We start from the raw sequence: 57202 nt of genomic DNA, 5'->3' as shown, positions 1-57202 counted from the left end.
TTAGCTCGGCAAGCCAGCCTGCCAAAAATGCCGCACGCCCAGAATCGGGCAACAATGGTTGCAGTTGCTGCAAAAGTTGCTTGGCAGAGCTTGGATCGTGCGTCCAACGCAGGCCAACCACCGCATCCAAGGCCCGATCAAGCGTGTTGCTAGCTTGCCAAAGCTCAAGGGCGGCGCTGGTTTCGCCTTGCTGCCAGCGTTGCCAAGCCTGCTCGGCGGCCTGCTGATCAGCGGTTATTGGCACATCGCTTGGGGCTGGCTGAATTGCAGCATCAATAAAGCTCAGCTCGCGATCGTGTTGCAACGAGCCTTGCCATTCAGCCATTTGCCCAGCTTGGCTAATGCGAACATGAATCGGATGCGCCAACGTGCCAGCTTGTTTGAGCCAGCTTAATTGATAGGGCTGGCTTTGCAGATTAGGCAAATAGCTCAGCCGAATCGTGCGCGTTTGGCCCGGGTAGAGCAACATATACCAACCAACGCTCGTCAACTGGCCTTCCTGCGCAATATCCGGCGGCGTGTCAGCGCCATCTAAATGCAAGGGCAGCGCATTAATCGGCAAATAAGCCCGCGCATAATCGCCATAACAGCCTGGAATACGCTGCTGGATTGCCAAGCCAACGTTGTAGCAATAGCCATAGACCGCGTGTTTGCTCGAATCGGCGCGCCACGCATCGTAACGATTGGTATAGGTAATTGTCAATGTGTTGGTCAATGGCCGAGCTTGGGCATCGAGTTGCACATCAAGCTGCATGCGTTGTTCAATAAAGTTTTGGCCGTCGCTATAGGATAGATCAGCATCGACTAAGGCCAGCAGATCGTGCCCAACCTGCGGCATTGCGCCAGCCCAACCATTGGCAAGCATCAGATTTTGGCTGGTTTGATCGTTGAAATAGATGCTTAAATGGCGTTGCTGCAACGATGCTTGCAAGCTTGCGCCAAGCTCCAACCATTGGCTGAAATTGGCATGGCGAGCCGTTTCGAGGGTGCTGCGAAACAAAGCAGCCAAAAATTGCTTATCGCCAGTGACGTTCTGGCCATCGTAAAGCCCGAAAATTTGCTCAAGGCTCGCTGCTTGTACCATTTGGCCGTAGCCAGCAATCTCCAAGGGCGCTAAAACTTGAATCAGCCCTTGCAAGCCATACAGATCGAGTGCGATCACGGCATCGACTTCAGGTTGTTGGTTTAATTGCCAAAATATTTGCAAACTTTGGGCCGAGGTTGGCCAATCGGGCCACCAATTAGCATCGCGCAACGTCCAAAGCGAGGCCCGCAAATACTGGTTGTAGGGCTTGGGCATGGCCGAGCCAGCAGGCGCAACTGCCGCAAAATCGGCACTGTTAAAGTAGGCCATGTTGCTAATGCGGCCTTGCTCAAACGTCATGGTCGCAATGCTGCCAATAAAGCCACCACTTGGCCGCAATTCCAGTGGATTTTGGCCAGCAATCAACAGACGCAACGGTTTTTGCGTGCCCCAACCAGCAGCAAGCAACGGCCACGCTTGATCAAGCAAGCCAAGGCTGGTTTGTGCCGCAGTCAATTGCTGGTCAAACTGCGTTAATTGAGCTTGATAGTTGGCCAAAAATGGGGCGGTTTGCAAGCTGGTTGGCACGCTACGCCATGTTTGCTGCACGCCTTGCACATCGCGCTGGAGTTGCAGCCAATCTGATTGGTTAGCAATTAGCCAATCCAGCAGCTGTTTGCTCCGTTGTTCAGCAGGCAGATCAAGCAGGGCAAGCAAAGGATTAAATTGGTGGCAATAACCCTCTGCAACGCCCAAGCCTTGGTTCGCAAAATCGCTAGCAGCGGGCAGCGCACCAATCCAAGCGTCGCTTTGACGCAAAATTGGGTGGATTGGCAAGCTTAATCGGCGCAGCCAAATAGCGCTGGTGTGAGTTGCAGCAACCTCATCGCACAAGGCTTGGGCGTGGCTGCTACGCATTGGGCTGGTTTGCAACAAAGCACGCAGCTGTTGGCTGTGCGCATACAGTTGGTAGCTAAACCACGCTAGTAGCCCGAGCCAGATGCCAAGCAACCCCAAAGCATATAGGAAAAAACGCCGCAAGCGGCGTTTCTTAGGAGCTTGATTGGTTGCAACTTGATTACTTGATTTGCTCATGGCTAGCCATCTCATAGGCCGATTCTGAGCGCTCAAGCGTTGAATCGTGCAAATCCAAGGGCGCTGGCTCGCTCATATTTGGTACCGGCTGATGATCATCTTTACGATGCCAGAAGCGACGACCACGATTGGCATTATGATGCTGATCGTAGTAGTAGGTGTAGTACACGCCATAGCCTTCGGAGCGCGCATCAAGCTTGTTGAAGACCAAGCCAATCAGCCGACCGCCAACCGTTTGGATTGCGGCGCGACATTTGGCCAGCATATCGCGGCGCGTGCGTTTGGCTTCGGCCACCAGCACAACGCCATCGACGCGTGGAATCAAGGCAATTGGGTCGGTCACGGTCAAAATTGGCGGCGTGTCGAATAAGATCCAATCGTACTCCTGCTGCAACAGCCAAATTAGCATTTCCATGCGCTTGCTACCAAGCAATTCCGAGGGATTCGGAGGCAACGGGCCACTTGGAATCAGCCACAAATTTTCGGCAACTGGCAGCACCGTGCGATCGCGAATTGTTGGATCTTCGTTGTTAGTCAGCAAGTTGGTCAAGCCATATTCGCTGCTCACTTCAAACACCCGATGCATCATTGGCTTGCGCAAATCGGCATCGATCAGCACGACTTTTTGGCCTGCTTGGGCCAGCACCCACGCCAAATTGGCCGCGACGGTGCTTTTGCCTTCCTCAGGTTGACTGCTCGTTACAATCAAGGTGCGGGCTTTGGTATCGACGTTCGAAAACTGCAAATTAGTGCGCAAGGTGCGAAAGGTTTCGGCGGTTGGCGAACGCGGGTCGAGCCGCGAAACCAAGCGCTGAGCGGCTTTGGTCACTTTGGTTTCTTGCTTGACAATCGCTGCCAGCAACGGCGCATTGACCAAATCAACGCCTTCGTCTGGTGTTTGCACGCTATCATCGAAATATTCGAGCAGCAAGGCCAAGCCAAATACCAAGGCAAAGCCCAAAATTCCCGCCAAAATTGCGCTGCGAATTGGCCGTGGCGCAATCGGCGTAGGATTGACCAACGCTGATTCGACGACGCTAATTGAATTGGCGCGATTGCCAAGCGCCGTGCTATACAATGTGCTCAGGGTTTGGCGATTTTGATTTTGGCTCTGTTGTTTGAGCTGGAGATTGGCAATTAACGATTCAGCGGCGGGCTTATCGGCACCGATTTGTTCAATTTCAGCTTTGAGGGTTTTAATTTCCTCGTCGGTGCGGGTAATTTCCTCGTTGAGCGTCGCAATCTGGCGATTAACCTCATCGAGCAATTTGGCCTCGGCGCTCTGTGGCCCCGCCGGACTGGTCAAAATCAGCTGTTCAGCAATTGCATTGGCAATATCGGCAGCCTGCTGCGGATCGTCGGCCTCAACCGCAATATCCAAAAACTCAGTTTCCTGAACTGGCCGCGTCGTGATGATCGCCGAACTGGCAATATCGCGCACATTTAAACGTTGCTCAACTGCTTCGATGGTTGTGCGACTCTGGGCAATTTGCGCATAGGTCGAAACCAAGCGTTCGCTGGCAACCAAACTGCCATAATCGGGATTGCTATTTTGCAGAGTTTGGCCAACAATCACCCGCGTGCTGCTGGCATAGCGCGGCGTTTGACGGCTACTAATGGCATAGGCCGCGCCAGCAGCGACAATTGGCCCTAGCACTAAGAGCCAGAGCCAACGCCGCAAACCAGTGAGATAACGACGAAAGATATTCATTGATTAAGCTTCGCTCCGGCGGCGACTGACCATAAGCAACAACCCGCCGGTGATTGCCAAGCCCAAACCAAGCCAGAAAATCCATGCAGTTTGGCTTGGAGCGCTGGTGTCGGGCAAGCCAACTGGGGCGCTGCGATCGACCGCAATCGCAACTGGATTGCTGGGCGTGCTTGAGGAACCGCCGCTGCCATCGCTGGCAACTGCTTCGGCAATGTTGATGCCTTGTTGGCCGCTGGTCGTGCCAGCTCGAATCTTGGTGGTGATCACAATCGTGACGCTTTCGCCAGCAGCCAAATCACCAACACTGACCTTGACAGCTTGGCCAGTGGTGGTTGCGCTGCCCTTGCTGGTTTGCACGCCGACAACTTCCAAGAAATCGAGAATCCGGTCGTTGACTACAACATCGGGAGCGGTTGCGCCACCAGTGTTGCGCACCACAATTTTAAAGCTAATCAAATCGCCAACTTTGCCACTGGCAGGGCTAGCCGACTTTTCAACTACCAATTTTGGCCCGTTTGGCACTTGGGTTGGCAATGGCGTAGGCGTAACGGTCGTATCGCCGCCAACCGTAACGGTCACGACATTACTTGATGAGCTTGAACCGCTGGCCGTATTCACAAAGGCCACGTTTTGGCCAACTGTGCCTGCTGCTGTGCCAGCCTGAATTCTGGTGGTAATGGTTAATGTTACCGATTCGCCGCTGGCTAATGTGCCAACATCGGCGCGCACCTCTTGGCCGCTAAAGCTGGCAGTGCCTTTGCTACTGCTCGCTCCAACAACTTCCAAGAAATTAACCACGCTATCGGTGATGACCACGTTGGTTTGGGTTTGCGGCTGATCGTTGGTAACGTTGATCGAAAAGGTCACCGTATCGCCGGGCAAGCCATTGCTTGGGCTAACGGCTTTGGTAATCGGCAGATCGAAATCAGGAGTTGGGGTTGGGCCTGCGGTTTGACCATAGGCACGCCATGCGCCGTCAAAGCCAAAGAGCGCCAAACCCAAGCCGAGGACACAGAAAATGGTTCCCAGTACCCGCGTGAGGCGTTTGTGCATGGCTCGCTCCTTCTAAGCTAGAGTGAAAAGGGGAAAATAACAATAATTTACTAACAGCAATCTAGCGCTTTAGAATGGCATAAATGCCAACAATCAAGCTCTTTGCGCAATGCTGTGAACTATCGATCAGCATAACACGCGCCAGCAAACGCTGTCAAACCCTTTTGGCGCAGAAGTTTTGATCCTGTGGGGGATTTTTAGCGGGATTAAACGCAGGGCGACCAGCTTTTCGCTAAGCTGGCCGCCTGACAATTGGCTTATTTACGGCGGAAGAAACCACGCTTGGGCTTATTTTGTTCTTCCAACTCGCTGCGCAAAGCGCTAAAGTCGGCGGGCGCAACTGGTTGTGATGCTTGACGTTCGCCCAAATCCAACACTGGCTCGCTGCTGACTGGCACATCGAGGCCACTCAACCAATCGGGCAATGGTTCTTCTACGCCAAATTCGCTTGGCGCTGGCATTGCCAGATCGTTGGCGTTTTCGCCTTCTTCGCGCAGCCAATCGGGAATTGCGTTTGGTTCCTCGCGTTCTGGCAGCATTTGGGCTGGCGCAGGCGCAGGTTCAGGAATGCGGCTAATTGCAGGAATTGGCTCAAATGCAGGCAGCGATTGCTCATCAGATTGGGGCGCATACGGATTAAGTCCATCAACCACACCCAATTGATTGAGCCATTGCCATTGTTGATTGCGGCTTTGCGCGTCGCTATTACGTTGGGCTAAAGGCCGAGGTCGTGCGTCAATCACCAAACCAAGCGTGCTGCCGGTAATCGCTGCCAACGCAGTTTCGACCACTTCGCCTGGCAAGTTTGCGCCAATTTGCACTTGCTTGCTTGGGCGCAAGCGCAGAGTTGCCCGTTTGCCGTGAGCCAATGGCAAGCGTCGAATCTCGCCATGGTGAATTTGCACGATGATTGGCGCGCCGCTGACTGGCACAAGCTCCACTTCAGCCACCAAATCGCCCAAACGCAACGAGCTATTGATCAACAAATAGCTGGCCAAGGCTCCATTGCGCAAAATATCTTGTTCGAGCAAACAAAAACTGGCATCGGGATATTTCCAGGCAGTTGCGCCAGCAAGCGCCAGCAAGCCATCACGATCGAGGTAAATATCGCTAATCAACAAACTACGATCGCGATATTGTTGCAGTCGCCCGAAATCAAGCCCATCGACAAGGCTCAACAATGCTTGGGCTGGGTGAATGGTATGCGCCAACGGGCCACCAGTGGCAATAATCAAATCGCTGGCTAATTGAGGCTGTTCATCAAACAGATCATTTGAAACAACCCGCAGCGCTTCGCGCACCAACGCTTGTTCAATCAAGAGATCTTCGCGATCGATTGGCACAATTTGCGGGCGAATCAGCCGATTGAGCATATGCTCGCGCAAGGCCGAATCGCTCATTTCAAAGGGCAGCCAACGGGTAATATTGTTAGGCCCAGCCTGATCAACCAAGCCAGCAATCCCGTAGGCCGTACCACAATTGGTTTCAACTGTGATATTTAATTGCGTACCATCGGAAGCATAGCCAGCGCTGGTCATCGCGCCAATATCCACAATCAAGGTGTTGCGGCCATGATGTTTGGCGATAAAGCGCACCAATGGCCCAAAACCATCACTGGTACAGCGCACAAAATCGCTGCTCATCGCACGCATGCGGTTGAAGCTTGGCAATTTTGGCAGCACCCGATCATTGTAGGAACGAATTAATTCTAAGCGCGCTGGCATCAATTGCTCAACCCCAATTGCTGGCAGCACGTTCGAGGTTGCGGTAATCGGCGCAATCGTCGAAAGCGCATCTTCGATGCCAGGATAGGCGGCGGTGTTACCAGCAAAAATAACGTGAGCAAACTCGCGCGAATTGATTTGTTCGAGCCGCAAGACCGTAAAACCAAGCATGTGCGCCAAACGCTCAAGCGGCGCGGAGTTGCCGCCATCGATGCCGCCAGCCATCAAAACCGTTGCTGCTGGCAAGCGCACCAAATTGGCTAGTTGATAGTCGATCCAGCTTTCGCCTTCGGCCAAATCGGGGTCGCCATATTCATCGAGCGTCACCATATCGAGCACGGTGGTGTAGCTCGAACGGGCCACCCGCCGCAAACTCGCGCCAGTTGTATCGTTCGAAATCGCCGCCAGCACAATCGGCAAGGTTCCAGCGGCGCTGGTGCTGACCACCATGCCATCAACGCCTGAGCCATCTGGGCGATGCGGAGTCATCAAACCATCAACATGGGCAATTGCGCGAAAGGTCAGTTGCTCAATTTCGCGAATTGCCGTCAGAATTCCTTGCCATGCATCAGCAATTGGTGGCTCTAAGGTTGAGAGTGCTTGGGCACGACCCAACAAGCGATACTCGCCAGCAACCAATTCGAGCAACGCCACGTGGGTAAATAATGTGCCAATATCAACGACAATCAGTGCAGCAGGATCAGCGGTCGTCATATCAATCCTTTCGCAACCCCTAAGAGATCACGCCTATTTGCCGCAGCAAAAACTGGATTCGATCAATCAAGGCTGATTGATAGGTGATCAACGTAGCGGCAAAGACCGCCCCCAAACTTAGCAAGAGCCACATCCGACCGACTTTTGCCACCACGCTTGGCTTGAGTGTTTCGCTATGATCAGCGGCTTCTGGCGTTGCGGCCTTGCTAAAGCGAAACGACAGCAAGACCAAAACAACCCCAATGACCAACACAAGTTTGCCAAGGGCGACGGCTAAACTACTGCCATCGGTAAAGCTCGTGACCGAGAAGAACGATGATTGGAGTTGGGGCAGCAACGTGCCGAGAATTGTGCCAGCAATCGCAATTGCGGCGGCAACCCCAAACAACAGCGCCAAGGGCACGTTCGCCAGCCATGAAAGCTGTTGGGTGCGCAAACGGGTCAATAAGAGTAACCCAACCAGTACTGGCACAATAAACAAGGCCGTCCCAACGCTGTTGGGGTTATCGATCATATCGCCGCTTGGCACGATAAACACGGTTGTAACGACCACGGTTAGGGTATAGCCAAGCGCCAAACCAACAAACAAATATTGGCTAAAGCGAAAGAGTGGATTTTCGCCAAATGCCCGGCTGAGCACAATTAATGTCAAGCCAAAGGCGATCCAAGGGCCAAGCGTTGTCACAAGCTATTCCTCTTTCCACGGATACGCCGTTGCAACTGAAGCACGCCGCCCACCAGCACCACAAGAATCGTGGTGATCATGCCCAAACTCAGTGCGTTGATCGAGCCATTGCTGGTTGTGTCGATCGAGCGCAACGCCGTATATTGCTGCTCGCCAACTAAACCAGCAGCAGTATAAATCGCCGCTTGGTTGCCGTTGACGTTGATATCAACATAGGGTTGAATTTGGGGTAAAACTTCGTTCGTGGTTAAAATTGCCACCGGCAAAGATGGTTCGCGTGACCAGAATTGTTCCATCCAGCGCTGAACATCGCTTGGCTCATCAGCAACCACAATCAACAGATCAAGATCTCTGGTGGTGGTAATGCGCGGTCGATCAAGTTGATTATTTGAATTGAGCTTCGACATAATGCGCAACAAATTAACGTCAGCGCCCTCGCGATTTTGCAAGAGGCCAGCAATTGCGCCGCGCAAATTACTGCCAAGCTGTGCAATCCCAACTTCGTTACCTTTGACCCAACCAAGATTCAGATATTCGGCACCTTCGCCAGTGTAGCCTGTCGCTGGATCGATGATTGGGAATTGGGCGGCCCGTTGGCTGGCAAGCAAGCTGCCTTCGGTATCGGTCGAAAGCAACAGCATTGGCACTTTGCGATCGATCAAGTGTTGGGCGATTGATTGTTCGAGTGGACCCAACTCGGCGTTATGGCGCAAATCGCCTTCATAGGCAATCAGCACGCGGCTTTCAGGGTTGAGCGTTTCGACGTAATTGTAGAGATCGCTCGTATTGCCGCCAATGGTCAAGGCTTGGGTATTGATCGCAAGCAGATTTGGCACGAGTAGCCCAACAACCAAGCTGAGCAACATCAATATTGCCACAATTCGCTGCGTGCCAATGCGTTGCCACCATGGCGGCGTTGCAACAATTGGCACTTCAGCTGGCTCTGGCAGCGGCTTTGTAACCAAATCTTGCAGCAAGTGCATGGCCGAAACCCGCTCAGGAGTTCGGTTCAGCAAGGCAGGCGGCGCTTGATCGAGCAAACGACCAGTTGTTGCAGCGTTTGCAGCAACCACAGGTTCAGGCTCACCTAAAACCCGCAGCCAATCGGCTGATTCAGCGATCGTCGGAGCTACATCTGGCTCAACAATTGGGGTTGGTTCTTCTTGCTTAACTGTTTGACGCAGCCAAGCAGGCAAATCAACACTACCCAACAACCCATCATCTTGAGCAGCTTGAGCTGGCTCATCATCCAAGAGCCATGAAGGTGTATTACCAGGAATACTTGGCGCAGCGGTTGCAGGCGTAGCAGGAATCTCAATATCCAAATCATCGCGCAACCAAGCAGGCACATTCGCAGCTTCAGCCTTTGCGCTGGGCGTTTGCGGAATGCTCGGCTCAGGTTTGGCTTGCGGAACGATCGGCGTTACGTCATCTTGCAACCAAGCAGGCACATTGCTGGCAGCGCTATCCAACCTGACTGTTGGCAGATCCTCTTGCAACCACGTCGGCAAGCCTGCTGCTTGATTATCGAGTTTGACGGTTGGCGCTTCTTCATGCATCCAATTGAGGGAATCGGTTGGTGCAGCTGAAGGCGGCGTTTCAAGATCATTGAGCCAAGCAGGAACATTAGGATCTTGCTCATTTGAGTCAAGTTTGATCGTTGGGCTTGCTGCTGGCGCATCAGCTATATCGGCCTGCAACCATGACGGAATATCGCCGCTCGCTGCTGCTGGCGTTGCTGCCGGAGCATCGGCTTGCATCCACGACGGCACATCGCCGCTCGCTGTCGGAGCCGCTGGTGGCGCTGCATCCAAATCAGCTTTCAGCCACGCTGGCACATCTTGCTCCGTGGTATCCAGCTTCACCGTGGGGCTTGCTGCTGGTGCATCACTCAAATCGCCACGCAGCCATGCCGGCACATCATCACCGGCATTTGCTGCTTGCGGTGCTGGCGTTGCCGGAGCATCGGCTTGCATCCACGCTGGCACATCACCGCTCGCTGCCGGAGCCACTGGTGCTGGTGTTTCCAGATCGCCGCGTAACCACGCTGGCACATCATCGCCTGCACTCGCCGCTTGCGGTGCTGGTGTTACCGGAGCATCGGCCTGCAACCACGACGGTACATCACCGCTCGCTGCCGGAGCCGCTGGTGGCGCTGCATCACTCAAATCGCCACGCAACCACGCTGGCACATCTTGCTCCGTGTTATCCAGTTTCACCGTCGGGCTTGCTGCTGGCATATCACTCAGATCGCCGCGTAGCCACGCTGGCACATCATCGCCTGCACTTGCTGCTGGTGCTGCTGGTGCTGCCGGAGCATCGGCTTGCATCCACGCTGGCACGTCGCTACTCGCTGCCGGAGCCACTGGTGCTGGTGTTTCCAGATCGCCGCGTAACCACGCTGGCACATCATCGCCTGCACTCGCCGCTGGTGTTGGTGGCGCTACCGGAGCATCGGCCTGCAACCACGACGGTACATCACCGCTCGCTGCCGTAGCCACTGGTGCTGGTGTTTCCAGATCGCCGCGTAACCACGCTGGCACATCATCGCCTGCACTCGCCGCTTGCGGTGCTGGTGTTACCGGAGCATCGGCCTGCAACCACGACGGTACATCACCGCTCGCTGCCGGAGCCGCTGGTGGCACTGCATCACTCAAATCGCCACGCAACCACGCTGGCACATCTTGCTCCGTGGTATCGAGTTTGACCGTGGGGCTTGCTGCTGGCACATCACTCAAATCGCCACGCAGCCATGCCGGCACATCATCACCGGCATTTGCTGCTTGCGGTGCTGGCGTTGCCGGAGCATCGGCTTGCATCCACGCTGGCACATCACCGCTCGCTGCCGGAGCCGCTGGTGCTGGTGTTTCCAAATCAGCTTTCAGCCACGCCGGAACATCCTGCTCTGTGGTATCGAGTTTGACCGTGGGGCTTGCTGCTGGCACATCACTCAAATCGCCACGCAACCACGCTGGCACATCATCGCCTGCACTCGCCGCTGGTGTTGGTGGCGCTACCGGAGCATCGGCTTGCATCCACGCTGGCACGTCGCCGCTCGCTGCCGGAGCCGCTGGTGCTGGCACATCACTCAAATCGCCACGCAACCACGCTGGCACATCATCGCCCGCATTTGCTGCTTGCGATGCTGCCGGAGCCATTGGTGTTGGTGTTTCCAGATCGCCACGCAACCACGCTGGCACATCATCACCGGCATTTGCTGCTTGCGGTGCTGGCGTTGCCGAAGCATCGGCCTGCATCCATGCTGGCACGTCGCCGCTTGCCGCCGGAGCCACTGGTGCTGGTGTTTCCACATCGCCGCGTAACCACGCTGGTACATCATCGCCTGCACTCGCCGCTTGCGCTGCTGGTGCTGCCGGAGCATCGGCTTGCATCCACGCTGGCACGTCGCCGCTTGCAGCCGGAGCCGCTGGAATATTCAATGGTGCTGTTGCTGGTTTTAGCCAAGGCGGAACCTCATCGCTTGGGCCAGCAGCATTTAAATCAACATCAGAGAGTTGTACGACTGGTGGCTCGGTATCAAAATCTTTGAGCCAATCGGGCAAATTACCAGTTCCGGCCCGACGTGCAATAACTGGTTCATCGTTATCTTCAGCAAATGATGCAATGCTTGGTGGCGGTGCAGGCTCGCTAGGTCGTAATTGCTGCAACCATGCAGGCATCGGTTCTTCATCGTTGCTCGCTGCTGGCGGTGGCGCTGCTGGTGGAGCCGATTCTGCCGACCCTTGCAACCACGATGGAATATCGTTGCTCGCTGCTGGCGCTGGCGCTGCTGGCGGTGCCGATTCAACTGCGCCTTGCAACCACGATGGAATATCGTTGCTCGCCGCTGGGGCTGGCGCTGCTGGTGGTGCCGATTCTGCCGACCCTTGCAACCACGATGGGATATCGTTGCTTGCCGCTGGTGCTGGCGGTGTCGATTCTGCCGACCCTTGCAACCACGATGGAATATCATTGCTCGCCGCTGGTGCTGGCGGTGCCGATTCTGCCGACCCTTGCAACCACGATGGGATATCGTTGCTTGCCGCTGGTGCTGGCGGTGTCGATTCTGCCGACCCTTGCAACCACGATGGAATATCGTTGCTCGCCGCTGGTGGTGCTGGAGCCGCAGGAGCATTTGCAGGGGCTTGGAGATCTGAGAGCCAGTTCGGCAATGGTTGCTCAGGGCTTGGCGTTGCTGGCAATGGCTCATCAGCTGGAATTGCGGGCGTAGTTGCCTGCAAATCGCGCAACCATGGCGGAAGCTCCTCGCTATTGGCAGGAGCAGCAGCGGCAGCATTTTGGGCTGGCGGTGGCGCAGCAGACTCTTGGAGCCACGCAGGAATTGCTTCGGCACTCGGAGCAGCTGACGGCGCAGGACTGTCTTCTTGCAACCACGGTGGGAGGCTCGATGTGCCACGTTTGGCGGGCACAACGGTTTGTTGCTGATCAAGATCCTGAAGCCAAGGAGGTAAATCGTTAGCAGTTGGCGCTACGGCCAAAGGTGCTTGACATTGGCTACAAAATTGGCGATCAGGAGTATTGGGCGTGCCACAGCGAGGACAATTCATTGAGGCCGCCTCCTAGCGATCCAAATATGGGAGGTCAATCCCAAGCAAGATGCGAATACTGGCAACGATAGCGCCAATTGCCGACCCAAAGATGAGCCCGCGCAGGCCAGCCATCACAATGTAGCGTTGAATCCAGCCCAAGGTTTCGCCCAAATAGGGCAACCCAGCAAGCACTGGCAATTGCAACACTAAGAATATCAAGGCAACGCTGACCACGATAATGGCTTCGCGTTGACCAGCCCCAAAGGCATGAATCGCCGCAGTTAAACCAAAAAATGTCAGCAACGCCAAGAGGCTAATGCTGATTGGAGCATAGACCCAGCGAATCACATCTTGAAACAAACCAAGTTCCAAGACATTGGCACGGCCTTGGGTGCTATAGCCATAGACGGCTAAGGCTGGCGGAATAATCACGCCCAACAGCAAGGCAATGCTATACCAGCGTTTGGGATCGGTTGAGGCTAAGCGTTTAATATGATGAATAATAACATTGGTTGAACCAGCTATTAATGCAAAGGCAGCAATCACAGTTGCCCAATTGAGCAAAATTTGGCTGCCATTGGCAATGCTGCCAATCCCAGGAAAAAGCCGATCAATTAAAACGAAAATACCGGCAACGCTGCCGATCAAAATAGGAATTAAGCGCTTTGGATTGCGGAGCAGGTCAATTCGACGCATCCCACCCATCCTTTATCTAGGCAGCAATGGAAAATCTTGTGGCAAGATTGCTAATTGGCCTAAAGAAACCAAAATAATCCCAAAGATAATGATCCCAATAATGACCGAACGTAGGACATCATGGGTTAAGATGCGAGCAAAGCCCAAAGGTGTCGGGGCAATATAGGCCTCGGCAGCATAGATTTCCTCACCTAACAACGTGCCATTGGCAGTCAGTAAGGCTGCGGTTAGGGCTTGCTGATCAGTCGTGCCAGCAATTTGCAAAATGTTATTGGCGCGGCCTGGCTCTGCAAACAACAAGTAGCCTTGTTCAAATGAGCCAACCGTAATGCTGGCCTCCATTGGTTCGCTGGTAACGCGATTACTTAAGCCAACTGAAAAGGCAATCGGATCATTCGCGGCCAGCATTTGAATCAGTTCGGGCCGATAATCTTCGCTGTAGCCAGCATCGCGATAGGCGCGCCGAACCGTGCCGCGTAAGGCCAAATGGGCAATTGGATCACCGCTTGAGGCAGAAATTCCTGCCCCACGCCGTGCCGCAATGTCGGTGATGCGCTGGGCCAAAACCAAACCAGCTAAAGTTTCTGGGTTGATTGTTGAGCCATCAAGCGAGCCACTGCCAGGCGAAACGTGAATTGGCTGGCCGGTTTCAGCAGCCCGTGCCAAAGCACTATTGATCAGATCAATTGGGGGAAGAGGGCGGCGGTTGATCTTACGTCCACCAGTAACTAGCCGTGCATAGACAAAGGGCAAGGCAATTGCTAGGGTTAAGATGAGTGACACGACAAGAATCTCAAAAGGAGACACGGGTTGGCCCTCACAACAGACACAGATTGCAGCAAGTAGGCTACTAGGCGTAATTGCGCTGAGTGTAGCCCATCGTTAATGCTTTGTCAACTTTCTAGGGCATTCAGATGCTCAATTAAGCGCTGCCAACTAGCCTCAGTTTCTAAGGCATTAGCATAGCCTGCGAGCCGCTGTCGTAGCGGGCTTGGCACAAATGCTTGGCCAAATAAACACAACTGGCTCAAAACAATGCTGGCAACATGACCCGATCGCAGGAACAATTGGGCTACGCCGCTAAGCCGATGGCGATGCAGGCTCTGCGCCAATTGAACTAAAACCTGCTCAGCCTCATCAGCCTCGGCCATGCTGCCACTCCGCTGTATCCAGAATAATCGTCACAGGCCCATCGTTGATCAGCTGAACCTGCATTGCCGCGCCAAATTGGCCACTGGCAGTTGTAATGCCTTGCTCACGACAATAGGCAATAAACTGCTCAACCATTGGCTCGGCCAAGGTTGGGGCTGCCGCGCCAACAAACGATGGTCGGCGGCCTTTGCGGGTATCTGCATAAAGTGTAAATTGCGAAACGACCAATAATTCGCCTTGACAATCGATTAACGAGCGGTCAAACCGATCGTGATCATCGGGAAAAATGCGCAAATTGAGAATTTTATCGGCAAGCTTGCGCAAATCGTCAGCGCTATCGCTGGGGCTAACTGCCAGCAACACCAAAAGGCCAGCATTAATCTGGCCAACAAGCTGTTCAGCAACGGTGACACTGGCACTAGCTACGCGCTGGATAATTGCCCGCATCGTTTTTGCCCCCGTAAAATGCCCCAGCACTGCCCATAATGCGGCCAAAGACCATGCGGCCCCGATCGTTGGTCCACACTCGACTGACGATCACCCGAACTTCATCGCCAATTCGTTCGCGGGCATCTTCAACCACAACCATCGTGCCATCTTCGAGATAGCCAATGCCTTGTTCGCGCTCGCGGCCCTCTTCACGCACTTTCACGACCAACATTTCGCCAGCGCCCACTGGTGGTCGCACAGCATCGGAAAGCACATTTAAATTGAGCACTTGCACGCCTTGTAACTCGGCAACTTGGCTCAAGTTTTTGTCGTTGGTAATCAAGGCGTGGCCATCTTGCAAGGCCAAGGTGACCAATTTTTGGTCAACGCCGCGCGCATTGGCAATATCTTCGTTGGGCATTTCGAGCCGCAGTTGGTCGTCTTTGCGAATTTCTTCTAACATATCGAGGCCACGTCGGCCACGCATGCGCTTCATATCATCGCTCGAATCGGCCAACAGCTGCAATTCGTTCAAAACAAAGCGTGGCACTACTAAAACGCCATCAAGAAAGCCACTACGCACAACTGCCAAAACCCGGCCATCGATAATCGCGCTGGTATCAACCAAACAGGTGCGGCGCATTGGCACAGCTTCTTTAACCGGACGCGCTTTGGCGGTTTGCAACGAAACGCTAAAGTTAGCCAAGTTTTTCTTTTGATACTCAAAACCCATAACACAAAAGTAGATTGCCAAAAAACTAGCAATTGCTGGCAAATAATTGCCGAGCAGCCCAGGCAAATTGCTCAGTGGAATCGCTAATAGTGCGCCAATCACCACGCCCAAGAGCGTGCCCAAACCCAAAGCAATCAATTCTTGAGCACTACTTTTGCGCAAGCGTTGATTCACATTGCGAATTGGGTATAAGATCAGGCGATGGGTAATTAACAAGCCCAAGCCAGCCCCCGAAAGGATGAGCAATTGCATTGCTAAAATTTCATCTTCGGTAGCGGGATTGCTCGCCGAACGTGAGCTAAAATACCAACCAACATAGCCCAACAAGATCATGCCTAAAATTCGAACCCAAAAATCAATGCTAAGTAAGCGATTTCTGTTTACAGGCTTTTTTTCCGAAATCGTCATAAATCTCCTCGTGAGCACATCCACAATTCACGCTTAATCATCATGGTCAGTTGCTGCCTTCGCGGTTGGCGGCTCACCAGGTGATGGTCGCGGCGCACCAATTAAAGCAGCGCGCACTGCTTCAACTAATGAACGAATGCCAGTAACCTGAAACGCGTCGATCTGCGGTAAGGCATCGATCTGCGGCACAATTGCATTATGAAAACCAAGCTTGGCCGCCTCGTTCAAACGCCGATCAAGCTGGCTTACCGAACGCAATTCGCCCGAAAGCCCAATTTCACCAATTAAGACGGTATTTGGTTCAACGCGCTGGTTCCGAAATGATGAAGTTATCGCCGTGGCTACAGCAAGATCGATCGCTGGCTCGGTCACTTTCAAACCGCCTACCACATTAACATAAATATCCTGATTGAACAATGGCACGCCAACCCGCTTTGAGAGCACCGCAATAATCATTGCCAACCGGTTTTGATCAAAGCCATTGGCGGTACGCCGCGGTTGGGCATTGGCGGTGTGGCTGGTCAGGGCTTGCACTTCCAATAACAATGGACGCGTGCCTTCCAACATCACTGCCACCGCCGAGCCAGGCGAATTGGTGCTGCGCTCGGCCAAGAAAATTTGCGATGGATTGGTGACTTCGACCATGCCACCTTGATTCATCTCGAAAACCCCAACTTCATTGGTGGAGCCAAAGCGATTTTTGACGCTGCGTAACAATCGATATTGATGAAAGCGCTCACCTTCAAGGTACAACACGACATCAACAATGTGCTCAAGCACCCGTGGCCCAGCAATTGCGCCTTCTTTGGTCACATGGCCAACCAGCATAATTGAAATATTGTGTTGCTTGGCAACCCGTTGGAGCCGCAACGCGCCTTCGCGTACCTGCGAAACACTGCCCGCCGCCGAAGTCACATCTTCGCTATATACGGTTTGAATCGAGTCGACAATCACCAAGACTGGTTTCATGCGTTCGATAGTGGCAATCGCCGTATCAAGGCTGGTTTCAGCCAAAATAAATAAACGCTCAGCAGCTAAACCAAGCCTCGTTGCCCGCAACTTAATTTGTTGCTGCGATTCTTCAGCAGAAATATACAGCACATCGCCTGCCATTTCGGCCAAAGCAGCGCTTTGCTCAAGCAGCAAGGTCGATTTACCAATCCCAGGGTCGCCGCCAATCAGCACCAACGAGCCGGGCACAATCCCGCCGCCAAGCACGCGAGCAAATTCGCTGCCACGAACTGGCAAGCGTTGCACATCGCCAAGTTGAATATCCGGCAAGCGTAATGGCTCGCTCACTCCTAGAGGTGATCGAGTACTACCGCCTGTCGTACCTACTGACTTCGTGACAATTTGTTCAACCAAACTATCCCAAGCGCCACATTCGGTACAGCGGCCCATCCAACGGGGAAACTGTGCATCACATTGTTGACACACGAAAATTGTACGTTGTTTGGCCATGAAAACACCAGTTCCTTGCTTGCCATATCTCGTTAAATTATAGCACAGCCGCTTGGTTCAATGAACTAAGTTCGTGCTATACTTGGCGCAGATTACCAAGCAAATACTTGAGCTTTTTGGCTTTCGCCTGCGCTAAAAATCGCTCCACTGTCCCCCATATGGGCAGGATCGCCTTTAGGCCAAAGTGGTGCTTTTGGGTTATCGCAATCGCTTAAATAATTTTTTACAATAGCGAGTGAGGGTTATCGCTGGCTTAGGCAAGCTGGAACCACATTCGTCTGCCGTCACTTGCACTGCTGCATGTGCTGCTTAACGTGAGGTTGGTATGCCATCAACACCGCATCGTCAGCGTAAACCAGAGTGGTTACGCAAACCCGTGCTTTCACCAGAGTTGCGCAATGTCCGTCAATTACTGCGTGATCTCAATCTCAATACTGTGTGTGAAGAAGCCTCGTGTCCTAATATCGCTGAATGTTTTGGCCAAGGCACTGCTACTTTTATGATCGGCGGCGATCGCTGTACGCGGCGTTGTCATTATTGTGACGTAACCACCGCCAAGCCTTTTCCGCTTGATCCACGCGAGCCAAATAACGTGGCCGAAGCTGCTGCGCGTTTGGGTTTAAAATATGTGGTGGTAACCGCTGTGGCTCGCGATGATGTTAAGGATGGTGGCGCACGCCACTTTGCTCGCACCATCAACGCCATTCGCCAACGCTTGCCAGAGGCCGAGGTTGAGGTCTTGATTCCCGATTTCAAGGGCGATGCCGATGCACTCAAAACAGTCTTGGATGCCGAGCCACACGTGCTCAATCACAATATCGAAACCGTGCGCAGCGTCTTTAAAAGTGTGCGCGCCCAAGGCGATTATGATCGATCATTAGCCTTATTGGCCCGCAGTCGTGAGTTCGCCCCCCAAATCAGCACCAAATCGGGGTTTATGGTGGGTTTGGGCGAAACAACCAATGAAATCTACCAAACCATGGATGATCTCAAACAGGTTGGGGTCGAGCTGGTCACGATTGGCCAATATTTACAACCATCGTTGACCCATGTCGCGGTCAGCGAATATATTCCCCCTGAGCGTTATGAGTTGTATCGCAGCTATGGCCAGCAATTGGGCTTTCGCGCCACCTTTGCCGGGCCATTCATCCGCTCATCATTTCACGCGGGGGAGTTACACCACCAACAAATAAGCAATGACGTGGCTAGCCCAGTGCAAGAATGGATTGCACTCGAACCACGCTAGATTATCGATAGAAGGAGTTCCTATGTCGTCCGTGCATGAAACGCATTTATTGGCTGAAGGGATTACTGCCGCCAAAGCAGGCCAGCGCGCAACAGCCCGTGATTTTCTGACCCAAGTGATAGCACTCAATGCACGGAACGAACTAGCGTGGCTCTGGATGAGCGCAATTGTTGATACGCCTGAGCAACGCCGCGATTGCCTTGTACGGGTTTTGTTGATCAACCCCAGCAACGAAGCGGCCCAACGTGGCATCGCAGCCCTCGAAGTGCAAACCAAACCTGCGCCCATGCCAGAGCCAACTCCCCCAATTTCAATGGCTGCTAGCAGTAATGGCAAATTAATTCAATGTCCATTTTGTCATTCGGATACCGATAGTAGCAAGCTCGATTGTCAAGTATGTGGCGAAAATACCATTCTCACCTGCCCCTCATGTGATAGTACAATAAACTTATGGGAAACCACCCGCTGCCCATGCGGCGAGGGTTTACGGCACTACATTTTCTTTCCCGATGGCATCGATCACGAAGGCTTAGGCCAACGCTATGCCTTGATGGAGCGCTGGGAGCCAGCCGCCCGCCAATGGGATCGCGCGCTCAAAGATGGCTCGCATGTAGTGATGTTGCACCGAAAATTGGCCCAAGCCTACGATAAGATTGGCCGCAACCAAGAGGCCGAATTTCATCGCCAAGTGGCCCAATCCTGATTCCTTAGCCAATCCTTACTTGCATCAGGCCAAATCTATGTCAAAATCGGTGTATCCTTAAAAATAGCCAATGAATGTCTTTTTAGCGATGGATTACCGTTATGACAATCGATGATGAACTTGCCAAAGGCATCGCTGCTGTGCGCGCAGGCCAACGAGAGCTTGCGCGCCAGCATCTACAAAAAGTCCTCCTGACAGATTCCAAAAATGAGACTGCTTGGCTCTGGCTTAGCGGCATTGTCGAAACGCGCACCCAAAAACGCGATTGTCTGCAAATCGTGCTTTCAATCAATCCCGATAATACTGCTGCTCGCCGTGGCCTCGAAGAGTTAGCCCAAAGCGAAGCAGCCGATTTTCTTTCGACCTTCGAGCCACATCGGCCACCAGCCGAGCCAACTCCGCCACCAGCACCAGCACCAATCGCTTCAGCGCCAGCTCCAGTGATTAGCAATCCAGCAAGTTTCGATGAGCCACCAGCGGAAATGTTTCAACCGTTGCCAATCGAGCTTGATCAGCCACTTCCAGGCTTTGGTTTTGCGCCAATGGTCGCTGAAGTTAGCCCCGAACTAAGCCCGGTCGCAAGCAGCCCAACCAGCAATGTGCCTAAACCGCCGCAAAATCTCGAAGCTCCCTGTGCATTTTGTGGCACGCCAACCCAAAGCACTGGCGAATGTAGCACTTGTGGCACCGAACAAACCTTCGATTGCCCCAATTGTGGCCATGTGCTCGATGTGCGTGAAAATTGGGTCTGCGAATGCGGCCATTCCTTCGAGAATTTCCTGACCGCCGAACGCACGCTTGATCGCGAACGTCTGGCCCAAATGTATAGCGACCGCGATTTTCCTGCTGCTGCGGTTAAGCAATGGAAAGCAGCCCTGCCAACCAGCCGTCGCCCGCAACAGCTGCATGCAGCAATCGGGCGGGTTTATGATAATCTAGGCTTATACGAGCAAGCCGAAATGCACTATAGGTTATCAAAACAAAAATGATTGATCGTGAACTACTCCAAACCACCATGGCTGAGTGGGAACTAAACCTGACTGCCAGCCAAATCGACCGTCTTGAGCAGTATGTGGCGTTGCTAACCCAATGGAGCGAGCGCATGAATTTGGTTGCGCCCTCGACCTTGCCCGAAGCAACCAAGCGTCACTTGTTGGATTCTTTTTCGCTAGCCACAACCTGCCAACAAGCGCCAGCAAGCTTGGCCGATATTGGCTCTGGCGCAGGCTTGCCAGGCATTCCCTTGGCAATTTTGTGGCCCGAAACCGAAGTGTTATTAATTGAATCAATTGGCAAGAAGGCTGAATTTTTGCGCCATGTGGCCCAAGAATTGCAGCTTGAACACGTACTGGTTGAGGTCGAACGCGCCGAAGTTGTTGGCCGCGAACGGCGTTGGCGCGAGCATTTTGAGCTGGTGACGGCGCGCGCGGTGGCCAATTTGGCAACCCTCGCCGAATACTGTTTGCCCTTGTGCAAAATTGGTGGCATGTGGCTTGCACCAAAAGGCTTTGAAATTGAGCCTGAAGTGCAAGATGCAGAGCAGGCCATAACCATTCTTGGAGGTCAATTACGGGCGGTCTATAATGTCAACATTCCAGCCGAGCCTGTCCGTTCCCTTGTCGTCGTTGACAAAATAGCTTCTACCCCATTGACCTACCCACGCACGGTTGGCACACCATCCAAAAAACCATTGTAACTTTATGGAAAAAGGCGCGTACTACTTGAGAACCGCCAACGCGGTGTGCTAGAATGAATTCACACAATCTTTGTGTTTTAGCTAAGGAGGAACTCCTATGTCGTTGTTGAGCCGTGTTCGCGACCTGGTTAGCGCCAATCTCAATACGATGTTGGATAAGGCCGAAGACCCTGAAAAAATGGTCAACGAGTACATGCGGCAATTGCAAGAACAACTGTACGAAGCCAAAACCGCTGTTGCATCCGCCATGGCCGATGAAACCAAATTGCACAACAAGATGGTGACATTCCAAACCGAAGCTGATCAATGGCAATCCAAGGCTGAAGCTGCGGTTCGCGCAAGCGACGATGAATTGGCAAAAGCTGCCTTAGGCCGCAAAACCAATGCTCAAAAAATGGCCGATACCTATCGCCAACAATACGAACAACAAGACGAGCAAGTGGAACAACTCCAAAAAGCCTTGGTCAGTCTTGAATCACGCTTGTCAGAAGCCAAAGCCAAGAAAGAATTGATTATCGCCAAGAAGAATCGCGCCGAAACCCAAGAAGCGATTCAACGCACGGTTCAAGGTTTGGGCAACCTCAATGCGATGGATAAATTGTCCCAAATGGAAGAACGTGTCGATGATCGCTTGGCCCAAGCCGATGCGATGTCAAAACTCGAAGGTGGCTCGCTCGAAGCTCGCTTTGCCGACCTCGAACGCGATACCGCTGTCGAAGATGAATTGGCTGCCCTCAAAGCAAAAATGGGCAAACAATAGTTTTTAAACTTGCGGGTGTTGGTTCAAACCAGCACCCGCTTTGTCTTTAAGCTCCAAGCAACACTAGCAGCGCAAAGCCTAAAATAATCACACCTGAAATGCGATTAATCCAGATTGTGTAGCCTTGCACTCGCTCACGCAAGAGGCTCACGCCACCACTCAGCAGCAACCACCACAAAGCCGAGCCAAGCGTCACCCCAACCACCAACCAAACACTCTCCCAGCCATAGGCCGTAATCCCCAAACCGGCAAACACGGTCGCAAACGATAAAATCGTCATGGGATTGGTCAAGGTCAAAAAGAGCGTCGAGGCATACATCGCCCACAAATTATCTGCTTGGGCGCTAGCCGCCTCGCTTGCAGGCCGACTGAGCATGGTTTTGATTGCCAAATAGCCCAGAAATAGCCCGCCCACAATCCGCAGCCCAAACAACCAAACTGAATCTTGGTTGACGTTATTAAGCGCCGCCGCTAAGCCAAACGCTGCCAGCAACCCATACAATCCATCGGCGGTCGCTGCGCCCAAGCCCGATAACAGCCCGGCCAAGCGGCCATGAACTAGGCTGCGTCGAATGCACAACACGCCAATTGGCCCAACTGGTGCGGCAATCGAAAAGCCTAAAATAAGCCCTTTGAGTAACATTCCCGTGCCCTCGCTTACGAAAAAGTGTCGATCAGCCTAGTTTCGCATGGATTGCACGCGAGTGCTTGCATCGGTGGTAGTATATTCGCTACCCTACAACGAATGCTAGACAAACGCTTAAATTGATGAGGTCTTTAGATCTATGACCGTACAACAACTTGAAACTGCTATCGCACCCCGCCATGTGGCAATAATTATGGATGGCAATGGCCGTTGGGCCCAAGGCCGCGGCCTCCCCCGTCTGGCAGGGCATCATGCTGGCACAGGCAATATCAAACGGATCGTGCGCGAGGCGATTGCCTTGGGCATTCCTTTCCTCACGATTTATGCTTTTTCAACCGAAAATTGGAAGCGCCCATCGTGGGAAGTGCGCGGATTGATGCGGATTATGGCCGAATATCTCGACCGCGAGTTGCGCGAGTTGCACGCCGAAGGGGTGCGCTTGCACTTACTTGGCACGCTCGATGGCGTTGATTCAGCGCTGGCCAAAAAAATTCAAAATGCAATTACGCTCACCGCCAACAATACAGCCTTGACCCTTTCGGTCGCCTTCAACTATGGCGGACGCGCTGATATTGTCAATGCAGTGCGCGAAATTGTGGCCAAAGGTATCAATCCCGACGATATTAGCGATGAGATGATTGCCGGCCACTTGTATACATCGGGCATTCCTGACCCCGATTTGATTGTGCGCACCAGCGGCGAGCAACGCCTAAGCAACTTTTTGATTTGGCAAGCAGCCTATAGCGAATATTACATGACCCCATTGCTCTGGCCCGACTTTGGCCCCGACCAATTTCGCGAGGCCGTGAGCAATTTTGGCAATCGCGAACGCCGCTATGGTGGCCGTATTGGCGAAGGCGAAATGGCCAAGTAAAGCAGCGCCATGCACGCTTTTGAGGTTCAATCATTAAGCATAGAGCGCTCAAAAATGAACATCTATCAACAACCCAAGCCAATACCCAAGCGGCTTGGGTTTGGTTTAACCAGCTTCAGGCCGCTATAACCCGTTGGATTGGGGTGCGCCTACCCGTGTGGTGCGAACCGAATCATACCAAAGTCTCTTGTTGGAACATGATATGATAGAAGCAGCAAGGTTGTTAAGTAACCTATTGCACTTTCTAAGCTTTAGCTTGTGGCACTTTCTCTACTTACCAAGAGGGTTTTCCCAATGCATATGCGATTGCCTGCTGCCCATACTCAACTTTTGCGTCAACTCAAAGATGAGCGCAGCAAACTGCAAGATCTCGTATGGGAACTCGATGATCTTGAACATGCTGTCGTCGATTTGGAACAACAATTAGACGCTACTCACGATACAAACAAACATCAAGAATTGGAGCATCTGCGCCAACGCCATGATCACGTCGAAGATGCGGTGCTCTATCAAATGATGTATATCGATCGCTTGCAAGAGCGCTACGATTTATTGCCCTACGCAGCAACGACTGCTGCCTAAGCTTCCCCAGCGAGGCTAGGCAAAATCTAGCCTCGCTTATTTCCGCAGATAAATCGCCACACTTTCATTTTCATACACCAACTCAAATTCCGGCGTATTGGCTAATTTGGCTTGATTGAAGATCTTGCCGTTGGTCGTCGCATAGGCATAATCATAGTCATGGTCGCGCATCCACTGGGCTAGCTCACTTGGCGTTTTGTCGCTAGCGTTGCGCAACCAGCCTGTTTCCGCCTCAACTGCATCGATATACTCAAATGTTCCTTGGTTATAAACCACCGGCGGAGTACTGACCTGCAAGCCAGCATAGGGCAAAATCCACCAGCCGCCATCGCCGCCACGAGCCACGTTGTAGAGCCAACCTTCCGTGTTAATCGCAAAACGGGCATTTTTAGGAATTCGCTGCACAATCCAATTCAGCGCGGTTAAATCATCTGCTTTGGCGATAATTGTGCCATCGTTGATGACGCTATGCATTTTGCTCGCCGAAATGAGCACCGTTATGGCCAAAATCGCGGTGCGCACGGCCCGCCAACCTCTGGCAACTCCTACTTTGAGATGTTTGCTCAAGCCTTGGTCTAATGAAGCAATCCCAAAAGCAAACCACAAACTAATCGGCAGAAAGATGGCCAACGCCACAATGTTGTTGTTGAAAAACGACAGATAGGGCAAACCAATCACAACTGGATTGGCAAACAGCATTACCAGCAGCGCCCACAAACAACTAATCAGCACCAAACGCCAGTGTTGCCACAAGCCAATTAAAGCCGTTGCCAAACTGACAAAGAAGAGCACAAGGTTATTCCAGGTCCAATATAAGCCTTTGGCCGCTTCGTAGGTGTTATAGCCGCCGCCAACCAGTTGCTTGGGCGTGCCACTGCCAGCAGGCTGAATTTCGCTAATCAATAAGGCCAGCCATGGCGACATCAACAAAATCGCCATGCCAACTGCAGCCGCTTGATTGCCCAGCACCCGCCAGCGTTGCTCATACCACACATCGCGCCCCAACCAGACCGCGACACACCATAACAAGGCAAAACCTGCTGCTACAAAGTGGGTTGGCAACAGCCCACCAAGCGTAATCGTCAATAAAATAAGGCCTTTGCGATCGCTGCGATCCATGGCGACCCATGCCAATAGCAACACGACCGGAACCATCGCCAAGCCAGCAAGCAAGGTGTAACGGCCCCAACTGAGATAATAGGCGGGCATAATCGAGATAAAGCCAGTCATGGTGGCAGCAGCCAAACCAGCAATTGGGCTTTTACTGAGACCAATTGTCGCGCTGCCAACCGAAATCACAATTAGCACACCTAAAAATTGGCCATACCACAACATAAATTGCGGAATGCTCATGCCGCTCAAGTTGTAGATTGTGGCAGCAGTTGAATGAAAACCCCAGTGATAGCCGAAATTATCAACTGGCAGATAGGGCCGCAACGAATAGGGCACTTGGCCAATCTCAGCAATCACCCGCATAATCGTGGCATGGTGAATTGAATCGACCCACGGCGGAAACGCGACGTTGCGAATATGGCTAACTCTGGTGCTAATCGCAAAAGCCACAATCAACAACCCCAAGCCAAGAATTGGCACCGGCGCTGGCAAGGCCCAAGGTTGTTCGCCCTCGCGCCAGATCCTCCAAACAACCCCGCCAACCAAACCAAAGGCGATAAACGTAATCATGCCAACGCTGAAGGCTAGCCCAAACGTCGTTAACCAGACATAGCCCAGTGGCCAGACGGCCAAACTGAGGCCAATCCAGAGGCTTGGCCGCACCAATGGCGCTAGCTCCAAATCAAGCCAGCGTTCTAGCAGGTAGCCTGGTGCCAGCGTACAAACCAGCGCCGCAAACCAAAAACGGCTGTGCGGCAAGATTAAGATCAATACCGCTAGCCCAAGCAATCCACCAAGCCCAATTATTCGTTGACGATTCATACAGCACCATGCAATCTGAGGTTCATGCCAAATGGTACACGAAAAACGCCACTGGTAAAACAGTGACGTTGCAAACCCAAGGCAGTTTGTTGGTTAGCGATGAACTTCGGCGCGTTGTTCGGCCAGCTGTAATTGCCAATTTTGCACCCGCAGCCGTTGCACCAATGAACGAGCCAAATTTTGCATCAACTTCAGGCCAAGTGAGGCATCGTCTTCAAACAAGGCAAATAGGTAGCGGCTATCGATCGAAAGCACGGTTGCCCCCGATTTGCCAGCGCGTAAATCGGCAGTGCGACGGCCACCTTTGCCTTGAATTAAGGCCATTTCGCCAGCAATTTGGCCCGCCATCAGCACATTGACCCGCCGCGATTCCTCAATGCCCAGTTCGTTGCTGATGCGCACCAACACATCAACTTGGCCATCTTGCACAATAAAAAGCTCGTCGCCGCTCGAATCTTCGAGCGCCAGCACATCTTGGGGCGCAAAATGATGTTGATGGCACAAGCCAGCCACCCGCATGCGTTGCGATTCGCTGAGATCTTGGCCCAACTCAGTGTTGGAGAGGAATTGGGCAATTTCGCCCACATCAAGGTCGCGTTGTTGCTGCACTTGAGCATTCGGCAGGCTAGGCAAAATTGGCAAGCCCAAAAACGAAGCAATATAGCGCATGGTCGTTTCGTATTGCTCAAAATGCGGCCAATGGCCAGCATTCGGAATCAAGCGCAAATCTGCTTCCGTCCATTCGTCGGCAACCGCACCAGCATCGCGCAATGGCACGGTATTATCTTCAGCGCCCCAAATAACTTGGGCTGGCGGCTGAATTTGCTTGAGTTTACCGCGCAAATCGCCCATTTTCATGGCTTCGTAACAGGCAGCACGCACAGCGCCTTGGCCAGGCCGACGGGCATCAGCGCGAATCCGATCGTAATCTTGTTGCGAAATTGCGGCTCGTTCGGCAAATAAAATTGGCTTCATCAACTGATTAATATAGCTCAAGGGGGTATTTTCGAGGTAGCTCAATATTTTGCCACCCAAGCGGGTGCGCTCAAGCAAAATATGCGGAGCCACAAACAGATTGATAAAGGTCGATAAGCGGCCACTGACCACAGGATTGAGCAAAATCAAGCGTTCGACCAACATCGGGTGGCGCAGCGCCAAGGTCATGGCAATTTGGCCGCCCATCGAGTGGCCAAGCACCACCACAGGCCGATCGCTGGCTTCTTCGATCAGTTTGGCCATCAAATCTGCATACCATTCAATTGTAATTGGGTGCTTCGGCGCAGGCGACCGCCCATAGCCTGGCAAATCGACCGCCATATACGAATAGCGCGTGCCTAAGGCTTGCAGCAGCGGAGTCCAGGTAAACCACGAGCTTGACCAACCATGAATTAACAAGGCAACCGGGGCATTGCGACGGTTATCGCGGATATGCAGTTCCTGACCGTCGATAACATAGGTTGACATGGACTACCCTCATTGCAGGACCAATTACATAATTAGCGTTATTGTAGCATAGTGAGGCAAGCAACTTCTATAGATACGAGGCTAGTTAGTAGGGAGAAAGAACATAGAACATAGAACATTTGGGGGTCGGGGGCTGGGGATCGGGAAGGATGAAGGATGAACATAGAGCATAGAACATAGAGCATAGAACATAGCATTTGGGGGTCGGGGGCTGGGGATCGGGAAGGATGAAGGATGAGGGATGAATTATGAAATCAGAAATCAAAATAGGGGTCAGGGGCCAGCGATCAGGGCATGCGGCTATGGGCTACTGGCTATGGGCTGGCACGATCATAATCCCAATAATCTGTGCCAATCTGTGGCAAAAAAATACATCTTCGTGCAATTCGTGCAATTCGTGGCTACAAAACAGTTCTTCGCTCTCTTCGCGCTCTTCGCGGTTTCTATCCTTCGTGCCCTTCGAGGATCAATACGGCTTGAATATAGACTAAAAACCCTGATTTTACCGTCTTTATTAGAATCATTCTCATTATGTGACTAAAGTTACAGAAGCATGGCTAGGAGCTTGCTACACTACATTCAGAAAACAAGTATGAAGTTATCGCCGCAGCGCGAAGGAGCATCAACAATGGCATACGTAATTGCAGAACCATGTATCGGCACCAAAGATTCAGCCTGTGTCAAAGTTTGTCCAGTTGACTGTATCTACGAAGGTGAAGACCAATACTATATCAACCCAGACGAATGTATCGATTGTGGCGCTTGCGAACCAGAATGCCCAGTTAGCGCAATCTTCTCAGGCGACAGCGTGCCAGAACAATGGGCTTCATTCGCTCAAAAGAACATCGATTTCTTCGGTTAGTTCCACACGAAGCCAATCGAAGCACAGGGACACGGACATTTCCGTGTCCCTCTTCTTTATTTAGTCGAGGTTGCAATGCTGCGTTTTCCAGTAGTTTGTTTTGATGTTGGCTTTACCTTGCTTGACGAACGGGTTGATGCCCACGATTTGATTGGCGAGGTCTTGCAAGAATTTGGCGTACAAGCAGAGCCAAGCTTAATTCGCGATGCCCGCCGCGCCACGAATCGCTGGTATCATCAGCGCTATCACGCGCTCGATAATAACGATTGGAGTTCCGATGCCACCATTCGCACGCTCTGGCTCGAATTCTATCAACACTTGTTCGATCAAATCGATCCCAGCCTTGATCATGCGGCGCTCGGCGATCGGTTGATCGCGCACTACGAGCAGCCAGAAAATTGGGTTCCCTTCGCCGATGTGCGCGAAACCCTCGATAGCTTGCACGCGCAAGGCATTCGCATTGGCATCGTCTCAGATTGGGCCAGTAGTTTACGCCCAATTTTGACCTACAACAAACTCTTGCCCTATTTCGATTTTGCGGTGATTTCGGCAGATGCAGGCTATGCCAAGCCTATGACCGACCTCTATCAGCTAGCAATCAAACGAGCTGGCGTTGCAGCAGAACAGATTATTCATATTGGCGATAGCTATTATGCAGATGTCTTGGGAGCGCGGGCGGTGGGCATGCAGGCAGCCTTGATCGATCGCCATCAGCGAATTAACAAAGCCGATTGCCCAATTCTGCGCGATTTGCGCGATTTATTGCAGTTGGTTTAATTATGCAGCTATCTCGCTCATAATGCGGTGGGCGAGATCTGTTATAGTTCAGGGGTAAGCGGAATCCACTCAATCAGATTCTGCCAATCTGTCAGCTTGGTGCAATACCAAATTTCATACAGCGCGCTCGCAATAATCCGAATTGGAGTTAATGGGCGTACAACTAAAATCCCACAATGCTGCTGGCCTTGAGCACAAAGCGCTGCTGCATGGCGAAAGATACTCGTCGCTTGGGTTACAAACAGCACTTGTGCTTGCTGGCTCAAGTGCAGAATCTGCTGATCGCTAAGCCCAGCCACAAACTGAGAATGCTCAGCAATGCGCACAATTTCAATCGCCGGGTTCAGGCGAAACAAGGCTGGGGTAAGACGAGCTGAAATATGTTCATCAACCAGATAACGAATGCTCATAGGCGCTGATCATGGTGCGTTGCTACACCCAAGGCCTTTAATTGTTGAATAAATGGCGAACGAGGCTGTGCTTCATGCGCAACTATCGCCGCTTGAGCAGCGCTTAAATATCGTTCCAGATAGATTTCAAGCTGCGCTTGGTTGCGCAAATAATAGACAATTGTGGCATAAATTGCTGTTAGCGACAGGCTTGGAAATTCCAAGCTAATCATTTCAGGGCTGTATCCATCATGGTAATAGGGCAAAATATGGGCAAGATCAATCCGATGCCCACGAATCCGAATTGCCCCATCCTCACGAAATTCAAAAAAATCTTCAATATTCATCATCATTAGGCTCCTTTTGCTCCTGATACCATGACTATTGTAAGGCGATTTTGCATCTTCAATGATGATTCAATTGGCTTTCAATTAATTTCGGCGTAAGCGCAACACCAGAACTGGCGGAATTTCGCTAAAATTGGCCCACGAAAATGGATGCGTGCTCGGCGTATCAGCTGGATAACTTGGCTCTAACAAGCCATCAAGCACAAATCCTGCTGCGAACGCCACCCCAAGCAAGCTCGCCAGCGAACGATGAAAGAACCATTGAGCCATTGGTTGGCCGACAACCCCAACGCCTTGATGACTAGCGGGCGTAAGATAGCTGCCAATTTGAATCTGTGAACGAGTTTCAACCTCGCCCTGCTCATTCTCAAATTGCTCGACAATTTTGCGACTGTGCGGTGCTTGAAAACATGGATGCACGGTTGCCAGCACAAAACGGCCTTGCTGCTTCAACAATTGGCTCGCCGCCTGAAACAATGGCTCAATCGTCGGCAAATCCATCAGCACCATGGTTGAAACCAGTGCATCAAAGCTAGCAACGCCCAAATCAAGCAATTGCGCAGAACTCGTCGCATCGACAACCTGATATTCAAGTGTGCTAGGGCTGGGATAGTGCTTAGCGCGTTCGATCAGGCTGGTGCTGGCATCAACTGCCAGCACCGATGCCCCCAATTCGGCCAAATAGCGCGCAAATAGACCGTTCCCACAACCAACATCAAGCATGCGCTGGCCTGCTTGTAGCTCCAACAATTGCAGCATTGCTGGCCGCACCAATTGCACATGAAAACGATTGCCAGCTTGGCCCATCGAGCTATCCCAATATTCTGCGTTGGCTTCCCAAGCGGCATTAGATTGGTCGTTCAATTCGGGCCATTCGGTATTTTCGCTCATTGCTGGATTCCTAATATTCTTGCGGATCAATCAATTCGCTACAATGGGGAATATCCTGCAAGCGCTCAAAGGTTTGGCGACCATGGGTTTTCGCCAACGCAACCATTTGATCAGCGCCCTGTGAGGGGCCGCCAACCCGCAGCACCGCATCGCAACGAATTACCAAACGCTCAGCAATTGGGTGAAACATAGCATTAAACGCCGCATCGCCAATCCGTTTGGAGCCAGCCAAATCGACCATTGGCAAGGCTAGCCACTCGCCAAGCACTGGCAAATGACCAGCATTGAACAAAGGCAACACATACGATTCCATCAGATGCACATTGGCTATAATTTTAGCCGGATCGTCGCCAGTGCCCGAACGATAGGGGCCCGCAATCAGAATCATCAACCCAGCTTGATCAGCCATAACCGCATCCTCCAAAGAAAATCCCCGTTACTCTAGCATAGCTGTCAACTATTCAGGCATACGCACTTCAAGGTTAGCGAATTCGCAAACTTGGCTTACTTTTGGTTGATATGCACCACAGACGAGACCAAGCAGACCCGCTTTGAACAAATCATCAACCTCAATATCAGTCAGGTAGGTATCATTAAAAAGTAAGGTAACTTTCTCACCTTGGACTAAAACTCCTAAACTATCAAATCCATGTTCCGATTTCTTTGGTAAGTTTGTTGAAGCAATTATCTCATTCCACTTATTCTGTTCATAATAAAGTAATCGATAATAATCACCAGTTATTTCAAAATAGTATTCATTAATATTTATAACTGTTTTTGCATTATTATATTTTCTTTGGGACAAAAATACTAAACCATAGCTACTATTCAGTTTCAACATCGATTTTGCTTCAACGCTTATATAAAATCCTTTTTCACGATCAATACGATAATCTGGCATCAATGAAGGAAAAATTGATATTTCATTCAAGTCCATTTCCATTCGATATAATTCTGGGCCAACATCCATCCTCCCAGTAGCATTATCATATTGAAAAGGCCCAACCATCCATTTATTCCGATTATCGCGAAACGAATCGGTTAATACAATTGGCCATTGTTGCCATGCTTCTTGCGGATTAGTCATTGTGGTTGGAGTAGCAGTTGGTTGCACGGTTGCGGCACAACCCAGCAATACGCTACTCAAAACGCCGATGCTCAGCCAACGAAATGGGTTCATAAAGCGCTCCTCTCAATAATTAAATCGACTGCGGCAATGCCCCAAGCCATGGGCCTGGCGCTTGGTTTGGCAACTCCACTAGCTCAGTTTTTTCGGCATAGATCGTGAAGCCACGCGCTTGATAATTAGCCAAAGCGGTTGGGCCATCGAGCGTGCAGGTATGCACCCACACCCGCGAGTTGGTTAATTGCCACGCCTGTTGAATAACGGCTGTGAGCAATATACCACCGAAGCCTTGGCCATACCATTGCGGCAATAAGCCAAAATAGCCAATTTGGGCCGAGCCATCAGCTTCTTGCACCAATTCACAATAGCCAATCGGAATCCCTTGATATGTGCCAAGCCAGGTTTGAATTGTGGGCTGGCTGAGATAATCGAGCCATTGCTGATACGTCCAGCTAAGCCGATCGAGCCAAAACCACGCACCACCAACAGCAGTATAGAAAAATCGATTAAGCTCAGGGCTAATCCGCTGAACCTGCACAAAACGAAAATCTGGATCATGGCGCAAACTTGGTTTAAGCTCGCTCGCCGCCAGCATTTGAAGATAGGTTGTGGTAACGTCGCGTTGCATGGGCAACCATTTCCTCTCTTTCTAATCAATCATTTGGCAGATGTTGCTGAATCTGCTTTCGATTATGCTATCGATTGATTATACCGAACGAGGTGAGCCATACCAACTAGCGATATGTGCGCCGAATGTGGCGCGCCGCAGATCGAAGGATTTAATTGTTGGGAGCAACTGGGCGCGCTGATCGCGTGGGAATATAATGATCCAGCTCTGCATGCCCAGCATTTTTTGGTGGTGGCCAGCTACAATTTGCAACACCCAGCCCAATTTAACGAGGTTGTCATTGCAGAATTGCGGATTGCCTTCAACGATTATCTTGACCATGGTGTGAGTGCTGCAACATTACGTCAACGAGCAGCCAAACACTATGCAGGAGCAACGCGGGTATTGCGGCCAGAAGCTGAGCGCCAACCACAATTACACCATTGGGCGATGACGATTGCCGATGTCTATCTGCCTGAGCAACCTGAGGGTGCGGTCGAGCGACTTTTTCGTTGGGCCAGAGTTATTCAGGCCTATCAAGTGGGAGCACAGGCTTAACGATCGCTTTGGCCAAGGCCAAGCCTTCAACAGCCTTGCTTCCAGCGGCAAGCAAGGCACGAGCACAGGCCTCAAAGGTTGAGCCAGTTGTCAGCACATCATCGATTAAGAGAATATGGGCAGGGGCAGGCTGTGCGCCATGCCAAGCAAACGCACCAGCGACATTGGTTGCGCGGGCTTGCGCTTGCTGGCCTACTTGATGATCGGTGGCACGCACCCGTTTAAGCTCGGTGCTGAGCGGCAATTGCCAAGCCTTGGCCAAATTACGCGCCAATAATTCTGCTTGGTTATAGCCTCGTTCACGTTTGCGCACGCCATGCAGCGGCACGGGCATCAGCACAACATCTTGCCAAGCGCAAAACTCAAACAGCAACGGAGCCAAAATCTGGGCCAAGGGGTAGGCATTTTGATATTTAAAGGCGTGGATAGCAGCCCGCAAACTGCCTTGAAATGGATAGATGCCCAACGCGCGTTCAAGCGGAGAATCGGCGGCTAAAGGTTGCGTGCGTTGATTGGGAGCTAGGGGAATACATTCGGCGAGGCAGGTCGGGCAAAATTGGGTTCCAGCCTTGCCACAACTGTAGCAGCGCGGCGGGTAAACGAGATCAAGCAAGCTATTCCACAAACGGTTGATCATCGTACCCCCAAACCAAACCCGCAAGCCAGACGACTTGCGGGTTGCTCTTTTAGGCGGTTTGTTGTTTGTTCGGGAGCGGCATTCGTTCCCAAACTTGCCAAATCAAGATCAAGAGAATGATCCATTGCAAGGGTTGGCGCATGGTAATCATGGCGGCCACGACCGAGCGTGATGATGGAATATGGCGATAGAGCCAATCGATGGCTACACCGGGCCATGTGCTTGCGCTCGCCAGCCATTGTTCTACGCCAACGGCCCCAGCCAAGAGAAACAAACCATAGACCAGCAAACCAATTGCCAAAATGCTCGCAACACCACTCAAGCCGACAAAGGCGCGGCGTTGCAGCTTCCAATGTTTGCTGCGCACCATCAATGGTGGCATCAAGCCAGGGACCAAGGCCAGAAGCTTGGCCGTCAGATCATCAGGAACAGATGTGATCATCGCTGAGCGCACAACCGTATCGAAGGCTTCAGCACGCCGTGCGCGGGTAGCACAGCTTTCACATGTATCAAGATGGTCTGTCAGTTGTGGATCTAACGCTTCTTCGCGCAGATCATAGTTGGTTCGATGTTCACAACGCTTCATGACACACCTCAGCGCCATCCTAGGGCAAATGCAAAGCGACCACGGTTTGGCCGTTCATCGGCAACAGGCTCGCGCTTTGCTGGCAAGAGTGCTTCCGATTGATTGGCGGCTAAGAGCAAAGCGAGGCGCTCTTTACCACGGCGAATATAGCTTTTGACTGTATTCAGTGGTACTTCTAAAATTTCTGCAATATCATTGTACCGCAAATCGTCAAAATAGTAGAGAGTTAATGCCAAGCGATAATGATCTTCAAGCTTATCTAAAGCTTGGGAAACTTCGGCCCGCAATTCGTGGTTCGAGGCCACTTCTTGAGGGTCGGCCCAACGATTATCATCGGCTATGCTCGATAACGGATCGACGGTTTCGCCATCGTCATCGGTCATGGCTGGCATCTCTGGGGCACGGCGACCGCGCTTGCGCAACTCGTCACGCCCAAGGTTGATAACCAAACGATAGAGCCAAGTCGTAAACCGACTTTCGCCATTATACTGGCCAATCACCCGCAACAGCTTGATACAAGCATCTTGGGTTAGGTCAGCGGCATCTTCGGGCTGGCGCATCACGCTCATGGCGATGTTGTAAATATAATGTTGTTGGCTAACAATCAATGCTCCCATTGCTTCGGGATCATTGCGTTGAGCGCGATTGAGAATTTCAGCAGTTGGTTCGGCCACAGTTACAACTCCTTGCCATCAGCGTGGCTTCTATTGCTTCAGACGCTGACCCGCAAAAAATAGTTGCAGCAATTGCAGCGATTGATCACGATTATGCCAAAATTGCCAGAATTACAAAATGATCTTTCGGTCTGTCAGCTCTAGTCCTTTTGGACGAGCACCGTGTTCCCTCACCCCCAGCCCCCTCGCCCACTGAACGCGGGCGAGGGGGAGAGGCCATTATTTATCGACGAGTCGCGATAAAACCACAGTGCGAAAGCTCCTCGCCCAGCGGCTGAGCGAGAGGTTGGGGTGAGGGTACATAGCCTAGCAAATTTTAGCGTAAGCCGAAGCGTCGTACGATCCGCACAATCCATGCGGTCAGCAAGGGGTCGGGTAGGCCATCTTCGTTAAGCCATGCACCATTTGGTTGTTGCAAGCTGCGCAAAACGTTGATTGCCTGCGTAACTGCCCGCGTCATGCGCGGAATGCGCGCAATCCCGGCGGCGTTCAACATCACGGCGAGGCTTGGCGCATCCCAATCGTTGGAAATAAGATCGCCTAAACCACCCAACATACGTTTAACTGGCCGACTTTCGCGATGGCCCAACAACACTGCGGCCAACATCGCCCAACCAGTTGCTTCAACCCGAAAACCTGGCAATAAGCCATTGTTGGCAATTTGGCCAAGCAACCAAGTATTCGCTTTGTCGGCTGCGACGTTGACCTCTGGGTTATCCAACAAGGCCAAACTTGCAGAACAAACAGCGGTGGTGAAGATCAGCGCCGCATCCGACTCGCTATCCATCCACAAGGGTGGGCTATACATAGCCAAATTGCTGCTTTCGCGCCACCAGCCACGCGGCGATTGGGCATCGAGGATAAAGCGGCTAGCAGCAGCAACCGCTGGATGGTCGCTGGCCTCAAGTTCAACAAAATGGCGAATAATGTTGCAGCTATCGTTGAGCGTGCTCGGTCGGCCTGCAACGCCATTCAGCGGAAAACCGCCATCGTCGTTTTGCAAAGCCGCTAATTGATCAAGTAATTCTTCATCGGCGGGCTGTGCCTCAAGCATGTGGGTTATTTTGGCTTGGGCTAAAACATTGCCCGATTGTTCAATCCATTGAATTGCTTCTGGAATACGCATTGCTGTGCCTTAATTCTGAAAATAAAGATAGCGCTATTGTACCATCAGCGTATACGCACTGGCGGCGCAGTTTGCGCAAGTTCAAGCGTTTGGCCAGCGCTGGTCAATTGGGCGGCAGGCCAAGCAAATTGGCCAGTTTGGCGCGCAACTCCCAACAGTTGAATGGGATAAATGCCAGCGCGTAACCGTGGCGCACTCAATTGGCCATCATGCCAAATTAAGCCTGGCGCTGTGCCCAATTGCCATGTTACCCCGTAGGGTGCAGCCAAGCGCAGTTGCAGCAACTCTACATCGTTTTCAAGCACCAAATAGCCTTGCCAAAGCCATTGTTGACCATAGGCCAACTGCTCGATTGGCGTAGCATGCAGCAATTGGGCTTGGGGAGCGGAAGTTTGCCAACTAGCTTGGCTGGCCAACAAAATCGGCCCGTTTGGCTCGATCTGGAGGTTCAATTGGTTGGTAATTGGCAAGCTCAAACGGGTAGCTTGATCGTAACGCTGCACCTCTGCTTGATTCAAAGCCAAATCATAGCTCGCTCTGGTCGAAAAATCTTGTTGGCTAAGCAGAAAAACTGCTACGCTACTTGGCAAATCTTCCCACGTTGTGCCGTTCCAGCCCTCAGCAAGTAGGCTCAGCACCTGCGTCCGCAGCGCCGAACTTGGTTGGCTGCGCTCAAAAATCAAGCCAATCATGGCAGCTTGACGGGTGCGGCTCATCCAAGGGCTTGGCTGCAAGGGTTGATTCAGCATTTGGCGCACTTCAGCCAAATATTGATCGGCTTGGGGTGAATCGAGCAAAACCAAAGCATAGATTAGGCGCAAACGTTGGGGCGCAGTCAGTTGGTTATTTTTGAGCAAGGTTGTAACTTGAGCTTCGACAGTTTTATTGCTTTGGGCCAAGGCCAACAACATTTCGCTGCGCAAATCGGGATCAAGCGGGCTAGCCAAGGCCAGCCACCGAGTTGCATGATCGATCAGTTGGCTGAGGTCGGGCGAGCGTTGTTCAGTGGCAATCAATTGCACAATCAAGGCGGTTAATTGCACATCGCCGCTTTGACCATCCCAACTCCAACTACCATTGGCTAATTGCTGCTGGGCCAATTGTGTGATCGCTGTGTTCGCGGGCTGAGCAGTATAGCGCGCCATGGCAATCTGCCCCGCCAAGCTCAGCGGATCTGTGCCATTGAACTGGCTGGGCAAGGCTTGGGTTGCTTGGGCCAAACTAGCAATCGCCAGCTCGATTGAGGCAGTCTGGTTGGCGGTTGGCACTTGCCAAGTAATATCGGTTGGTTCGGTAAGCAAGCGACTTTGCTGCAACAACACCTGGCTTGGCGGATAAATTACCAAACTCTTGGTAATGATTTGGCGTTGTTGATTGACTTCAAAGGTGGCGGTCAGGGTTGTTGTACCCAATTTGCTGGCAACTAAGCCGTGGGTCGTGGTATAAATTCGGCTGCTATTGCCATTTATTGGCTCAGCGAGCGCCGTAAACTGAGCTTGATCATAATCGAGCGTGATGCTTGGAATCCCACCGCGCGTTGCAAGCAGATTCAAGCGAGCAGTCACACTCAATTGATCGCCAAGCAGCAAACGCTCAGGCAGCAGCAATTGAGCAGCGATCGGCGGGCTTGCCCCAAAAATGGTTGTGGCTTCGGTGCTGCTCAGACCATCGCTAGCCAAGGCCTCAATTTGCCCAGCCCCAAAGCCTGTCAAATCGAGCAAGGCTTGGCCATTGCTGGCAGTGCGGATCAGGCGATGCTGGCTTGTTAGGCTGCTGATGAAGCTTGATTGAAAACTCAAGCCGACCATACTGGCTACCGGCTGACCAGCGCGTTGAGTGCCCAGCACTAATTGCGAGCCGCTGACAACCAGCGTCAACTCAAGTGGGGCAACGCTTTGGAACGGAATTTGGCTAGTGCTGCTGCGCAGTTGTTGGCCATCAAGCCACGCCAAGGCAACATCTAATTGCTGGGTATTGCTCAAACTTGGCGAAATTGCAATTCGCTGGCCTGCGACCCACGGCTGAAGTTGCTGGCGAATGCTGCTGCCTTCGAACCAACTCACTAACACGCTGGTTGCAGTTTGATTGGTCAGCGGCGCAAGATTCAGCTCGGTCGTGGCAACCAAGGCGCTTTGACTGAGGCCAATTGGCTGTTCGCTTGGAGCGCCAAGCACCCATAACGGCACTTCCACGCTGGCAGCATCGGGGTTTGTTGCCCGAATCAGCCATTGGCCTGAACGCAAACCAGTTGAACGCCAAATTGCCTCGCCAGCAGCGTTGGTGCGCAAAGTTTGGGTGCTCGAAGTCGCACCGGTTACTTCGATTTGAAGATTGCGATTGGCCAAGGCCATGCCTTGTTGATCGCGCAATTGGAAGCTGATGCTGGCTGCTTGGTTCTGGTTGAGCAATTGTTGGCTGGTTCTGGCTTGCAAATCGGCAGCATAGCGAATGTGGAGATAGTGATAGCTGGTTTGCGAGCCAAGCTGAATTGCCAACACATAATCGCCAAGCAAGGTTTGGCTCCGTTGATAATCAAATTGGGCAATACCAGCGGCGTTGCTTTGCCAAACCCCAGCAGAGATTTGACGATTATTTTGATCGAGCAAACGCCACGAACCCTGTTGATGCGGCAGATCGCTGCTAATTTCTGCTGGCACAATCGCATTAGCCGCCTGAAATTCGGGCAAAACCACCTGATAGCCAACCGTAGGATCGTTGACGACAAAGGTTTGGCTAGCCAAAACCTGATTGGCATAGCGCAGCCGAACCTGATACAAGCCAGGTTGCACTTCGGCGGCAAGCTGCACTTGGCGCAGCCACAAAGTTTGGGTCAGGTTAAAGGTTTGTTCAGGTGCAATCGCTTGGCCACTCAGGTCGAGCACTGCGAGGGTCAAGCTGGGCGTGGTTGCCAATCCAGCAACAAATTGGCTGCTGCCAATAATTGTGAGTTGTTGGTTGGATTGGTAGCTGTGGCGTTCGAGCATGAGTTGGCTGCTCAAGCTTGGCGCTTGGCGTTGTGGCTGAATAATTGTTTCGGCCACAATCGGCGCTTGTGGCTCGCCGCCAAGCAACACCAAACGCCCGCTGCTAGCGCGAATTGGCGTTTGCCAAAGCCCTTGCTGGTCGCTTGAACCTGTGGCTAATTGGCTCGCACCTGCCAAAATGCTTAAATTTTCGATGGCGGCTGGCTGGCGATTTGCCAAATCAACCACCCACGCTTGGGCCTGCTCGGCGCTCGCCAATAATTGAGCACGGTAGGGTGTCCAAATCAACACATGTTGCACAAGCTCTGCATTGGGAGCTTGAATTTGCAACAATAGCGCGCCTTGGGTTGGCGTGATGGTTAATGTTCGATCAGGAGCAGCGCCAATTTGCCATTGCTGTTGCGGTTGGAGATTGTAGCGCTGTGGATTAAGCGGCGTTTGCGGTTGTTGCAAAGCTGCCGCCAAAACCGCCCGATCCATTGGATATAAGGTCGCGGTTAGGCGACTGGTTTCGCGGCCACTCAAGCCTAATTCTGCCTGCGTTTCGGGCAGCAACAACGAATAGCCAGCGCCCTCGATTTGCAACGGCTGGGCTTGGGTTTGGGTGCGAAAATTCAGCGGCGCAGAACCAGCCAAGGTCACAGTATAGCTTGTGCTTGGTTGCCAAGCAGCACTAATTAATGCTTGTTGATTGACGATGCTAATCGCCAAATCGGCCACTTCAGGCTCGATAGAGAGTTGAGCCGCGATCTGTTCGCGCCCAGGTGTTTGGTTAAACAATAAGCGCAACGAATCGGCAAGCGCCAAACTGCCGCCGCGTCCGGGCACAGAGCCAATCAGTTGCAGCTTGGATTGGACCTGCCAGACTTGGCTGATTGGCTGGCTCAGTTGGAGGCTGGTGGTCAAGGTTTGGCCTGCTGGCCAAGCTCCATCTGGCTGAGCACGCACAATCGTTTGCGGCAACGGCTCAGCTTGATAGTGTATTTGCCACGTCGCGCTTAAGGCTGGCGTGAATTGAATTCGATCAATTAATTGTTGGGTTGTGGCTTGATCAAGCAAGCCTTCAAAAGCCCACTCCAACGCTTGATTGGCTTCGATAGTTTGCGCAGTTGGTGGCGCAATCGGGCTTGGCTCGCTAACGTTGAGTTGCCATTCGCTGGTTTGCACCGGAATTCCCAGCAAATCGTTGAGGTTTTCGAGGGTTAGTTGATAGCGCTGGCCGAGCTGCCATTCTGGCTGCACCAACACGCTGCGGTCATCAAGCCAGCGCACTTGGCGCGCAACATTTGGCTCGATGTTTAGTTCAGCTAATTCGCGCTGGGATTGGCTGGCATGATCAATCATCGCTCGATTGAAGCGCAGCAAGATTGGCATATTCGGGGCGATTGTGGCATTGGGCAAGGGCGAGCGAAAGACCAACAATGGCGCTGGAGCAGCAGCAAATTGGGTTGTAACCGTGGTTGGCAGGCTTTGGCGCAACATCGATTGCGTGGTTGGCCGCAATTGAACGGTGACCGTCGTGCCTGGAGTCCAGCCAAATTCTGGCTGCCAGCGTGCGCGGGTGCGGCCTTCCCACAGCCAACGGCCTCGCACTGGCGGCGTAATTACCAGCGCAGCTTCAACGCTCGATCGATCCATCGGCAGGTTGAAGTTAAATTCCAAAGCCGTGGCTGGCGGCAATTCGCGGCTACCAGCCAACGGCGTTAAGCGCAGAACAGTTGGTTGAGGCAGCCAACCAGCGATACTCGCCACAATCACGCCAAGCAGCGCCGTGCCCAACAAGGTTAGTATTGTGAGCAACCAACGCCACCACCATCGTGCTAGTTTTTCGAGCAATCGCATAGTTCACCTTAGTGCTTCAACGCTGACCCACCCATTCTTGCGAACCATCGGCCCAGTGTTCACATTTCCAAATTGGCACAACCAATTTGATTTGATCCATCAGCCAAGCCACCGCAGCAAATGCTGCGCCACGATGAGCTGAGCCAATCGCAATCAGCACCGCTGTTTCGCCAATCTGCAACACGCCAATTCGATGATGAATTGACACCTTGCCGATGCCAAACTGGGCTTGAGCTTGTTGGCCCAACAAGGCTAATTGCTGTTCGGCCATTTCGGGATAGGCTTCGTACTCCAAGAAGGCGGTGGCACGCCCAGCAAAATTGTTACGCGCCACGCCTTCAAACAGCACAATCGCGCCATGGCCTGGGTCGACGACCAACGCCCGCAACGCTTCAGGCTGCAATACCGTTTCAGTTACCAAAAATGCTTGCACCTTAGCCTCCACTGACTGGCGGAATCAAGGCCAATTCATCGTTGGGCTTCAGCGTTGCCTCAAGCGTCACATACTGGCGATTGATCGCATAGGCCAAGCCAGTTAAGGGCAAGCTTGGATGCAATTCGGCTAATTGATTTAGCGCTGTGCCAACCGTTGCATCCTCAGCCAGTTCCAAGCTTAAGCTGTTTTGGTTGAGGGCTTCGCGCAAGCCAGCAAATAAACGAATTGTGATGATCATACTGGCCTCGGGGTGCGCCGCATCGGAATCCCTTGGGCTGCCAAATAGTCCTTAACGGCTTCAACCGTGTAGGTGCCAAAATGGAAGATCGAGGCTGCCAACACTGCATCTGCTTGGCCTTCGTGCAGCGCGGCCAGCAAATGTTCGGGTTTGCCAGCGCCACCAGAGGCAATCACCGGCACGCCAACTTGGGCGCTAATCGCCGATAGCAGTTCATTATCGTAGCCAGCGCCAGTGCCATCAGCATCCATACTATTGATGACCAACTCGCCTGCACCCAAATCGACTACTCGTTTGGCCCATTCAATTGCATCTAAGCCAGTTGGCCGTGGATCGCGGCCAGTGTGGGTAAACACGTTCCATTGGCTGGGCTGGCCTGGCTCGTTGATCCGACGGGCATCCATCGAAAGCACAATGCACTGCGAGCCAAAACGCTTGGCTCCAGCTTCGATTAATTGCGGGTTGAGCACGGCAGCGGTGTTGATCGAAACTTTATCAGCGCCAGCCCGCAACATCCGATACATATCATCGACGGTGCGAATGCCGCCGCCAACGGTCAAGGGAATAAACACTTGACGCGCGACCTGCTCGACCACTTCGACCATAATATTGCGCTCATCAGATGAGGCGGTAATATCGTAAAACACCAACTCATCAGCGCCCGATTCATTGTAGAAGGCCGCTAATTGCACCGGATCGCCAGCATCGCGATGGTTGAGAAAGCTGATGCCTTTGACCACGCGCCCAGCTTTAACATCCAAACAAGGAATAATTCGACGGGTCAGCATGCTTAGATCTCGCTTCCGCGTTCCAAGATTTCACTTTGGGCAATTTGCAAACGGGCTTGAATTGCCGAAACAACATCGCTGAGCGCTTGCACTTCGCGCCGTTCCAAATCTTGCATGCGGCTCAAATTGGCAATTTGCACATCTTCGAGGCGGTTTTGGGTGCGGCTGAGCTTCGATTCATACTCATGACACCAGGTATCAATCCGCTCCAACGAACCCATAATTTGGCGCAGATGGCTTTCATCGGCAGTACGCAACTCATCAAGCTGCTCGTTATGTTGACCACGCAATTCTTCCAAGCGCTCTTGGTTCATCAAGAAGCGTTCGGTGCTGACCCGCTCGATGCGCTTGATTTCGGCAATCATATCGGGCAATTGGGCGCGAACAACCTCAATCTGCTCAGGCAATGGCTCAATTTGCGCTTCGACACCTTTTTGCAAATCCTCAAGCCGCTCAAAGCGCGAACGCAACTCGCGAATCCCTTCGCCAATGTCGATCACCATCTGTTGGGTTTCGACTGCTTGGCGACGCATTTGTTGCTTTTCGATCTGCACATCTTCGCTCAGTTTGCGCATATCTTGCACGGTTTCTGCATCGACGGCGCGTAGTTGTTCAAGCTGGCCACCGAGCGAGCGATGCTGGTCGTTTTGCTCACGGATGCGGGCTTCGAAATCGCTCATGCGTTGTTCGAGCAATTCAATGCGCGCAAACCAGCTTTGTGATGTTTGCAAATCTTGTTTGCGATGTTCTTGCTGTTGGGCCAACGAAAGCTGAATATCGCGAATTGGCTTGACCCCATCGTCCATGCGCACGGTGCTGTTGGCAATTTCCTTGCGCAAGGTGGTTAATTCACGCCGATAGCTTTCGAGGGTTTGGGCTTGCTCTTGGGCTTGGCGCTCGATCATGCCTTGCAGTTGAGCCACCACAGCCTCAGATTTACGCGATTGCTCAGTTGCCCACGCGTATTTGCCATTTACGTCTTTGATTTGACGACGCAATTCATCGATTTGATTCTGTAAATAGAGCAATTGCGATTGCTCTTGGGCGCGTAAACGCTCCTCTTCATAGCGAGCGGTAATATCTTGTTTCGATGATGACACGTTTAGCCTCCGTGTTCAATCGTTTGAATTGCCGAGGCCAGATCAATATGGCCTGTGTAGAGTGCCGTGCCGATAATCGCCCCGCTAATGCCAAGCTCAGCCAAGCGCGCCAAATGTTCGACGCGGGCGATGCCACCAGAGGCCACAATTGCCGGGCCAGCGGGCGTTACCAAAGCAGCAGTTTGAGCATAATTTGGTTCGCTCAAGGTGCCATCACGGCTAATATCAGTATAGATGATCCGCGCAACTCCGAGTTGGGCCATTTGTTCGGCTAGCTCGGTGGCGCGCTGGCGGCTACTTGCGAGCCAGCCTTCGGTCGCAACCACGCCATTGCGGGCATCGATGCCAATCGTTATTGCCTTACCATATTGGCCAACCAACTCGGCGACCAATTCTGGGTTGCGCACCGCCACCGTGCCCAAAATCACATCGCTCACACCAAGCTCAAAGGCGGCAGCAACGCTGGCTGCATCGCGCAAGCCGCCGCCAAGCTGCACTGGCACGCTAACCGCTTTGGTAATTGCGGCAATCGTACTGGTTTGGGTTGGTCGGCCAGCCTTGGCTCCATCAAGATCGACAATGTGAATGCGGCTTGCGCCTGCTGCTTCCCATTGCTGCGCGACTGCTACTGGATCATCGCCATAAACGGTTGTTTGCTCAAAATCACCTTGCACGAGGCGCACACAACGGCCATCGCGCAAATCAATTGCTGGTATAAGTTGCATGGTGCTCCTAAAGTAGTGGGGATCGGTCGTTGGGGGATGGGGATCGGCTAGATTGCCAAACCAGCCCAATGCTATACGATCCAGATATTTCCTATCCTAGCGTTGTTATAGTTTTATTCTGCTACGTTTGTAGAGACCTTAATCCCGATCCCCGATCCCCAACGCCTGACCCCTTGCCAATTCAACCCAATTTCCCAACAACTTCAGGCCCCATTGGCCGCTTTTTTCGGGGTGAAATTGCACGGCAGTAATATTATCGCGGGCAATCGCAGCCGGAAAATTCAGCCCGTACTCAGTGCGCCCAGAAACTAAAGCAGCGTCATTAGTTGCCAAGTAGTAGGAATGCACAAAATAGAATTCAGCGCCATTGGGAATGCCATCCCACAAGGCGCTGCCATCGTGCTGCACGCTATTCCAACCAATTTGTGGCACTTTTAAGCCTTGCTCAAAACGGCGAATCGTGCCTGGCACTAAGCCAAGACAATCGTGCAAACCAAATTCTTCGCTTTGCTCGGCTAGCACTTGCATGCCAACACAAATGCCCAAAAATGGCGTACCACGGGCGATAACTTCACGAATCGCCGCATCCATACCCATTTCGCGCAACGAGCGCATGGTATCGGCGGTTGCACCAACCCCGGGCAACACGACAGCATCAGCTGCCAACACTGCCGCCGGATCAGTCACGACTTCGATTGGCGCTTGCACATATTCCAAGGCGCGCACGGCATTTGGCAAATTGCCAGCCCCATAATTTATCACTGCAATCATTGATTGTCCTTGTATGTATTCGTGGGGGTCGGAGATCGGTCGTTGGGGATCGATTAGGATAGGCTATAGGCTTTTGGCTATAGGCTAATTTGAAATCCCAATCAATCTCCGCTAGCCAAAGGCCAATCCCCAACCTCTATGTTCTAGGCTCTCTATTTTTTGACTTTTGACTTCTGCCTTTTGTGTTCATCCCTCATCCTTCGTTTCCTCTGCGCCTCTGCGTTAAAACATTGATCCACAAAGGCCAGAAACCGCGAAGAACGCGAAGAACACGAAGGGAAATCGACTATTGGCTATTAGCACAGGTTGACCAACCGATCCCCAGCCCCTGATCCCTGACCTCTATGTTCTATGTTCTATGTTCTATGCTCTCTGTTATTCATCCCTCATACTTCATCCTTCATCCCTTTAACAGTGGATGTTCGCGGCGCAAATGCTCGATCAGCCACATCACATCTGGTTCTGGGGTATGACTGACTTCTTGATTCAACGCAGGGGCAGGCTGACCAGAAACCCATGTTTGCAGCGTTGCACTGAGGCTTTGAGCAAGGGCTTCGAGGTTGTAACCGCCTTCAAGCAAGCCCACCAAGCGTCCGTCGCAACACTCGGCGGCTAAATTATACACGATGGATGCGAGCTGGGCATAACCGCCAGTCGAGAGCGCCAAGTTGCCTAATGGGTCATACACATGGGCATCATAGCCTGCTGAGATGATCAATAACTCTGGCTCGAAGCGCCGAATAGCTGGCGCAATTGTGTGCTCAAAAATCAGATTAAAGCCCATATCGCCAGTCAATGGGCGCAACGGCAGATTGAGCGTCGTGCCCAAGCCAGCTTTCTCGCCCATCTCCTTCCAATGGCCGGAGCCAGGCCAAAGCGGCCAACCATGGGTCGAAATATACAGCACATCGGGGTTGGTGTAGAAAATATCTTGCGTGCCATTGCCGTGGTGCACATCCCAATCCAAAATTGCCACTCGTTTGAGGCCATATTCGCGTTGGGCAAAAGCGGCGGCAATTGCTGCATTATTGAATAAACAAAAGCCCATAGCCTGATCAGCGGTGGCGTGATGGCCTGGCGGGCGAACCAAGGCAAAAGCATTGGGGTGGCGACCGCTCAACACCGCATCAGTGGCCACAATCGAACCACCAGCGGCAAGTTGGGCAATCTCGACCGAATCTGGCAAAATATAGGTCTCAGGATCAGCCCAATCGCCAAATTGGCCCATACGTTGCAGGCTTGGCAAGTGGCTTGGCACATGCACCGCCTCGATTTCGGCAGCAGTAGCATGGCGTGGTTCAAGCTTCGTCAAATGCTGTTGCAAAGTGTAATCAGCAGCTAACAACCCATGAATCGCACGCAAACGATTGGCATTTTCGGGGTGTTCAGGCTGGTCGTGGTCAAGGTAATGATCGTGTGAAATTAGGGCGAGGCTCATACGCAAAAGCTCCTCAGCGAACAATACTAGCGCTAGCTTAATCGAGGCGAGGCTTAGCTGCAACCAACCAACGATGGACATTGGATGCTTGAAGTTTCTCTTCCATCACCCACTCTGGATAAAGTACAACATTGCCTATAAAACATCCGCCTTAAGACCGATCATGGGAAGCAAAATGCTTTGTTACAATCCATGTTCTGCACAAGCCGCCCCCCAGTTTTGGGTTCGGGCGGCATTTCGCCGTGCAACCCATACATGTTAAGGAGGCTTTGCGATGCGGGTAGGCTTAGATTTCGGAACAACTAATACGACCGCAGCAATTTACGATGGCGCAAAGGTAACCTTGGTTCCGCTAGACTCCGTAGCGGCAAACCCCAATGTGTTACGCACTGCGCTCTTTATTACGCCAGAAGGCCGACAACTGTTTGGCCGCGCAGCGATCAACGCCTTTACTGAGGGCAATGTTGGCCGCGAAATTATCTACGAACGGCGCTATGTTGGCACAGTCACCAACACCTATTCTGGGGTTGGTACGATCGTCCAATCGGTTGAAGGCATGGTCGATAGCAATCCCCCAGGCCGCTTATTTCAATCGATCAAAACCATGCTCCGCGATCCATCCTACATCAAAACCAACGTGTTTGGCCAAGAAACCACGCTCGAAGAACTGATTGCCAAAATTCTGCGTGCCATTCGCCGCGAGGTCGAGCGCTTTACTGGCGAAAAAATTAGCGCAATTACGGTTGGGCGGCCTGTCCACTACGCCGATACGCCCGCAGGCGATGCCTTGGCGATTCGGCGCATGCGCGAAGCCTGCGAATTGGCCGATTTGCCGAATGTAAGTTTTATGCCCGAGCCAGTTGCCGCCGCCCACGCTTTTGCCGCCAGCCAACACCAACGCCGCAATATTGTTGTGTTCGACTTTGGTGGTGGGACGCTCGACGTTACCGTGATGGCGATTGACGGCGCTGAGCGTCACGTACTAGCCACTGATGGCGTGCCGATTGGCGGTGATGTGCTCGATAGCAAAATCGTGACTGGAGCGTTACGCCAATATTTTGGCGATGGCGCACGGCTTGGCCCACGCAAATTGCCGTTGCCCGCAACGCTCTTGGAGCACCTCGACAACTGGCAAAATATTCTCGAAATGCATACACCCAAAATGCTCGAGATTATCGAAGAAGCGGTGCGCACCAGCGATAAGCCAATCGAACTCAAGGCGCTCCGCACCCTCGTGCGCGAGAACTACGGTTTGGTACTATACGAACACGCCGAGGAGGCCAAACGCCAGCTTTCCAGCGAGCGCCAAGTTGAAATTAGCATGCATGTCAACGGCATCGATTTTGACCATTTGTTGCCACGCTTTGAATTTGAGCGCCTGATTGGACCCGAAGCCCGCTCGATTGGCGCTTGTGTTGATCGCACGATCAAGGCTGCTGGCCTCAGCCACGATCAAATTGATGTGGTGCTACGAACCGGCGGCTCCTCGCGGATTCCGCGCTTCATCAAATTATTAGCCGATCGCTTCACCGAAGATCGGCTGCGTGAGCAAGATCCCTTCACCAGTGTTGGCGCAGGTTTGGCAGTTGCCGCCTACGAAGGTCGCGGCGAAGCAAGCTAAATCCAAGGCTTGGCATCGAACCTGCAAGCTCAAGCTATGGTCTAGCTCAAACCAACGGCCATAGCTTGGCAATCTCAGCTATAATGCAGCTAGCCTTAGTAGGGAGTATGCGCGATGGTCAAGCAAAAAATCTTAGCAACCCTGAGCAATATCACCAGTGTTCGAACCCAAGTCGATGGGTATCGTCAGCGATTTCAAGATCTTAAGCCATGGTGGCCGATTTTGATTCCATTTTTGTTGTGGCGCGGCAAGCGGGCCTACGATCGCGAGCTAAAAGCGGTTGGGGTTAAGTTGGGCGAGGCAGCTCTGAAGAAAGCCCAAGAACAGCACAAACTTGAGCAACAACAAACCAAGTTGATCGAAACCCAAGCCAAAATTAACCAAAAAACCAAAAAGGGACGGAATTAATTCCGTCCCTTTGGGTATGTTGTTTGGAGCAGGATTTTAGCCGAGGTTGCGAATAACCCCAACCACGCGGCCTTGAACTTCCACATTGGTTGATGGATAGTACATTGCGTCCATGGTGACGTTGGCTGGCTGCAACCGCACGCGGTCGCCTTCCCAATAAATCCGCTTCAAGGTCACTTCATTTTCATCGCGAATGCGGGCTGCGACCATCTCGCCATTTTCGGCGGTTTCCTGATAGCGCAACAAAACAATATCGCCATCGGCAATCAAGGCATCGACCATCGAGTAGCCTTTGACCCGTAAGGCATAGACATCGCCCAGCTTATCGCTGCCAACGATTTCTTCGGGCACCAAAACCGAATCTTCGGAGTTGGTTGATTCGTTGGGGCCTGGAATTGGCTGGCCAGCGGCAATAACGCCCAGCACTGGCACGCGTTGGCCGCCAAGCACGGTGGGCAATGGTTGTTCAACATTAATCAATTCGATTGCGCGCGAGATGTTGCCTTCGCGGCGAATTTGGCCTTTGCTTTCGAGGGCGCGTAAGTTATAAGCAACCACAGAGGTTGATGAAATACTTAACTCGCGTTGAATATCGCGAATCGCCGGAGCATAGCCATTTGTGCGAATAAATTGCTTGATGTAATCATAGATCCGTTGTTGGCGTTGCGATAATCCGCTCATTGAAGCGCTTCCTTTCTGGGCCGACGTAGCTGTTGGTATTCAGCCATACACGAATAGACGTTCTACTTGTTATTATAGAAAAATACATATGTTCTGTCAACTAGGATGTTCTACTTTTTAGCTAAAACAGCTAAATTCAACCCAAAATTGGCAAAATCATGAGCAAATAATTAATTTGATTGGGGAGTAGCACCAATCAGCTTATACTTTAATGATCTCATTTTGATTTGGACTGAGGCTATTATGGAATTACCAAGCTTTATTTTTCCTTTATTAAAACGCTTTCGCTTGCCACCACGTTTACATTGGCTGGCGGCAAATGCGATTAATCCGCATTTTTTGCTGGGCGTAGCAGGCATTATTACCGATGAACAAGGGCGGTTGTTACTATTTCATCATACCTATCGCCGCACGCACCCCTGGGGCATGCCCGGCGGTTGGATGAACAAAGCAGAATCGCCGCTCGAAACCCTCGAACGCGAGGTGCGCGAAGAATCAGGCTTGCAGGTGCGAGCCGATCGCTTAGCATTAATTGGCGTAACCCGCGACCGCCCCAAATTTGAATTTGTGGTTTGTGGCACACTGATTGGTGGCACATTTCAAGCCTCGCGCGAAGTTGACCAGATGGGCTGGTTTGCGCCTGATCAATACCCAGCTTTAGCCCCATTCCACCTGCATATTTTGCAACAATGGCGCGAGCAGCCCAATACTGAAGTTGGCTGGTATGATGCGCCATGGATTATCGCCCACCCACGTTGAGCAGCAAGGCTTTTGAAGCAGCGGAGGAATGGAATGCAACAGCCAATCGTTGTTTTTGGTGATCTCAATCTTGATACCAACGTTGCAATTGAGCAATTTCCACTTGATTTAGGCGATACTCGGTTTTGCTTCGATGGCATTAACGATGATATTGGTGGCGCGGCGACCAATGTTGCGGTTGGCCTAACTGCGTTAGGGCATCAGATTCATTTTGGCAGTGTCATCGGCCAAGATCGGTTGGCTGATGTGGTGGTGCAACTAGCTCAATCCAAAGGTTTAGCCAATACCTATATTCGCCCCGATTGGCAAACAACTTCACGCACAGTCATATTAATTGATCATGATGGCAATCGTCAGTGCATCAACGATCCCAAGCAAGTGCAGCGCTATCGCTACCCCGAAAACGCTTTGCCAGCCATTTTTGCGCAAAGCCAATGGCTGTATTGCTCAACCCAAAATTGGTGTCGCTATGTTGCCCAAGCAGCACGTGATGCTGGCAAACAGGTGATTGTCGATGTCCAAGCATTGGTTAATGTCGATGATTACCACCGTGATTTTCTCCAAGCAGCCACCGTCGTAATTCTCAGCACTGAGCAATTGGCCATGCATAGCCACGAATTGATGCATGTGCTATGGCGAGCATTTGATGTTGAGATCGTGGTAGCAACTCATGGCAACCATGGCGCAACCCTTGGCGTGCGTTCAACCAATCAAATCGACTATGCGCCAGCCTTCAATCTAGGCCCAATTGTCGATAAAACTGGCGCTGGCGATGCGTTTTGTGCAGGTTTTATTGCAGGTTTAGCAAGCGATTTAACACCGCAGCAAGCCTTAAACGTTGGTCAATATGTTGCCGCGAGCAAAATTGGGGTCAAAGGTTCGACCAATGGTTTTCCTCATTACCAGCAGGTTTTGCAAGCACTCCAACAAAGCACAGCCTAAAACTGTCACCGCTTCGTCATCTTTAATCCTATTGTTTGCTAGTCCCCCTCGTTACAATTGAGCACAACACAGATGGGGACAACCAGCAATGACGCACGTAATCAAAATTAGCGGCTACGAAGTGGATCACGCGGATTCACTGCAAACATTAATTAGTGCCTTAAGCAGCATCAACGATCAAGTGGTTTTAATTCATGGTGGTGGCAGCATTTTGCCGCGCGTCCTGAACGCTATCGGCGGCACGAATCATCCGGCGGCAGCGGAAATTGCGGCCATGGCATTGCGTGGCGGCATCAATCCACGCTTGGTTGCTGCGCTCACGCAACATCATTTACAAGCAATTGGCTTATGTGGCTCAGATTTGGAATTGATGTATTTGCTGCCCAAAAGCGATGAGCCGATTGTGCGCTTCGAGGTATTGCACTATTTATTGGAGCAAGCGTGGTTGCCTGTGCTGGCTCCACTCGCCATGGAAAGCGCCACCGGCGCGGTGAAATTGCTCAACGCCGATACCGCAGCCCAGATGATTGCCTCAGCACTTTCAGCAGATCAATTAACCTATATTGTGCAAACTCCAGGCGTGTATGCCAGCGGGCGACGGATTAGTGGCATTTCTGGGAGGCAATGTGATCGCTACATCAAACAAGGCGCGTTCGATCCAACCTATACCTCGGTGGTCAAAGCAGCCTCGTTGGCAGCACCGCATGTTGGGCGGGTGCGCATCACCGATCTGAATGGCTTTTTGGATGGAGTTGAGACGGTGGTTGTAGCGTAGGCATCAGGGGCTAGTTTTGATCCACGAAGAGCACGAAGAGCACGAAGGTTGAGTTGGCTATAGGCTACAGGCGATTGGCTTTTGGCTAGCGGAAGATTGTTGAGTAATAAATGAATTCCACGAGCCGAAAGCTGTACTGGTTCATTGGATTGGAAAACGCGTTCCCTCACCCCCCAACCCCCTCTCCCACTGGACGCGGGCGAGGGGGAGCAGCCGTTTTTATCGACGCATTGCGATAGAACCACCATGGAAAAGCCCCTCGCCCGCCACGTGGGAGAGGGGTTGGGGTGAGGGGATGAGGCCGTGGTTAATGCAATAAACCAATACAGATAGCCAAGAGCCTCTAGCCATGCTCCCTCTGCGCCTCTGCGTTAAAAATTAATCCACGTGTTTCACGAAACCGCGAAGAACTATTTTTAGCCACGAATTGCACGAAGAATCTTCCGCTAGCCAAAAGCCTATACCCATGATCGCTATGTTCTATGCGCTCTGTTCTATGTTCTAATTCCCATTTTGCCTTTTGCCTTTTGCCTTCTGAATTTATTCTCGATAGGTCGCGAAACCGCTACCCAGCGAATGGACAGAGCGTGGTATGATGGGGCCATATAAAGATTCGTGTCCCTTGAGGAGGCTTCTCAATATGGCACTCATTACGCACGTTCGCGGTCGCGAAGTTCTCGATAGCCGAGGTAACCCGACCGTTGAAGTTGAAATCGGTTTGGAAGATGGCACGCTTGCCCGCGCAATTGTTCCTTCGGGCGCTTCAACTGGCGCACACGAAGCAGTCGAACTGCGCGACGGCGACAAAAACCGCTACGGCGGCAAAGGCGTGCTCAAAGCTGTAAAGCATGTCAACGAAGATATTGCTGAAGCCATCGAAGGCTTAGAGGCGCTTGATCAAATTACGCTTGACAAGACCTTGATTGAGCTTGATGGCACTAACAATAAAGGCAAACTTGGCGCTAATGCAATCTTAGGGGTGTCATTGGCTACCGCCAAAGCTGGCGCATTGTCAATTGGGTTGCCACTCTATCGCTACCTTGGCGGCGTTTTCGGCCATACCTTGCCAGTTCCAATGATGAACATCTTGAACGGTGGCAAGCATGCCCAAGATAGCACCGACTTCCAAGAATTTATGGTGATGCCGGTTGGCGCGCCATCGTTCCGCGAAGGTTTGCGCTGGGGTGCGGAAATTTATCACACCCTCAAAAAAGTGCTCCACGACCGTGGTTTGGCCACCAATACTGGCGATGAAGGCGGTTTTGCGCCAGCATTGCCATCAAACGAAGCTGCGCTTGAAGTTATCGTCGATGCGATTCAAAAAGCTGGCTACACCCCAGGCAAAGATATTATGTTGGCGCTCGACCCAGCATGTAGCGAAATCTACGAAAACGGCATCTACAACTTGGCCCGCGAAGGCCGCAAGCTCAGCTCAGAAGAAATGGTTGGCTACTGGGAAAACCTGGTCAACAAATATCCAATTATTTCAATCGAAGATGGCTTGCACGAAGACGATTGGGGTGCTTGGTCGTTGTTGCGCCAACGCATCGGCGATCGAGTGCAGTTGGTCGGCGACGATTTGTTGGTGACGAACGTCGAACGCCTCAACCGTGCAATCAAAGAAAATTCAGCCAATAGCATTTTGATCAAGCTCAACCAAATTGGGACCTTGACCGAAACGCTCGACGCAATTCAAACTGCGCAACGAGCTGGCTGGACGGCAATCGTCAGCCACCGCTCAGGCGAAAGCGAAGACGTAACCGTCGCCGATCTGGTCGTTGCAACCAACGCTGGCCAAATCAAAACTGGCGCGCCTGCTCGCACCGACCGCGTTGCTAAATACAACCAGTTGCTGCGGATCGAAGAAGAACTCGATAGCCAAGCAAAATATGCTGGCTGGAACGCCTTCGCCGTCAAACGCGACTAATCGACACTGACCATTCAGGACACGCAACGGCGCGTGTCCGCTTGCTATTTTAGGGGGGCAAGCATGGCCGATGATCGCAAAGCACTTGGGCAGTGGGGCGAGCACTACGCCGCCGCCTATCTCCAGCAATTAGGCTATCAACTCATTACGAGTGGGTGGCGCTGTCGTTGGGGCGAAATCGATTTGATCGCCTACGATCAGACGACCTTGGTGATTATTGAAGTCCGCACCCGCCGCGGCGCAGCCCATGGCAGTGCAGCAGAATCATTGACCCTCAAAAAACGCCAGCGTTTAGCTCAATTGATGCAGGCCTATCTGCAAGCGCTTGATCAAGCCCAAACCCCGTGGCTTGGTGAGTATCGCATCGATGCCATCGCCATCACCCTCGCTCATGGCCAACCCCAACTTGAGCATTTTCAGGCAATTTCGATTGAATAAGTAGCTAGCAAGGAGTTTTGCATGACCCGTGAAGTTATCAGCACGCCCAACGCACCTGCCGCAATTGGCCCATACTCACAAGCAATTGCCATTGATGGATTGTTGTTCTGCTCAGGCCAAATTCCACTTGACCCCGCCACTGGCCAAGTTGTTGAGGGCGACGTTTCGGTTCAGACTCGCCAAGTGATGGAAAATATTCGCGCCTTGCTGACCGCAGCTGGCACCAGCCTTGAAAAAGTGGTCAAAACCACGATTTTCTTGGCCGATATGAACGACTTTGCCACGGTCAATGCAATTTATGGCGAATACTTCCCCGAAAATCCACCAGCGCGCTCAACTGTGCAAGTTGCGCGCTTGCCCCGCGATGTGCAAGTTGAAGTCGAAGTGATTGTATTGCGCTAAGTCTGAATTCCCCTCACCCCCAACCCCTCTCCCGTGCGCGGGCGAGGGGCTTTAATGCTGTGGTCTTGCTACGATTTAGCGATCAAACCAAAAATTCAAACTCCCCTCGCCCGCGTTCAGTGGGCGAGGGGTTGGGGGTGAGGGAATAATACGCTACATCAGACTAATTGGCCGCTGATCTGCAAGGCTGCTTGTTGGCAGGCCCAATCGGCTGCTTGCAATGCTGCTGCACCTTGCTGCATGCGCCAAAACCAGGCTGCCGCCCAAACATCACCAGCTCCCGTTGGGTCGCTGACCTGCGCCGGATAGGCCGCCACATGCTGGGCCTCGCCATTGATCCAGATGGTTGCGCCGCGAGAGCCTTGGGTCATTGCCACCAAGCCACAATTTTTGGCCCAACTGGCAACCAGCTGAGTATTGCTAGCAACATCTTCATCGCTCACCACCAAAGCATCGATTTGGGCTAGCTCAGTTGGGGTTGGCTGCCAAAGTTTAGGCTGAATTCGACCAGTGCTATCCCATGTGCGTAGCCAACCCTGAGCCGTTAAGCCAATCAAGGCATGGGGGAAAAGCGTGCGTGGCGGAATGGCGGTTAATTCTTGGGCCAAGGGCGCAAGATGCACCAAGCGGGCTGTGCGCCAATATGGCCCAAGACAAGCCCAATCCAAAGTGGTTGGGGCAGCATGGAGCCATTGAGTGCGGCCATCGCCCTGATAACGGTTTTCAAAGGTGGCGGTGGCGCTGCTTGGCAAACGCAACAAAGTGCATGTGTTTGGCAAATCAAACATGATCTGCCTTTGAGCTGGCGTGATAATCGTGGTTGCCACGCCCCATGCAGCCAAGGCTCGCGCTGCAAACGTGCCAGTGCCGCCTTGTTTCCAGCCGGTTGCGGTCAGATCGCGAGTTAATGCACCAATTAACAGATACTCAAGGCTCATGGGCTATGCTCCAAAGGCATGTGAATCGTGTAGGTTGGATTGCCACGCATAAAAACAAAGGGGTCGAGATAAGCGCGGTAGGTGATATTGAATGTATATTTGGTGTAGGTCGCCTCACGTTCCAAGCCAAAGCGGGTTTTATAGCTCAGCTGGCCCCATTCGCCAATTGCCAATTGCATAATTGTGGTAGAGGTTGTTTGTTCGGGCAAGCGCAACAGCACCTCAAGTTGCGGCACGGGATTGAGGCGCAAGCCTAAGCCATTATGATATAGGTGGCGCAAATCGCTATAGGTACGCAGATTGGCCCGAGTTGGGCGAGTATAGGCATTGGTCTCATCAAACTCGGTATGATGCAGCACAGCGCCTTGCACAAAACCATGGGGTGGTAGGGGCATCACACTTAATCGTTCAGGTGTACCTTGACACAACTGCGGTGGACGTTGGCCGTGGGGCACAGTCCAGCGCGTTTTGATTAGTTGGACAACAACAAGCATGTCAACTCACAGCTGAAAAAACTCTTCTCCTCAGTTTAATCCAATTTTGGCAGAATAGCAGGCGAGCTGGCGGCAATTAACAAAAAAACCGACGTTTGAGGGGAGAAACCCCCAAACGTCGGCTGAAAGCCAAGTAAAAAAAACTTACTTGATTTCGATTTCTGCACCAGCAGCGGCCAAAGCAGCCTTGGCAGCTTCGGCTTCTTCTTTGCTGACACCTTCTTTGACTGGTTTTGGAGCGCCTTCGACCAAATCTTTGGCTTCTTTCAAGCCCAAGCCTGAGACAACTTCGCGAACAGCTTTGATGATCGCGATTTTCTTGTCGGCTGGAGCGCCTTTCAAGATAACGGTGAATTCGGTTTGTTCTTCAGCAACAGCGGCTGGAGCATCGCTACCAGCAGCAACGCCAGCAACAGCAACTGGTGCAGCAGCTGAAACGCCGAATACTTCTTCCATTTCTTTAGCCAATTCAGCAGCTTCAACCAAGGTCAAGCCTTTGAGTTCTTCCAACAATGCAGTTACTTTTTCTGAAGCCATGAGTGTAATTGCCTCCAAAGCAATAAAGTATGAAATTCAATAGGAAATTGGCGAAAAGGCTAGGCGATTCGCCGAACGAATGCGATTAGCCTTCAGCACCTTTTTGTGCGTGTGCGCCGAGGATGTAGGCAATATTGCGCATAACACCCTTCAAGCCACCGACAATTCGGCTTGCTGGAGCATTGATACCGCCCAAGATCTTGGCCAGGCTTTGATCGCGGGTTGGCATTTTGGCCACCCGTTCAACATCTGCGCCAGTGATTTTTGAGGTACCGACGATCCCGCCTTTGACCTTAATATCTTTCTTCGAAGCTTTGAAGAAATCGTCAATTGCCTTCGCCACGCCTGGAATATCATCGTATGAAAATGCCAGTGCGGTTGGGCCACCCAAGAATTCTTCAATTTCAGTTTTACCTGCTTCGCGTGCTGCCAAGCGGGTCAAGGTGTTTTTTGCAATAATCACCTCGCCACCTTTTTCACGAACTTTCTTGCGAAGTTCGTTCAATTCGGCAACTGTCAAGCCGCGATAGTCGGCAACTAAAAGCATTTGAGCGCGGTTTAGGCGTTCGGTTAATTCGGCAACGGTTGCAACCTTAGCTTGTGTTGGCATTCCGTTCACCTCCTTTCACAGGCAAATAAAAAAGCCCTGAGTGTCAAGACACGCAGAGGCAGTAGCACACAATTGTGTGGAAGATTGCAAAGAATCTATCAGCTACCTCGGCGGGCGATGCTTGGCATCATTAAGCGCGAACGCACCTGCTGTCTACGGTGGTATTTCTTGTACCGAAGCGAGATTATAGCAGGCTTTGCCATTTTCGTCAAAAGTAGCTAGAACAGAGAACAGAGAGCATAGAACATAGGTATTGGGGATCGGTTGTTGGGGGTTGGGGATCGGGATTTTATTCGCAAAGAACACGAAACTTGAAACCGCGAAGCGCGCGAAGAACGTCAAGCTCTATATCCCTTCATCCTTTATCCCTCATACTTCATATTTTTGTGTCTCTGCGCCGCTGCGTTAAAACCCAACCCCTGATCCC

The 57202-nt window shown here is 52.1% G+C and carries 56 protein-coding genes and 1 other annotated feature (1 of these 57 cut by a window edge); of the genes, 18 read left to right on the top strand and 38 right to left on the bottom strand.

Going from position 1 to position 57202, the window contains the following annotated elements; genetic code table 11:
- From C5S61_RS26155 to radA, 12 genes are all read right to left on the bottom strand, one after another.
- Positions 1-2119 carry the 5' portion of a DUF4012 domain-containing protein gene (locus C5S61_RS26155; RefSeq protein ID WP_164689794.1) on the bottom strand. 713 nt of this gene lie to the left of the window's left edge, so 2119 of the gene's 2832 nt are visible here — the first part of the coding sequence; its start codon is at positions 2117-2119; its stop codon lies off the left edge, out of view.
- Complete coding sequence (locus C5S61_RS26150) at positions 2103-3830, bottom strand: polysaccharide biosynthesis tyrosine autokinase (RefSeq protein ID WP_110520473.1); 1728 nt, start codon at positions 3828-3830, stop codon at positions 2103-2105. Before C5S61_RS26150 ends, C5S61_RS26155 begins: the two co-directional genes overlap by 17 nt.
- 3 nt (positions 3831-3833) lie before the next feature.
- Complete coding sequence (locus C5S61_RS26145; protein ID WP_110520471.1) at positions 3834-4883, bottom strand: DUF11 domain-containing protein; 1050 nt, start codon at positions 4881-4883, stop codon at positions 3834-3836.
- Between the two features lie 257 nt (positions 4884-5140).
- The gene (locus C5S61_RS26140; RefSeq protein WP_110520469.1) at positions 5141-7321 is read right to left on the bottom strand and encodes a glutamate mutase L; all 2181 of its coding nucleotides are present in this window, start codon (positions 7319-7321) and stop codon (positions 5141-5143) included.
- 19 nt (positions 7322-7340) lie between these two features.
- A complete protein-coding gene (locus tag C5S61_RS26135; protein WP_110520467.1) occupies positions 7341-8006 on the bottom strand; it encodes a hypothetical protein in 666 nt (221 codons plus the stop codon).
- Positions 8003-12574 carry a zinc ribbon domain-containing protein gene (locus tag C5S61_RS26130; protein WP_110520465.1) on the bottom strand — a complete coding sequence of 1524 codons (4572 nt, stop codon included), beginning with the start codon at positions 12572-12574 and terminating at the stop codon, positions 8003-8005. Before C5S61_RS26130 ends, C5S61_RS26135 begins: the two co-directional genes overlap by 4 nt.
- A 12-nt stretch (positions 12575-12586) precedes the next feature.
- Complete coding sequence (locus tag C5S61_RS26125; protein WP_110520463.1) at positions 12587-13252, bottom strand: hypothetical protein; 666 nt, start codon at positions 13250-13252, stop codon at positions 12587-12589.
- A gap of 12 nt (positions 13253-13264) precedes the next feature.
- Positions 13265-14035, bottom strand: coding sequence for a DUF6754 domain-containing protein (locus C5S61_RS26120; RefSeq protein ID WP_054536786.1), 771 nt, complete (start codon positions 14033-14035; stop codon positions 13265-13267).
- Between the two features lie 110 nt (positions 14036-14145).
- Positions 14146-14403: a hypothetical protein gene (locus tag C5S61_RS26115; protein WP_110520461.1), complete on the bottom strand. Its 258-nt coding sequence runs from the start codon at positions 14401-14403 to the stop codon at positions 14146-14148.
- Positions 14390-14851, bottom strand: a complete 462-nt coding sequence (gene dtd, locus C5S61_RS26110; protein WP_110520601.1) for a D-aminoacyl-tRNA deacylase — start codon at positions 14849-14851, stop codon at positions 14390-14392. The genes C5S61_RS26115 and dtd overlap by 14 nt, the downstream gene beginning before the upstream one ends.
- The gene (locus tag C5S61_RS26105) at positions 14823-15974 is read right to left on the bottom strand and encodes a PIN/TRAM domain-containing protein (protein WP_110520459.1); all 1152 of its coding nucleotides are present in this window, start codon (positions 15972-15974) and stop codon (positions 14823-14825) included. Before C5S61_RS26105 ends, dtd begins: the two co-directional genes overlap by 29 nt.
- Positions 15975-16007: 33 nt before the next feature.
- Positions 16008-17435, bottom strand: a complete 1428-nt coding sequence (radA, locus tag C5S61_RS26100; protein ID WP_110520457.1) for a DNA repair protein RadA — start codon at positions 17433-17435, stop codon at positions 16008-16010.
- Between the two features lie 325 nt (positions 17436-17760).
- Here radA and lipA point away from each other — a divergent pair, with 325 nt between their 5' ends.
- The 5 genes from lipA (at position 17761) to C5S61_RS26075 (ending at position 21840) form a co-directional block, all read left to right on the top strand.
- Complete coding sequence (gene lipA, locus C5S61_RS26095; RefSeq protein ID WP_110520455.1) at positions 17761-18681, top strand: lipoyl synthase; 921 nt, start codon at positions 17761-17763, stop codon at positions 18679-18681.
- Positions 18682-18703: 22 nt separating this feature from the next.
- Positions 18704-19384 (top strand): tetratricopeptide repeat protein, encoded by a 681-nt coding sequence (locus C5S61_RS26090; protein WP_110520453.1) that lies wholly within the window; start codon positions 18704-18706, stop codon positions 19382-19384.
- 101 nt (positions 19385-19485) lie between these two features.
- Positions 19486-20373 (top strand): zinc ribbon domain-containing protein, encoded by an 888-nt coding sequence (locus C5S61_RS26085; protein WP_110520451.1) that lies wholly within the window; start codon positions 19486-19488, stop codon positions 20371-20373.
- Positions 20370-21080: a 16S rRNA (guanine(527)-N(7))-methyltransferase RsmG gene (gene rsmG, locus C5S61_RS26080; RefSeq protein ID WP_110520449.1), complete on the top strand. Its 711-nt coding sequence runs from the start codon at positions 20370-20372 to the stop codon at positions 21078-21080. Before C5S61_RS26085 ends, rsmG begins: the two co-directional genes overlap by 4 nt.
- Positions 21081-21177: 97 nt before the next feature.
- On the top strand, positions 21178-21840 hold the full coding sequence (locus C5S61_RS26075; RefSeq protein WP_054536778.1) for a PspA/IM30 family protein: 663 nt from the start codon (positions 21178-21180) through the stop codon (positions 21838-21840).
- Between the two features lie 46 nt (positions 21841-21886).
- Here C5S61_RS26075 and C5S61_RS26070 read toward each other — a convergent pair whose 3' ends face one another.
- Complete coding sequence (locus C5S61_RS26070) at positions 21887-22483, bottom strand: LysE family translocator (RefSeq protein WP_110520446.1); 597 nt, start codon at positions 22481-22483, stop codon at positions 21887-21889.
- 142 nt (positions 22484-22625) lie between these two features.
- Between C5S61_RS26070 and uppS the strand changes: the two genes are divergently transcribed.
- Both uppS and C5S61_RS26060 read left to right on the top strand, forming a co-directional pair.
- Positions 22626-23360: a polyprenyl diphosphate synthase gene (gene uppS / locus C5S61_RS26065; RefSeq protein WP_110520444.1), complete on the top strand. Its 735-nt coding sequence runs from the start codon at positions 22626-22628 to the stop codon at positions 23358-23360.
- A gap of 294 nt (positions 23361-23654) precedes the next feature.
- On the top strand, positions 23655-23942 hold the full coding sequence (locus C5S61_RS26060) for a hypothetical protein (protein ID WP_110520442.1): 288 nt from the start codon (positions 23655-23657) through the stop codon (positions 23940-23942).
- A gap of 36 nt (positions 23943-23978) precedes the next feature.
- Here the strand turns inward: C5S61_RS26060 and C5S61_RS26055 are convergent, their stop codons facing one another.
- Positions 23979-25877, bottom strand: a complete 1899-nt coding sequence (locus C5S61_RS26055; RefSeq protein WP_110520440.1) for a hypothetical protein — start codon at positions 25875-25877, stop codon at positions 23979-23981.
- Between the two features lie 93 nt (positions 25878-25970).
- Positions 25971-27341: an alpha/beta fold hydrolase gene (locus C5S61_RS26050; protein ID WP_110520438.1), complete on the bottom strand. Its 1371-nt coding sequence runs from the start codon at positions 27339-27341 to the stop codon at positions 25971-25973.
- Positions 27342-27969: 628 nt separating this feature from the next.
- Here C5S61_RS26050 and C5S61_RS26040 point away from each other — a divergent pair.
- Both C5S61_RS26040 and C5S61_RS26035 read left to right on the top strand, forming a co-directional pair.
- Positions 27970-28203 (top strand): ferredoxin family protein, encoded by a 234-nt coding sequence (locus C5S61_RS26040; protein ID WP_110520434.1) that lies wholly within the window; start codon positions 27970-27972, stop codon positions 28201-28203.
- Between the two features lie 75 nt (positions 28204-28278).
- The gene (locus C5S61_RS26035) at positions 28279-28980 is read left to right on the top strand and encodes an HAD-IA family hydrolase (RefSeq protein ID WP_110520432.1); all 702 of its coding nucleotides are present in this window, start codon (positions 28279-28281) and stop codon (positions 28978-28980) included.
- Between the two features lie 41 nt (positions 28981-29021).
- On the opposite strand, the gene C5S61_RS26030 is transcribed toward C5S61_RS26035, so the two are convergent.
- From C5S61_RS26030 to C5S61_RS26005, 6 genes are all read right to left on the bottom strand, one after another.
- The gene (locus tag C5S61_RS26030; RefSeq protein WP_110520430.1) at positions 29022-29390 is read right to left on the bottom strand and encodes a DUF5615 family PIN-like protein; all 369 of its coding nucleotides are present in this window, start codon (positions 29388-29390) and stop codon (positions 29022-29024) included.
- Complete coding sequence (locus C5S61_RS26025) at positions 29387-29719, bottom strand: DUF433 domain-containing protein (protein WP_164689793.1); 333 nt, start codon at positions 29717-29719, stop codon at positions 29387-29389. Before C5S61_RS26025 ends, C5S61_RS26030 begins: the two co-directional genes overlap by 4 nt.
- An 81-nt stretch (positions 29720-29800) precedes the next feature.
- Complete coding sequence (locus C5S61_RS26020; protein WP_110520425.1) at positions 29801-30607, bottom strand: class I SAM-dependent methyltransferase; 807 nt, start codon at positions 30605-30607, stop codon at positions 29801-29803.
- Positions 30608-30617: 10 nt separating this feature from the next.
- Positions 30618-31016, bottom strand: coding sequence for a DUF4406 domain-containing protein (locus tag C5S61_RS26015; protein ID WP_110520423.1), 399 nt, complete (start codon positions 31014-31016; stop codon positions 30618-30620).
- Between the two features lie 48 nt (positions 31017-31064).
- Positions 31065-31787: a hypothetical protein gene (locus tag C5S61_RS26010; protein WP_110520421.1), complete on the bottom strand. Its 723-nt coding sequence runs from the start codon at positions 31785-31787 to the stop codon at positions 31065-31067.
- 19 nt (positions 31788-31806) lie between these two features.
- Positions 31807-32361 (bottom strand): GNAT family N-acetyltransferase, encoded by a 555-nt coding sequence (locus C5S61_RS26005; protein ID WP_110520419.1) that lies wholly within the window; start codon positions 32359-32361, stop codon positions 31807-31809.
- 114 nt (positions 32362-32475) lie between these two features.
- On the opposite strand from C5S61_RS26005, the gene C5S61_RS26000 reads away from it, so the two are divergent.
- A complete protein-coding gene (locus tag C5S61_RS26000; protein ID WP_110520417.1) occupies positions 32476-32898 on the top strand; it encodes a DUF5946 family protein in 423 nt (140 codons plus the stop codon).
- Here the strand turns inward: C5S61_RS26000 and C5S61_RS25995 are convergent.
- The 12 genes from C5S61_RS25995 to C5S61_RS25940 form a co-directional block, all read right to left on the bottom strand.
- Positions 32864-33535: a ComF family protein gene (locus C5S61_RS25995; RefSeq protein ID WP_110520415.1), complete on the bottom strand. Its 672-nt coding sequence runs from the start codon at positions 33533-33535 to the stop codon at positions 32864-32866. The genes C5S61_RS26000 and C5S61_RS25995 overlap by 35 nt on opposite strands.
- A 49-nt stretch (positions 33536-33584) precedes the next feature.
- A complete protein-coding gene (locus C5S61_RS25990; protein WP_110520413.1) occupies positions 33585-34121 on the bottom strand; it encodes a hypothetical protein in 537 nt (178 codons plus the stop codon).
- An 8-nt stretch (positions 34122-34129) separates the two neighbouring features.
- Complete coding sequence (locus C5S61_RS25985; RefSeq protein WP_110520411.1) at positions 34130-34795, bottom strand: RNA polymerase sigma factor; 666 nt, start codon at positions 34793-34795, stop codon at positions 34130-34132.
- A 316-nt stretch (positions 34796-35111) separates the two neighbouring features.
- A complete protein-coding gene (locus C5S61_RS25980) occupies positions 35112-35921 on the bottom strand; it encodes a prenyltransferase/squalene oxidase repeat-containing protein (protein WP_110520409.1) in 810 nt (269 codons plus the stop codon).
- A 44-nt stretch (positions 35922-35965) separates the two neighbouring features.
- Entirely contained in the window at positions 35966-40747 is a 4782-nt protein-coding gene (locus C5S61_RS25975) for an Ig-like domain-containing protein (RefSeq protein ID WP_110520407.1), read from the bottom strand.
- A gap of 16 nt (positions 40748-40763) precedes the next feature.
- Entirely contained in the window at positions 40764-41180 is a 417-nt protein-coding gene (locus C5S61_RS25970) for a molybdenum cofactor biosynthesis protein MoaE (RefSeq protein WP_110520405.1), read from the bottom strand.
- Between the two features lies 1 nt (position 41181).
- Positions 41182-41421 (bottom strand): MoaD/ThiS family protein, encoded by a 240-nt coding sequence (locus tag C5S61_RS25965; RefSeq protein WP_110520404.1) that lies wholly within the window; start codon positions 41419-41421, stop codon positions 41182-41184.
- A complete protein-coding gene (gene hisF / locus C5S61_RS25960) occupies positions 41418-42209 on the bottom strand; it encodes an imidazole glycerol phosphate synthase subunit HisF (protein WP_110520402.1) in 792 nt (263 codons plus the stop codon). The genes C5S61_RS25965 and hisF overlap by 4 nt, the downstream gene beginning before the upstream one ends.
- A 2-nt stretch (positions 42210-42211) precedes the next feature.
- A complete protein-coding gene (locus C5S61_RS25955; RefSeq protein ID WP_110520400.1) occupies positions 42212-43309 on the bottom strand; it encodes a coiled-coil domain-containing protein in 1098 nt (365 codons plus the stop codon).
- A gap of 2 nt (positions 43310-43311) precedes the next feature.
- Positions 43312-44034 carry a 1-(5-phosphoribosyl)-5-[(5-phosphoribosylamino)methylideneamino]imidazole-4-carboxamide isomerase gene (gene hisA / locus C5S61_RS25950; RefSeq protein WP_110520398.1) on the bottom strand — a complete coding sequence of 241 codons (723 nt, stop codon included), beginning with the start codon at positions 44032-44034 and terminating at the stop codon, positions 43312-43314.
- Positions 44035-44172: 138 nt separating this feature from the next.
- Positions 44173-44805: an imidazole glycerol phosphate synthase subunit HisH gene (hisH, locus tag C5S61_RS25945; protein WP_110520396.1), complete on the bottom strand. Its 633-nt coding sequence runs from the start codon at positions 44803-44805 to the stop codon at positions 44173-44175.
- Between the two features lie 400 nt (positions 44806-45205).
- Entirely contained in the window at positions 45206-46243 is a 1038-nt protein-coding gene (locus C5S61_RS25940; RefSeq protein ID WP_110520394.1) for a histone deacetylase family protein, read from the bottom strand.
- Between the two features lie 274 nt (positions 46244-46517).
- Between C5S61_RS25940 and C5S61_RS25935 the strand changes: the two genes are divergently transcribed.
- Together C5S61_RS25935 and C5S61_RS25930 are read left to right on the top strand one after the other, a co-directional pair.
- Positions 46518-47864 (top strand): Hsp70 family protein, encoded by a 1347-nt coding sequence (locus tag C5S61_RS25935; protein ID WP_110520392.1) that lies wholly within the window; start codon positions 46518-46520, stop codon positions 47862-47864.
- Between the two features lie 114 nt (positions 47865-47978).
- On the top strand, positions 47979-48272 hold the full coding sequence (locus C5S61_RS25930; RefSeq protein WP_110520390.1) for a hypothetical protein: 294 nt from the start codon (positions 47979-47981) through the stop codon (positions 48270-48272).
- Positions 48273-48308: 36 nt separating this feature from the next.
- Here the strand turns inward: C5S61_RS25930 and lexA are convergent, their stop codons facing one another.
- Complete coding sequence (lexA, locus tag C5S61_RS25925; RefSeq protein ID WP_054536749.1) at positions 48309-48953, bottom strand: transcriptional repressor LexA; 645 nt, start codon at positions 48951-48953, stop codon at positions 48309-48311.
- Between the two features lie 243 nt (positions 48954-49196).
- Here lexA and C5S61_RS25920 point away from each other — a divergent pair, with 243 nt between their 5' ends.
- The 6 genes from C5S61_RS25920 (at position 49197) to C5S61_RS25895 (ending at position 54196) form a co-directional block, all read left to right on the top strand.
- The gene (locus C5S61_RS25920) at positions 49197-49712 is read left to right on the top strand and encodes an NUDIX hydrolase (RefSeq protein WP_110520388.1); all 516 of its coding nucleotides are present in this window, start codon (positions 49197-49199) and stop codon (positions 49710-49712) included.
- A 33-nt stretch (positions 49713-49745) separates the two neighbouring features.
- Entirely contained in the window at positions 49746-50654 is a 909-nt protein-coding gene (locus C5S61_RS25915; RefSeq protein WP_110520386.1) for a carbohydrate kinase family protein, read from the top strand.
- 88 nt (positions 50655-50742) lie between these two features.
- The gene (locus C5S61_RS25910; protein ID WP_110520384.1) at positions 50743-51429 is read left to right on the top strand and encodes an amino acid kinase family protein; all 687 of its coding nucleotides are present in this window, start codon (positions 50743-50745) and stop codon (positions 51427-51429) included.
- A gap of 640 nt (positions 51430-52069) precedes the next feature.
- On the top strand, positions 52070-53356 hold the full coding sequence (gene eno, locus C5S61_RS25905; protein WP_110520383.1) for a phosphopyruvate hydratase: 1287 nt from the start codon (positions 52070-52072) through the stop codon (positions 53354-53356).
- Positions 53357-53419: 63 nt separating this feature from the next.
- The gene (locus C5S61_RS25900) at positions 53420-53794 is read left to right on the top strand and encodes a YraN family protein (protein WP_110520381.1); all 375 of its coding nucleotides are present in this window, start codon (positions 53420-53422) and stop codon (positions 53792-53794) included.
- Between the two features lie 21 nt (positions 53795-53815).
- A complete protein-coding gene (locus C5S61_RS25895; RefSeq protein WP_110520379.1) occupies positions 53816-54196 on the top strand; it encodes a RidA family protein in 381 nt (126 codons plus the stop codon).
- 158 nt (positions 54197-54354) lie between these two features.
- Here C5S61_RS25895 and C5S61_RS25890 read toward each other — a convergent pair whose 3' ends face one another.
- The 4 genes from C5S61_RS25890 to rplJ form a co-directional block, all read right to left on the bottom strand.
- Positions 54355-55134, bottom strand: coding sequence for a PfkB family carbohydrate kinase (locus C5S61_RS25890; RefSeq protein WP_110520377.1), 780 nt, complete (start codon positions 55132-55134; stop codon positions 54355-54357).
- Positions 55131-55628: a hypothetical protein gene (locus C5S61_RS25885; protein WP_110520375.1), complete on the bottom strand. Its 498-nt coding sequence runs from the start codon at positions 55626-55628 to the stop codon at positions 55131-55133. The genes C5S61_RS25890 and C5S61_RS25885 overlap by 4 nt, the downstream gene beginning before the upstream one ends.
- Positions 55629-55772: 144 nt before the next feature.
- Positions 55773-56165, bottom strand: a complete 393-nt coding sequence (gene rplL / locus C5S61_RS25880) for a 50S ribosomal protein L7/L12 (protein WP_110520373.1) — start codon at positions 56163-56165, stop codon at positions 55773-55775.
- Between the two features lie 85 nt (positions 56166-56250).
- Positions 56251-56775 carry a 50S ribosomal protein L10 gene (gene rplJ, locus C5S61_RS25875; RefSeq protein WP_110520371.1) on the bottom strand — a complete coding sequence of 175 codons (525 nt, stop codon included), beginning with the start codon at positions 56773-56775 and terminating at the stop codon, positions 56251-56253.
- 18 nt (positions 56776-56793) lie between these two features.
- Positions 56794-56952: a sequence feature (ribosomal protein L10 leader region), on the bottom strand.
- Between the last annotated feature and the right edge of the window lie 250 nt (positions 56953-57202).

This window comes from Herpetosiphon llansteffanensis (assembly GCF_003205875.1).
In the GTDB taxonomy this organism is placed as follows: domain Bacteria; phylum Chloroflexota; class Chloroflexia; order Chloroflexales; family Herpetosiphonaceae; genus Herpetosiphon; species Herpetosiphon llansteffanensis.
Note: the sequence above shows the minus strand (reverse complement) of the source record. Positions and strands in the feature narration are given on the sequence as shown.

Excerpts from the sequence above, each read along its gene's own strand:
- C5S61_RS26150 (WP_110520473.1), bottom strand. The coding sequence starts at position 3,830 with ATGAATATCTTTCGTCGTTATCTCACTGGTTTGCGGCGTTGGCTCTGG.
- C5S61_RS26145 (WP_110520471.1), bottom strand. The coding sequence starts at position 4,883 with ATGCACAAACGCCTCACGCGGGTACTGGGAACCATTTTCTGTGTCCTC.
- C5S61_RS26140 (WP_110520469.1), bottom strand. The coding sequence starts at position 7,321 with ATGACGACCGCTGATCCTGCTGCACTGATTGTCGTTGATATTGGCACA.
- C5S61_RS26130 (WP_110520465.1), bottom strand. The coding sequence starts at position 12,574 with ATGAATTGTCCTCGCTGTGGCACGCCCAATACTCCTGATCGCCAATTT.
- C5S61_RS26125 (WP_110520463.1), bottom strand. The coding sequence starts at position 13,252 with ATGCGTCGAATTGACCTGCTCCGCAATCCAAAGCGCTTAATTCCTATT.
- C5S61_RS26115 (WP_110520461.1), bottom strand. The coding sequence starts at position 14,403 with ATGGCCGAGGCTGATGAGGCTGAGCAGGTTTTAGTTCAATTGGCGCAG.
- dtd (WP_110520601.1), bottom strand. The coding sequence starts at position 14,851 with ATGCGGGCAATTATCCAGCGCGTAGCTAGTGCCAGTGTCACCGTTGCT.
- C5S61_RS26105 (WP_110520459.1), bottom strand. The coding sequence starts at position 15,974 with ATGACGATTTCGGAAAAAAAGCCTGTAAACAGAAATCGCTTACTTAGC.
- radA (WP_110520457.1), bottom strand. The coding sequence starts at position 17,435 with ATGGCCAAACAACGTACAATTTTCGTGTGTCAACAATGTGATGCACAG.
- lipA (WP_110520455.1), top strand. The coding sequence starts at position 17,761 with ATGCCATCAACACCGCATCGTCAGCGTAAACCAGAGTGGTTACGCAAA.
- C5S61_RS26090 (WP_110520453.1), top strand. The coding sequence starts at position 18,704 with ATGTCGTCCGTGCATGAAACGCATTTATTGGCTGAAGGGATTACTGCC.
- C5S61_RS26085 (WP_110520451.1), top strand. The coding sequence starts at position 19,486 with ATGACAATCGATGATGAACTTGCCAAAGGCATCGCTGCTGTGCGCGCA.
- rsmG (WP_110520449.1), top strand. The coding sequence starts at position 20,370 with ATGATTGATCGTGAACTACTCCAAACCACCATGGCTGAGTGGGAACTA.
- C5S61_RS26075 (WP_054536778.1), top strand. The coding sequence starts at position 21,178 with ATGTCGTTGTTGAGCCGTGTTCGCGACCTGGTTAGCGCCAATCTCAAT.
- C5S61_RS26070 (WP_110520446.1), bottom strand. The coding sequence starts at position 22,483 with ATGTTACTCAAAGGGCTTATTTTAGGCTTTTCGATTGCCGCACCAGTT.
- uppS (WP_110520444.1), top strand. The coding sequence starts at position 22,626 with ATGACCGTACAACAACTTGAAACTGCTATCGCACCCCGCCATGTGGCA.
- C5S61_RS26060 (WP_110520442.1), top strand. The coding sequence starts at position 23,655 with ATGCATATGCGATTGCCTGCTGCCCATACTCAACTTTTGCGTCAACTC.
- C5S61_RS26055 (WP_110520440.1), bottom strand. The coding sequence starts at position 25,877 with ATGAATCGTCAACGAATAATTGGGCTTGGTGGATTGCTTGGGCTAGCG.
- C5S61_RS26050 (WP_110520438.1), bottom strand. The coding sequence starts at position 27,341 with ATGTCAACCTATGTTATCGACGGTCAGGAACTGCATATCCGCGATAAC.
- C5S61_RS26040 (WP_110520434.1), top strand. The coding sequence starts at position 27,970 with ATGGCATACGTAATTGCAGAACCATGTATCGGCACCAAAGATTCAGCC.
- C5S61_RS26035 (WP_110520432.1), top strand. The coding sequence starts at position 28,279 with ATGCTGCGTTTTCCAGTAGTTTGTTTTGATGTTGGCTTTACCTTGCTT.
- C5S61_RS26030 (WP_110520430.1), bottom strand. The coding sequence starts at position 29,390 with ATGAGCATTCGTTATCTGGTTGATGAACATATTTCAGCTCGTCTTACC.
- C5S61_RS26025 (WP_164689793.1), bottom strand. The coding sequence starts at position 29,719 with ATGATGAATATTGAAGATTTTTTTGAATTTCGTGAGGATGGGGCAATT.
- C5S61_RS26020 (WP_110520425.1), bottom strand. The coding sequence starts at position 30,607 with ATGAGCGAAAATACCGAATGGCCCGAATTGAACGACCAATCTAATGCC.
- C5S61_RS26015 (WP_110520423.1), bottom strand. The coding sequence starts at position 31,016 with ATGGCTGATCAAGCTGGGTTGATGATTCTGATTGCGGGCCCCTATCGT.
- C5S61_RS26010 (WP_110520421.1), bottom strand. The coding sequence starts at position 31,787 with ATGAACCCATTTCGTTGGCTGAGCATCGGCGTTTTGAGTAGCGTATTG.
- C5S61_RS26005 (WP_110520419.1), bottom strand. The coding sequence starts at position 32,361 with ATGCAACGCGACGTTACCACAACCTATCTTCAAATGCTGGCGGCGAGC.
- C5S61_RS26000 (WP_110520417.1), top strand. The coding sequence starts at position 32,476 with ATGTGCGCCGAATGTGGCGCGCCGCAGATCGAAGGATTTAATTGTTGG.
- C5S61_RS25995 (WP_110520415.1), bottom strand. The coding sequence starts at position 33,535 with ATGATCAACCGTTTGTGGAATAGCTTGCTTGATCTCGTTTACCCGCCG.
- C5S61_RS25990 (WP_110520413.1), bottom strand. The coding sequence starts at position 34,121 with ATGAAGCGTTGTGAACATCGAACCAACTATGATCTGCGCGAAGAAGCG.
- C5S61_RS25980 (WP_110520409.1), bottom strand. The coding sequence starts at position 35,921 with ATGCGTATTCCAGAAGCAATTCAATGGATTGAACAATCGGGCAATGTT.
- C5S61_RS25975 (WP_110520407.1), bottom strand. The coding sequence starts at position 40,747 with ATGCGATTGCTCGAAAAACTAGCACGATGGTGGTGGCGTTGGTTGCTC.
- C5S61_RS25965 (WP_110520404.1), bottom strand. The coding sequence starts at position 41,421 with ATGATCATCACAATTCGTTTATTTGCTGGCTTGCGCGAAGCCCTCAAC.
- hisF (WP_110520402.1), bottom strand. The coding sequence starts at position 42,209 with ATGCTGACCCGTCGAATTATTCCTTGTTTGGATGTTAAAGCTGGGCGC.
- hisA (WP_110520398.1), bottom strand. The coding sequence starts at position 44,034 with ATGCAACTTATACCAGCAATTGATTTGCGCGATGGCCGTTGTGTGCGC.
- hisH (WP_110520396.1), bottom strand. The coding sequence starts at position 44,805 with ATGATTGCAGTGATAAATTATGGGGCTGGCAATTTGCCAAATGCCGTG.
- C5S61_RS25940 (WP_110520394.1), bottom strand. The coding sequence starts at position 46,243 with ATGAGCCTCGCCCTAATTTCACACGATCATTACCTTGACCACGACCAG.
- C5S61_RS25935 (WP_110520392.1), top strand. The coding sequence starts at position 46,518 with ATGCGGGTAGGCTTAGATTTCGGAACAACTAATACGACCGCAGCAATT.
- C5S61_RS25930 (WP_110520390.1), top strand. The coding sequence starts at position 47,979 with ATGGTCAAGCAAAAAATCTTAGCAACCCTGAGCAATATCACCAGTGTT.
- lexA (WP_054536749.1), bottom strand. The coding sequence starts at position 48,953 with ATGAGCGGATTATCGCAACGCCAACAACGGATCTATGATTACATCAAG.
- C5S61_RS25920 (WP_110520388.1), top strand. The coding sequence starts at position 49,197 with ATGGAATTACCAAGCTTTATTTTTCCTTTATTAAAACGCTTTCGCTTG.
- C5S61_RS25915 (WP_110520386.1), top strand. The coding sequence starts at position 49,746 with ATGCAACAGCCAATCGTTGTTTTTGGTGATCTCAATCTTGATACCAAC.
- C5S61_RS25910 (WP_110520384.1), top strand. The coding sequence starts at position 50,743 with ATGACGCACGTAATCAAAATTAGCGGCTACGAAGTGGATCACGCGGAT.
- eno (WP_110520383.1), top strand. The coding sequence starts at position 52,070 with ATGGCACTCATTACGCACGTTCGCGGTCGCGAAGTTCTCGATAGCCGA.
- C5S61_RS25900 (WP_110520381.1), top strand. The coding sequence starts at position 53,420 with ATGGCCGATGATCGCAAAGCACTTGGGCAGTGGGGCGAGCACTACGCC.
- C5S61_RS25895 (WP_110520379.1), top strand. The coding sequence starts at position 53,816 with ATGACCCGTGAAGTTATCAGCACGCCCAACGCACCTGCCGCAATTGGC.
- C5S61_RS25890 (WP_110520377.1), bottom strand. The coding sequence starts at position 55,134 with ATGAGCCTTGAGTATCTGTTAATTGGTGCATTAACTCGCGATCTGACC.
- C5S61_RS25885 (WP_110520375.1), bottom strand. The coding sequence starts at position 55,628 with ATGCTTGTTGTTGTCCAACTAATCAAAACGCGCTGGACTGTGCCCCAC.
- rplL (WP_110520373.1), bottom strand. The coding sequence starts at position 56,165 with ATGGCTTCAGAAAAAGTAACTGCATTGTTGGAAGAACTCAAAGGCTTG.
- rplJ (WP_110520371.1), bottom strand. The coding sequence starts at position 56,775 with ATGCCAACACAAGCTAAGGTTGCAACCGTTGCCGAATTAACCGAACGC.